The sequence below is a fragment of the Nostoc sp. NOS(2021) genome (assembly GCF_017115025.1).
Lineage (GTDB): Bacteria > Cyanobacteriota > Cyanobacteriia > Cyanobacteriales > Nostocaceae > Nostoc.
The window spans coordinates 8,217-57,578 of the sequence record NZ_JABXKM010000034.1 but is presented as its reverse complement, the minus strand read 5'-3'; the positions used below and the strand labels follow the sequence as shown (position 1 = coordinate 57,578).

The 49,362-nt window shown below is 41.0% G+C and carries 32 protein-coding genes; 16 read left to right on the top strand and 16 right to left on the bottom strand.

All coding sequences use genetic code 11. The annotated features are described in order from the left end of the window. Positions 1–78: 78 nt before the first annotated feature. The 3 genes from HWQ41_RS03830 to HWQ41_RS03820 form a co-directional block, all read right to left on the bottom strand. On the bottom strand, positions 79–714 hold the full coding sequence (locus HWQ41_RS03830; RefSeq protein WP_292760116.1) for a YqiA/YcfP family alpha/beta fold hydrolase: 636 nt from the start codon (positions 712–714) through the stop codon (positions 79–81). Positions 715–787: 73 nt separating this feature from the next. Beyond that, on the bottom strand, positions 788–2,164 hold the full coding sequence (gene gor / locus HWQ41_RS03825) for a glutathione-disulfide reductase (RefSeq protein ID WP_292760114.1): 1,377 nt from the start codon (positions 2,162–2,164) through the stop codon (positions 788–790). Positions 2,165–2,541: 377 nt separating this feature from the next. Then, positions 2,542–3,810 (bottom strand): FecR family protein, encoded by a 1,269-nt coding sequence (locus HWQ41_RS03820; RefSeq protein ID WP_292760112.1) that lies wholly within the window; start codon positions 3,808–3,810, stop codon positions 2,542–2,544. A gap of 563 nt (positions 3,811–4,373) precedes the next feature. On the opposite strand from HWQ41_RS03820, the gene HWQ41_RS03815 reads away from it, so the two are divergent. Continuing rightward, on the top strand, positions 4,374–5,675 hold the full coding sequence (locus HWQ41_RS03815) for a hypothetical protein (RefSeq protein WP_292760110.1): 1,302 nt from the start codon (positions 4,374–4,376) through the stop codon (positions 5,673–5,675). A 225-nt stretch (positions 5,676–5,900) separates the two neighbouring features. Here the strand turns inward: HWQ41_RS03815 and HWQ41_RS03810 are convergent, their stop codons facing one another. Next, positions 5,901–6,722, bottom strand: coding sequence for a sulfurtransferase (locus tag HWQ41_RS03810; RefSeq protein ID WP_292760109.1), 822 nt, complete (start codon positions 6,720–6,722; stop codon positions 5,901–5,903). Between the two features lie 25 nt (positions 6,723–6,747). On the opposite strand from HWQ41_RS03810, the gene HWQ41_RS03805 reads away from it, so the two are divergent. The 4 genes from HWQ41_RS03805 to HWQ41_RS03790 all read left to right on the top strand — a co-directional run bounded on the left by HWQ41_RS03805 (position 6,748) and on the right by HWQ41_RS03790 (position 11,707). Then, a complete protein-coding gene (locus HWQ41_RS03805) occupies positions 6,748–7,671 on the top strand; it encodes an MnmC family methyltransferase (protein WP_292760108.1) in 924 nt (307 codons plus the stop codon). 735 nt (positions 7,672–8,406) lie between these two features. Beyond that, on the top strand, positions 8,407–9,645 hold the full coding sequence (locus tag HWQ41_RS03800) for a two-component system response regulator (RefSeq protein ID WP_292760106.1): 1,239 nt from the start codon (positions 8,407–8,409) through the stop codon (positions 9,643–9,645). Positions 9,646–9,793: 148 nt separating this feature from the next. Next, positions 9,794–11,164 carry a bifunctional UDP-N-acetylglucosamine diphosphorylase/glucosamine-1-phosphate N-acetyltransferase GlmU gene (glmU, locus tag HWQ41_RS03795; RefSeq protein ID WP_292760104.1) on the top strand — a complete coding sequence of 457 codons (1,371 nt, stop codon included), beginning with the start codon at positions 9,794–9,796 and terminating at the stop codon, positions 11,162–11,164. Between the two features lie 120 nt (positions 11,165–11,284). Beyond that, entirely contained in the window at positions 11,285–11,707 is a 423-nt protein-coding gene (locus tag HWQ41_RS03790) for a DUF29 family protein (protein WP_292760102.1), read from the top strand. Between the two features lie 213 nt (positions 11,708–11,920). Here the strand turns inward: HWQ41_RS03790 and HWQ41_RS03785 are convergent, their stop codons facing one another. Further along, positions 11,921–16,123, bottom strand: a complete 4,203-nt coding sequence (locus HWQ41_RS03785) for an NACHT domain-containing protein (protein ID WP_292760100.1) — start codon at positions 16,121–16,123, stop codon at positions 11,921–11,923. A gap of 157 nt (positions 16,124–16,280) precedes the next feature. Between HWQ41_RS03785 and HWQ41_RS03780 the strand changes: the two genes are divergently transcribed. Next, entirely contained in the window at positions 16,281–16,658 is a 378-nt protein-coding gene (locus tag HWQ41_RS03780; RefSeq protein ID WP_292760098.1) for a DUF4258 domain-containing protein, read from the top strand. Positions 16,659–16,768: 110 nt separating this feature from the next. Here HWQ41_RS03780 and HWQ41_RS03775 read toward each other — a convergent pair whose 3' ends face one another. Together HWQ41_RS03775 and HWQ41_RS03770 are read right to left on the bottom strand one after the other, a co-directional pair. After that, positions 16,769–17,722 carry an isoaspartyl peptidase/L-asparaginase gene (locus HWQ41_RS03775; RefSeq protein ID WP_292760096.1) on the bottom strand — a complete coding sequence of 318 codons (954 nt, stop codon included), beginning with the start codon at positions 17,720–17,722 and terminating at the stop codon, positions 16,769–16,771. Then, positions 17,722–17,916: a DUF2256 domain-containing protein gene (locus HWQ41_RS03770; RefSeq protein WP_289799005.1), complete on the bottom strand. Its 195-nt coding sequence runs from the start codon at positions 17,914–17,916 to the stop codon at positions 17,722–17,724. Before HWQ41_RS03770 ends, HWQ41_RS03775 begins: the two co-directional genes overlap by 1 nt. Positions 17,917–18,629: 713 nt before the next feature. Here HWQ41_RS03770 and HWQ41_RS03765 point away from each other — a divergent pair. From HWQ41_RS03765 to HWQ41_RS03755, 3 genes are all read left to right on the top strand, one after another. Then, complete coding sequence (locus tag HWQ41_RS03765; protein ID WP_292760094.1) at positions 18,630–19,907, top strand: DUF4331 domain-containing protein; 1,278 nt, start codon at positions 18,630–18,632, stop codon at positions 19,905–19,907. 5 nt (positions 19,908–19,912) lie between these two features. Beyond that, the gene (locus tag HWQ41_RS03760) at positions 19,913–21,283 is read left to right on the top strand and encodes a tetratricopeptide repeat protein (protein ID WP_292760092.1); all 1,371 of its coding nucleotides are present in this window, start codon (positions 19,913–19,915) and stop codon (positions 21,281–21,283) included. 210 nt (positions 21,284–21,493) lie between these two features. Then, complete coding sequence (locus HWQ41_RS03755) at positions 21,494–22,981, top strand: sulfite exporter TauE/SafE family protein (protein ID WP_292760090.1); 1,488 nt, start codon at positions 21,494–21,496, stop codon at positions 22,979–22,981. Between the two features lie 532 nt (positions 22,982–23,513). Here HWQ41_RS03755 and HWQ41_RS03750 read toward each other — a convergent pair. The 5 genes from HWQ41_RS03750 to HWQ41_RS03730 all read right to left on the bottom strand — a co-directional run bounded on the left by HWQ41_RS03750 (position 23,514) and on the right by HWQ41_RS03730 (position 35,214). Continuing rightward, positions 23,514–26,570, bottom strand: coding sequence for a hypothetical protein (locus tag HWQ41_RS03750; protein ID WP_292760088.1), 3,057 nt, complete (start codon positions 26,568–26,570; stop codon positions 23,514–23,516). Between the two features lie 30 nt (positions 26,571–26,600). Beyond that, positions 26,601–29,348, bottom strand: coding sequence for a tubulin-like doman-containing protein (locus HWQ41_RS03745; RefSeq protein ID WP_292760086.1), 2,748 nt, complete (start codon positions 29,346–29,348; stop codon positions 26,601–26,603). Between the two features lie 20 nt (positions 29,349–29,368). After that, positions 29,369–31,228, bottom strand: coding sequence for a vWA domain-containing protein (locus tag HWQ41_RS03740; protein WP_292760084.1), 1,860 nt, complete (start codon positions 31,226–31,228; stop codon positions 29,369–29,371). Between the two features lie 602 nt (positions 31,229–31,830). Further along, positions 31,831–32,118 carry a hypothetical protein gene (locus tag HWQ41_RS03735; RefSeq protein ID WP_292760082.1) on the bottom strand — a complete coding sequence of 96 codons (288 nt, stop codon included), beginning with the start codon at positions 32,116–32,118 and terminating at the stop codon, positions 31,831–31,833. Positions 32,119–32,289: 171 nt separating this feature from the next. Beyond that, a complete protein-coding gene (locus tag HWQ41_RS03730; RefSeq protein WP_292760081.1) occupies positions 32,290–35,214 on the bottom strand; it encodes a GAF domain-containing protein in 2,925 nt (974 codons plus the stop codon). Between the two features lie 76 nt (positions 35,215–35,290). Between HWQ41_RS03730 and HWQ41_RS03725 the strand changes: the two genes are divergently transcribed. Further along, entirely contained in the window at positions 35,291–35,695 is a 405-nt protein-coding gene (locus HWQ41_RS03725) for a hypothetical protein (RefSeq protein ID WP_292760079.1), read from the top strand. Positions 35,696–35,895: 200 nt separating this feature from the next. Here the strand turns inward: HWQ41_RS03725 and HWQ41_RS03720 are convergent, their stop codons facing one another. Further along, a complete protein-coding gene (locus tag HWQ41_RS03720) occupies positions 35,896–36,321 on the bottom strand; it encodes a GNAT family N-acetyltransferase (RefSeq protein WP_292760077.1) in 426 nt (141 codons plus the stop codon). Between the two features lie 109 nt (positions 36,322–36,430). On the opposite strand from HWQ41_RS03720, the gene HWQ41_RS03715 reads away from it, so the two are divergent. Further along, on the top strand, positions 36,431–37,594 hold the full coding sequence (locus tag HWQ41_RS03715; protein ID WP_292760075.1) for a quinone-dependent dihydroorotate dehydrogenase: 1,164 nt from the start codon (positions 36,431–36,433) through the stop codon (positions 37,592–37,594). A gap of 25 nt (positions 37,595–37,619) precedes the next feature. On the opposite strand, the gene HWQ41_RS03710 is transcribed toward HWQ41_RS03715, so the two are convergent. Next, positions 37,620–38,345 (bottom strand): hypothetical protein, encoded by a 726-nt coding sequence (locus HWQ41_RS03710; RefSeq protein ID WP_292760073.1) that lies wholly within the window; start codon positions 38,343–38,345, stop codon positions 37,620–37,622. A 398-nt stretch (positions 38,346–38,743) separates the two neighbouring features. Between HWQ41_RS03710 and HWQ41_RS03705 the strand changes: the two genes are divergently transcribed. Beyond that, positions 38,744–40,351, top strand: coding sequence for a glycosyltransferase family 39 protein (locus HWQ41_RS03705; protein ID WP_292760071.1), 1,608 nt, complete (start codon positions 38,744–38,746; stop codon positions 40,349–40,351). A 441-nt stretch (positions 40,352–40,792) separates the two neighbouring features. Here HWQ41_RS03705 and HWQ41_RS03700 read toward each other — a convergent pair whose 3' ends face one another. Then, the gene (locus HWQ41_RS03700; RefSeq protein WP_292760069.1) at positions 40,793–43,165 is read right to left on the bottom strand and encodes a CHASE2 domain-containing serine/threonine-protein kinase; all 2,373 of its coding nucleotides are present in this window, start codon (positions 43,163–43,165) and stop codon (positions 40,793–40,795) included. A gap of 741 nt (positions 43,166–43,906) precedes the next feature. Here HWQ41_RS03700 and HWQ41_RS03695 point away from each other — a divergent pair. The 3 genes from HWQ41_RS03695 to HWQ41_RS03685 all read left to right on the top strand — a co-directional run bounded on the left by HWQ41_RS03695 (position 43,907) and on the right by HWQ41_RS03685 (position 46,996). After that, on the top strand, positions 43,907–44,428 hold the full coding sequence (locus HWQ41_RS03695) for an NYN domain-containing protein (RefSeq protein WP_196517317.1): 522 nt from the start codon (positions 43,907–43,909) through the stop codon (positions 44,426–44,428). Positions 44,429–44,523: 95 nt separating this feature from the next. Then, positions 44,524–46,128, top strand: a complete 1,605-nt coding sequence (locus tag HWQ41_RS03690) for a 2-isopropylmalate synthase (RefSeq protein ID WP_292760065.1) — start codon at positions 44,524–44,526, stop codon at positions 46,126–46,128. A gap of 187 nt (positions 46,129–46,315) precedes the next feature. After that, positions 46,316–46,996, top strand: coding sequence for an ester cyclase (locus HWQ41_RS03685; protein ID WP_292760063.1), 681 nt, complete (start codon positions 46,316–46,318; stop codon positions 46,994–46,996). Positions 46,997–47,108: 112 nt separating this feature from the next. Here HWQ41_RS03685 and HWQ41_RS03680 read toward each other — a convergent pair whose 3' ends face one another. After that, positions 47,109–47,546, bottom strand: a complete 438-nt coding sequence (locus HWQ41_RS03680) for a GNAT family N-acetyltransferase (RefSeq protein ID WP_292760061.1) — start codon at positions 47,544–47,546, stop codon at positions 47,109–47,111. Between the two features lie 163 nt (positions 47,547–47,709). Between HWQ41_RS03680 and HWQ41_RS03675 the strand changes: the two genes are divergently transcribed. Further along, positions 47,710–49,152: an ATP-dependent DNA helicase RecQ gene (locus tag HWQ41_RS03675; protein WP_292760060.1), complete on the top strand. Its 1,443-nt coding sequence runs from the start codon at positions 47,710–47,712 to the stop codon at positions 49,150–49,152. Positions 49,153–49,362 lie beyond the last annotated feature (210 nt).

Here is a 49,362-nt window from a genome sequence, read left to right as displayed (position 1 = left end):
AGCGCGGTTTTGGGTAAGTTCTATAGGCGCATCTTCAAAAAGAAATGGTATTAGGTGTGAGTTTAATATTTTACAGCTTCAAGGTAATTGGCAAAAGAGGCGAATTGCCTGCCAAATTTCTTCCATAACATTACCCAAGGCGTGGTCACTGTCAAGTTCGACTAATTCCACCCAAGGACGCGAACGCGCAAAATTACGACTGGCTTCAACGGGGATAACTTCATCCTTTTTTCCATGTAAAATCAGGGTGGGGATAGGACGTTGCAAAAGTTCCTCTTGGTATTGGGCGGCATCTGTAACGAAATCGTAACTTAAAGGAATTGATCGCTGCTCCCCATAGTGGTAGACCATGATATATTTTTCTTGCTGCCAACGCTGTACCTCTTCATGGCCTAGCTTGGGGAACCAATGGGATAAAAACCCAAAAGCTGGGGCTAGCAAAACTAAGCGTTGCACTTGTAAATTTTTCTGTCCCAAGTGGGCAGCAGTCAAACCGCCCAAGCTTGAGCCAATCAGCGTTACTGGTGTAGAATCATTGCTGAATTCTGCGGCAACTTGAGTTAGCTGACGAGTGATTGTCAATTGGGAAAAATCACCAGCATTCAAGTCGGGAATTTTCAGCTTTGTCTGAATTTGGGCAAAGCGATCGCCTATATCCCGCGCTTTGGCAGATTTAGGGCTGGAAGCAAAGCCGTGAAGATATATGTAGTGCAAGGGTGTAGATAGTTAGGAGTTAGGAGTGAGGAGTTAAGAATTTCTTTCTTCAACTCATAACTCCTAACTTTTATTACCGCATTGTGACAAATTCCTCTGCGGCTGAGGGATGGATACCCACAGTGGCGTCAAAGTCTTTTTTGGTTGCGCCCATCTTGACTGCGATCGCTACACCTTGAATGATTTCAGCTGCATTTTCACCTACCATGTGAGCGCCTAGCACTTTATCAGTGTTGCTATCAACCACCAACTTCATCATTGTCTTCTCTTGCTTACCAGTCAAACTATGGTACATGGGGCGAAAGCGAGTGTGAAAAATTTTTACGGCATCACCGAGTTTTTCCCGTGCTTCGGCTTCCGTCCAGCCGACTGTAGCGGCTTCTGGGTTAGAAAATATTGCTGTGGGTACAGTTTGGTGACTGAATTCGCGGCGGTTATTGCCGAATTCGCTATCGGCAAAGGCGCGACCTTCGCCAATGGCCACGGGAGTTAAATTGATTCGGTCAGTCACATCACCAACAGCAAAAATATTCGTTTGACTAGTTTGACTATATTCATTGACTGCGATCGCACTTGTGGTAGGATATCCAGGCCCTTCGATAGAACTAGCGACAACATCAACCCCAGCGTTTTTTAAACCTAGTCCATCTACATTGGGAGTTCGACCGGTCGCTACTAAAAACACGTCGGCAATTACTGGTTCTTGGTCGTCCCCTGATAAAGTTAGTTTTAACCCTTCTGGCACAGTTTCAATTGTTTTTACCACATTATTCTTAATCAGTCGAATTCCGTGGTTTGTCATGCCCTCTTCAATTTCTATGCGGACATCTTCATCAAACCCGTTCAAAATCTTTTCACCTCTGGTAATTTGTGTCACCTCAGAACCCAAACCCCGCATAATACAGGCAAATTCCGTGCCAATATAACCAGCGCCAAGAATGACGATGTGTTTTGGTTGTTCTTTTAGATGAAAGATTTCGTTAGAGGTAATGCCATATTCCATCCCTGGCAAATCTGGCTTGACGGGAAACCCACCAACAGCAATTAAAATTTTGTCTGCTGTAACTTTGCGTCCATCAACTTCTACAGTGTGGGGGTCTACCAGTGTGGCGCGGCTAGGAATTAGTTCCACACCCGCTTTTTCTAAAGAGCTTATGTGTAGTTGCGACAGTCGCCGAACTTCCTTATCTATAGATGTAATGAAATATTCCCAGTCCAACTCCACATTACCCACTTTCCAGCCATAGCCGGAAGCGTCACTGAATAGTCCGGGAAAGTGAGAGCCATAGACCATGAGTTTTTTGGGAACGCAACCGCGAATTACACAAGTGCCACCAACTAAATCATATTCAGCGATCGCCACTTTTGCCCCATAGCTAGCCGCCCGTTTGGAAGCCGCCAAACCTCCAGAACCCGCACCAATTACAAATAGGTCGTAATCAAAAGTCATAAATTTATGTATCTCTTTAGCAACAAGTTAGTTCCTGGGAACTTACACAGAGAATGTGATTGAACTATAAAGCATATCCGGTGAACCCTACATAAATCCTATCCTTGATTTAATCTAGCGTCAGCAGATGTTCTCTGGTAAGAGGAATCTTACTATTTGCTTTGACGGCAATAGAGGCAGAAGTTAACACTCATTATAGTTCTGTCTCTGGCGTGAGTATAAATATATGCACCTGCTCCGTTGGAAAAACTAAGTTTATAAAATATTGCTACAAGTCTCAAAGTTCTAGCAAGGTCAGGTAGTTCCCCCTATTTTGAACCTACGGGTTGCTATTCCCGTTTGAGTAGGCGGTCTGCTACTTCGGTTCTGGGAGAGTTTCAGGTAGTTGGACGAGCGACTGGAGTTATTACTGGAGGAGTGACTGGAGTTATTACTGGAGGAATGACTGGAGTAATTACTGGAGGAGTGACTGGAGTAATTACTGGAGGCTCGACTGGAGTAATTACTGGAGGAGTGACTGGAGTAATTACTGGAGGAGTGACTGGAGTAATTACTGGAAGAGTGACTGGAGTAATTACTGGAAGAGTGACTGGAGTAATTACTGGAAGAGTGACTGGAGTAATTACTGGAGGAGTGACTGGAGTAATTACTGGAAGAGTGACTGGAGTAATTACTGGAAGAGTGACTGGAGTAATTACTGGAGGAGTGACTGGAGTAATTACTGGAGAATTTACCGTCCTAATAGCGTTATTTTTCCCAGGACGCTGCTCAGTATTTGACAGGACTTGTCCTGTGTTCTCAAAGGAATTTAATACGGAATTATCTTCAATAGGAACTACTGGGGAATCGTTTGTAATAATGTTGTTGCTAGACGAATTAGAAGGAGTAGTGGTTAACTGTAAAAAAGATGGGTTTTCAACTACTCCCTCACCTACTATTGGCGACTGTGCCTTCAAAGCCCCAGCAGTTTCAGCTTGAACGCTAGCGATCGCTGGGTCGGACGTAGGCGTAAGATTTTGCTTATTCAAATCAAATCCCCGAACCAGATCGCTCGTTTCATAAAAATTTCTCAGATCAAAATCGTATAAGCCTTGAAATTTGCCTTGAACTATAACCATCATCTGTCCTGCTTGCAGCACCTGAGTTTGAGAAGCTTCCTTATTAGAAACTTCAATGCCGCTATTTGTCAGCGCACCCACAATCGTGGTATCGGTTTGTTGGTTGTAGCGTACAAATAATGCTGAACCACGAATTGCTGCTGCTGCACTTGGCGTTTGTATAAGCGTTTGTCCCCTTCCAGGTGGGATAAGCAGTAATGCGGTTCCGTTTGACAGTCTAAAGCTGCGAGTCTTTGGTAAAAATTCAAATATTGCCTGTTCCCCAACTCGTGCCAAAGAGCCGTCGTTAAAGCGCAAGTCTGCTAGGGAAGCTCGACCAGTTGACAACCCATCCCCAGGAATCATTGCATCTGATTTGCGTGCAGGACGCTTTTTCTGTCTATCTCTAGGTATCAGTTGTACCAAGTTGCGGAGGTTCTGAATCTCTGCTCGCGTCAGAGGAGTTATGGCATTTACCCGATTTGGCAAAGGCAGTACTATAACTCCCCATAAAGCAATCACTAATAGTGGGAACGATTTATGAAACATAGTTTGAGAATTTCTAAACTTCAAATAATACTAAAAAAGTTAAATATTTAAGCTGCTGCTAATTGGTAGAGGAAGTTTTTTTAGATAAAATTGTTTGGATTTTAGTTTACATTTAATCTATAAAATAGATAACAAATAAACTATGTGTTTAGTTTATTTAAGTTTTTATTCTGAAACTGACATTGTATGCAATAAAGTCTGTGGCAGATTTCAAAGTTAGTACTTGATATAAACAATTAAATGAGGAGTACCTTACAGATAATCCTTTCTAATCAGTTCAGCCACAGGGTCATAAGTTATGCAGGACAAGAAGTTGTTAGGGATCTGTTATGAAATGACTCACTTGCTGTATTTCACTAAAGTTCAGCAAAAATCTTCTCGGAGCATCTCAGTTTTGCAAAAAAATCTGGGAAAAAATCCGAAAAGCAGCAATTTGAGTTTGTAGTCTCAGTATATACCTACAAAGCTAAAATAGATGCATTCAATTGTATATTCTGAGTCGGAACTTCCGATACAGTTTGTAGGTCTACATTTGCCAAACGCGATCAACGCGATCTAACCAGATGCGACTCAAGAACTGGAAGAATTTGTTTTTTTGTATTTTGTTAGCGTCCAGTGGTGGAAGTTGGTGTTGCATTAGAGTAGATGCGGCAGAATCTGCAAATACAGATATTTGGCGTCCTCAAAATTTAGCAAGCACACAGGTAAATAATCAGCAGTTATGTCAGAAGTTGGAGTCAGAGGCAATTAACTCTTTGTGCAAGCAGTCCAGTGAGTCGCATCCTTTAGACTCCCAGATGCCGTTAAATCTGGCACAGCAAACACGAGAAACAACTCAAGCCCCAGGCACAACCGAAAAACCTGAAGATACTCAAAAGCAAAATGACCCGCCACAGCTAGAATCGCAGCCAAGTAATTTGCCTACATCTCCTCCAGACTCAAAAGAGCAACTATTAAATGCACCTGAGATAAATTACTCCCAAAGGCTAGAGAGGCTAATACAGCTGCTGCGATCGCCAGAACTACCACCTGAGTCTGATAGCGATCGCGAATTGGGGTTGCGTGTGCGGTTACTACCCTTAGAACAGCAGCCACCCCCACCAACACAACAACCCGTAGTTAAGTTTAAACCCATAGGCTCTCTACAAGCCCGTGTAGGCTACTTCCAGACAAATAACATTTTTTCCTCAAATGATAGTCCCATAGATGATGGTTTCATTATTTCTGGACTGACGTTAGCCTCTGCATATTTCCCTTTGGGATCTAAGACTTATTTAAACGGCTCAATTGATGGCAATCTCATTCGTTATATAAATCAGTCACAATATGATTACAACCAGGTGAGATTAAATCTCAGTATTTACCAGCAGCTATCCCAGCGAATGTACGGAGAAATCAGTTGGAGCAATCAACAGTTATTTTATGCCAACAACAGCGATCGCCTGGATAGCTTCAAAGCAGGCGATCGCTTTTTAAATGAGAATTCCCTCGAACTCTCTTTGGGACGGCGAGATCCCTTAACTTCAAGATTAACGCTAGATAGCTTCTACGAATTGAGTGTAAATTTTGCTGACCCCCTAAGTCGTAATCGGATAATCAATTCCTTTTGGGTTTCTCTAAACTACTACTTGCAAAAGCCTCTCCAGGTTGGTATTGACTACCAGGCGAACTTATCGGACTTTACACAGCGCGATCGAGAAGACCAATTTTATCGGCTATTCGGGCACTTAAATTACCGAATATCCGATACCACTAATATGAATGTGCAGGCTGGAGTGAGTTTAGGTAGTTCAACCGACGAAAACATTGATTTTGATGGCTGGTTCTTCAGTATTAATTGCAATTTACAATTAGGTCAGTTTTGATAAAAGTTAGGAGTTAGGATTTTTCCTTTAGTCTAAGAGGATGTTTGAAAAGTCTAATTTATTACTCACCGGGCGACTGGAAGTCGCGGCTACACAGGCAAAACCCACCTCCGTGGGTTAAAAACACTTGATTTTGTATTAGTCCACGGAGGTGGACTTCTCTGCGAGACGCACTCGCGTTCGTTTGTGTAGCCGCGAATTCTATTCGCCCAATACTTCTAGTCGCTATAAATAAGAAATCCAATCACTCCAGCTACCAGCATAAAGTTTACCCTTGCTAATGCCAGCTAATTCTAAAGAAAGTAAATTCACACAAGCAGTAACGCCAGAACCGCAATATACCAAGATTTCCTCGGCTGTTTCTAGCTTTTCCCAGCGACGGCGTTGTTCATCTTGAGGGAGTAGGTAGCCGGAAGAGTCTGTAACTTCTTGCCAGGGATAGTTGACTGCACCGGGAATATGACCAGCAATTTTATCAATTGGCTCTCGTTCACCTCGGTAGCGATCGCTCTCTCTTGAATCTACCAATACTACCTCGTGGCTCTCTTTCCGGCTTTTCACCTCTGTAATATCTACCACCTTTTCTGTTTGTACTTGAGCTACAAACTTACCCATCCGGGGGTGAGGAATAACATTTGTAACAGAATACCCAGCTTTTTGCCATCCAGCAAAGCCTCCATCCAGTACTGCTACTTGCTCATGTCCTAGATAGCGCAACAGCCACCATAGACGAGCCGCAAAGGCAAAGCGCGAATCATCATAAACTACAACTAAACTTTTTTGGTAATTTACCCCAATCGCCGCCAATTTGTTAGCTATATCATTGGGATTAGGTAAAGGATGTCTCCCGCCATGCTTACCCACTGGACTGGAAAGATCCTGATTCAAATCTAGGTAATATGACCCCTCTATATGACTTGTCTGGTACTGTTGTTGTCCTAGTTGTGGATCGCCTAGAGAAAAACGACAATCTACAATAACGACTTGCGGATCTTCGAGATGTTCAAACAGCCAAGCTGGCGAAACAATAAATTGGGGATTGGGCATTAGTCATTATTTAGTTTTTTGTAAAATGTCAGACTTAGAGAATTTTACACCTAAGTTAACAGCAGATGGTTCTTTCACCTTTGTCTCTCAAGAGTTTGGTGAATCCTTTCACAGCCATTATGGAGCTAAACAGGAGAGTTTTTTCAAGTTTGTGGAACCGACTCAACTGGCTACAGCCGCTCAAAAACCAGTCTTGCGACTATTGGATATTTGTTATGGTCTAGGATATAACACAGCTGCTGCTTTGCAAACAATTTGGGCAGTGAATCCTAGTTGTTGTGTTGAAGTAATCGGTTTAGAACTGAATCCATCTGTGCCACAAGCTGCGATCGCTCATCACTTGTTCAACAATTGGAACTGTAACTATATTGAAATTTTGAAAGAGCTAGCTTTTGAGCATCAAGTGCAAACACCTTGCCTGAAAGCGAAGCTACTAATTGGCGATGCTAGAACTACGATAACGCTAGTACATCAGTCGGGTTTCTGGGCAGATGCAATTTTCCTCGATCCTTTTTCACCACCACAGTGTCCTCAATTATGGGCTGTTGAATTTATTAAACAACTGTCATTGTGTTTACATCAAGATGGTTTATTAGCCACCTATTCTTGTTCTGCGGCTGTACGCACAGCACTTTTGTCTGCTGGCTTGATTATCGGTTCTACCCCACCGGTAGGAAGGCGATCGCCTGGTACTGTGGCAGCCCATTCTGGGAGTGCTGAGTTGAAAAACTACTTAGCACTCACTCCCCTCTCGCAAGCTGAAAAAGAACACTTGCTAACCCGTGCTGCTATTCCTTATCGCGATCCTCAATTGAGCGATTCAACCGAAGTCATAGTGATGCGGCGACAACAAGAGCAACAAACCTCTTGGCTGGAACCTACCTCCCGTTGGCGAAAAAGGTGGTTATTGGGAACACAAGGCAGGGATTTTATGGGAACTAGTTTGTAGTTCGGTTGCGATGTCTACGACGGGCTGGGCATTGGTGATTCTTCTCCATGCCCTATGCCCCATTCCCCATACCCAAAAACTCCACCCACTCTTGGGATGGAGTTTTTCATTGTGTTGGGTGTTATAGCAGTTGCCAGGTAGCGGTTGATATCAGCTAATCAGAAAACACTGACACCAAGAGACTTTCAACCCTGTTAAGAGTTCCCTGCTATAAATATGGCTCAAAAGCCTAAATTTTCATAGTACATATGTATGATACGTAAGTCCTATTACTTTCCAGATACTCAGGCAAGAGTTTTAACAAACCAAATAGTTTAATTATGTGGTAGTATTCAATATTACATGCCCCTTGACAGTAATTAAGTATTGCTATAACTGAGTAAGTAAAAACATGTATACCTAATGATTACCATAAAGGTTTGAAACTCAAAACCCGATATCTCGATATAAAGAAAGTAATTATAACGCTTTCTAGGGCCGCTAGGTTAAAAAATCTCCGTAAAAAACCTGATTTAACATTTGTGAAAATTCATCATACTGGAATTAGAAGCAAAAAATTTGACAACAAGATACACGTTGTTCGTAACATAAAAAATACATGCTGCGAAAAAGTCAGATAGACCGCTTAACATTATGCATAATCCCTATGGAAACTCTGGCTCAGATACAGTCGAATATTAAATTTGTTTTGGACATCTGACCCTATTAACTTGTGCAAAAACTTGGAGTGCCTTTGTGATTCAATGGAAATCCAACCATACAGGCTTTACAGAACAAATTCTTAGTGAGTCAAACCCTATTAGCAGAGTGAAAAGTATCGGTTCAAATCATGCCATAGGATCGCAAAATTCCGAGGGTTATTCTTTAGGCTTATCCCAAGAAGACTTTATGCTTGAAGATAGGCAAGCAGCGTATTCTTGGATAAAAGCTGATGTTAATTGTGGTGATCATTCATTGGTCTCTAGAACACTACAAGCCAAAGGTTATAAAGTGAATGGGTTTGATTTAGATCAGCCGAAGGTTTTAGTTGTTGACGATCATGCCGCCAGTCGCATGACTGCTGTTGCCCTCTTGGGGATGGAAGGATACGAAGTGATTGAGGCGGACAGGGGTTCAATTGTTGTCGGATTGGTAACTCAAAAACAACCAGATTTGATTTTGCTGGATGTGATGATGCCAGGAATGGATGGATTTGAAGTGTGCCAATTGCTCAAGCAGGATGAGCAGACTAGACTAATCCCAGTGATTTTTATTACCGCGTTAAATGACAGGCGATCGCGCATTCGGGGAATTGAAGTTGGGGCTGATGATTTTCTCACCAAACCCTTTGATCGTGTGGAACTGGCGGCACGTGTAAAGTCCTTGGTGCGGCAGAAGCGTCTGAACGAAGATTTAGACCATGCCGAACAAGTACTATTTTCCATTGCCATGTCGATTGAAAGTCGCGATCCCAATACAGGTGACCATTGTGAACGCCTGGTAAAACTGGGACAAGTTTTTGGTGAATACCTCAACCTCTCACGCTACCAAATTCGAGATTTGATGTGGGCTGGTTATCTCCACGATATTGGCAAGGTGGGTATTCCCGATGCAGTGCTGCTGAAAAAAGGCGAACTCACCCCCGAAGATTGGCAGATCATGCAGCAGCACGTTTTGATTGGGGAAAAAATCTGCCAGCCACTACGCAGTATGCGGGGTGTAATTCCCATTATTCGTCATCATCACGAACGCTGGGATGGCTCAGGCTACCTTGATAGACTCAAGGGGGATGATATTCCCTACCTGGCGCAAGTATTTCAGTTAATTGATATTTATGATGCTTTGACCAGCGAACGACCTTACAAAAGAGCTTTTACTTCAGCAGAAGCACTTTCAGTAATGCAACAAGAAGCTGATTCCGGTTGGCGTAATCCCAAACTAATGCAGCAGTTTGCAGAGTTTATTCGCTTCTGTCAGAAAAAAGAGAGGGAGTAGGGAGTAGGGAATAATAATTTGTAGCTGCTGTAATAACGCTAATTGGTATTATATTTCAGTCTTCTATGATTAGCTGGTATGATTTGAGCCTAGATTTTAAAGTACCAACAGCATTAATCACAATTTCACTGATAGCTGATAGCTAATTATGGTAGTTGTAGCAATTCTAGCGGCGGGACGCGGCACACGGATGAAATCACGCTTACCTAAGGTTTTACATTCTTTGGGTGGGCGATCGCTAGTAGAGAGAGTTCTCGAAAGTGTAGAACCACTTTCGCCCTCACGGCGAATCGTGATTGTGGGATATCAGTCCGAGGAAGTGCAAGCCGCTATGCATTCAATTCCCAGTTTGGAGTTTGTCGAACAGACTGTGCAACTGGGGACAGGTCATGCCATCCAGCAATTACTTCCTCACTTGGAAGACTACACTGGGGATTTGCTGATACTTAACGGCGATTTACCGTTGATACGCAGCGAAACCCTCAAGCAGATGTTACAAACTCACGCCCAAAATCAAAACGCCGCCACTATTCTCACCTCGCACCTACCCGACCCCACAGGCTACGGGCGCGTTTTTTGTAACGATGAAAATTTTGTGCAGCAAATGGTCGAACATAAGGATTGTACTGCTGCTCAAAGACAAAATCACCGGATTAACGCTGGAGTTTACTGCTTCCGTTGGCCAGATTTGGCAAAGGTGCTGCCCCATCTACAGGCAAATAATGTCCAAAAAGAATACTATCTTACTGATGCCGTCACTCAGGTGGGACAAGTGATGGCAGTGAATGTGGAAGATTATCAAGAAATTCTCGGTATCAACGATCGCCTGCAACTGGCAACAGCATCTGAAATTTTGCAAAGGCGAGTCAAGGAAAAATGGATGCTGGCGGGTGTCACTCTCATCGATCCCACAAGTATCACCATTGATGAAACAGTGGAATTACAGCCGGATGTAATTATTGAACCCCAAACTCACCTACGGGGAAATACGGTGATTAAAACCGGAAGTCACATTGGGCCGGGGAGTTTAATTGAAAATAGCCAGTTGAGTGAAAATGTCACCGTACAGTATTCAGTAGTAATAAATAGCACAGTGCAAGCTGGCAGCCGAATTGGGCCTTATGCCCATTTGCGCGGTCAGGTACAAGTGGGTGCTGGTTGCCGTGTGGGGAATTTTGTAGAATTGAAAAATACTCAGTTAGGCGATCGCACGAATGCAGCACATTTGTCGTACATAGGTGATAGCGTTGTCGGTAATCAGGTGAATATTGGTGCCGGTACAATTACTGCCAATTATGACGGCGTGAAGAAACATCGTACCAAAATAGGCGATCGGACAAAAACTGGTGCCAATAGCGTTTTAGTGGCTCCAATTACCTTGGGTGATGATGTCTACATCGCAGCTGGTTCGACGATCACAGAAGATGTTCCTAATGATTCTCTAGCGATCGGCCGTAGTCGTCAAGTGGTGAAACCAGCTTGGCGGAGGAAAAGTGTTGAAAATGAAACTAGAGATTAACATAAATAATTCATCGGTGTTAATCACGATTCATCTGTGGTTTTAGACCATAAACCAGGATTTTTGCAAGATATCTAATCTAGTTAGATTAGTAGTGAAGCCAAAATCTCAAAACATAATATGGAAGAACTGCTAGAAATTAGGCAACTTCTAGAACAAGGCAAAATCCATGAGGCGCTGCTGTTGGTGGATGAGTTAGAAGAAATGAGCCTCAGTGACAAAATCAATAAAATTGATAGTTATGGTGTGATTCTTCTCATCCATTTAATTAAACAAAAGGCTGAAAAACGTTCTACTCGCTCTTGGGATGTTTCGATAGAAAATACGGTGCGTGAAATCAACAAAATAAACAAGCGCCGCAAATCCGGTGGTTTTTACTTGAATCAAGCAGAATTAATGGATATTCTGCAACAAGGATATCAAGTGGCACTGAAAAGAGCGGCGCTAGAAACTTTTGAGGGGCGTTATGAAACCGAAGAATTAGCCGCAATGGTTGACGAACAAGAAATCTTAACTCAGGCGCTAAAATTGATTCAAAAATAACCCTGGGCTAGACGATTTTGACAAAAGTGAGATGCTCCCAACCCAACTAAGCGTTCCCATGTTTGTTGTTTGCGCTAACACTGAATATTCAAAAAAAACAATAAGTAGGAAGGCACAATTAAATATAAGATAAAACCTCACCCTCAATCCCTCTCCTTGGTAAGGAGAGGGAAGCCGGAGGCAGAGTGAGGTTTTATATTTAATTTGACCCACTTACTTACGCAAGAACGCTGTCTCATTAATCCAGCTTTGAATAGCATTGAGTAAATTTGGCTGGTTAGGTGGAAAACCTTTCAATGGTGGGTCTAATGGTTGATCAGTGATAAAGGCGATATGTAATACATCTCTTAATTTATCGCAGAAGGTAATAATTATTTGATTTGGTTTGCAGTTATTGATAATTAAAGCTATGTTTTGTGTTTGCAGTTGCTTTTTAATTTGGGGGATAATTCGTTTTAGTTGAGGCGCGTTATTAACTTCGGGAATTTCTGAATTTTCGGTAAAAGCTGTGAGATAAATTTGGTTACAAATTTCTTGGCATATTGCGCTTGTATCGGTTTCATCTTGCAATGATTTTAAGTTGATGACAAGCGGATGAGTTTTATCTGTGGGTTGGAGTTGAGAAAGGATGGAATGAATATCTGTAAATTGGGTTTCTAAGTTTTGAAGTGGGGATGATTCACCATACCAAGCGCGATAAAAATCAGGATAACTCATATTTTCGGCGCAGTGCCAAAGAAGATATGAGTAATCATCATTATCTTCATCTTTGCCGATAAAGTTATCTTTTAATCCTGCTACTGCTACTGCAAATAGCCTACCTTGCATAACTTGTAGTAAACTCTTACGAATCAACCGATAATTATCGCTTTCGTTAGGATTTTTCATCAAATTAATTAAAGTGTTTACAACATCCAAATTTCCAACACCGATTTTGCTCAAACTCTTAATACCTACAATCTTTATCTCATTATCATTAGTATGACTGATGATATTAATTAAGGTATTAATAGCATTTAAATTTTGATTAGCAATTGTTCCTAGTTCTTTAACGGCTAAATAAGCGATACAATCAGATATAGCTTCATAGATAATGCCTTCATTCTTAGTAGTGTTTAATATCTCCTTCAATATTTTAACTATTTCTAATTGATAGTTTTCATTGCTTACTTCTCGTAATAGTCGAATTATAAGTTTACTTGTATTAACATCTTGGCAGTTACGTAATACATTAATAAAATTATTAATGCTTTCTGGGTATTCTCTCAGAAAATCAATGAATGCCTCTTCTGTAAAATATTGCGCTGAATTATCTTGGTTTTTATACCTGCCAAGCAAAAAAATAAGTGCTTCTTGATTATTAGGTTCAAGTTCTAAAATACGCCAAGCTACATTTTCACGTAAAAAAATATATTGACTATTTTGAAAAATATCATCTAAAACAATACGTGCATCATTACATTGATACGCCATTTTAGCCAAGCAGCTTATTACTTTTTCAGGAGTAACTTTAGAAAGAAAGTTGGAAATTGATTCAGCGTCAGAAAGAAAGTTGGAAAGTGATTTAGCGTCTAGGCGAATGTTTTGTTGAGGCTCGTTTATTTTCCTATCGTCAAGTAACCGTACAAGAGTATTTATAATTTCATGATTATCAGTGTTAGTTTCAACTAATGCTGAGGCTATTCGCAAGGTCATTTTATCATCCTTGATCTTTGGTAGCGATTTATTTAAGATATTGATAGCAATATGATTTTCTGGTTCAATTTTTAGCAAATATTCTGCAATACAGCAGTGACGATAATCATCAATAAAATGATTATCAAGCAATTTTTCATTCAGAAAATCGATTAATTCTTGTTTATTAGCTTTAACTTTATCTATACTTGTGACTAATTTCAAACAAAAATCATGATCAAAATTAACATTATCCCATTCTTTTTTGAATATATTGATTAACAAATTGATTATATTCTGATTATTAGGAGCAATTCTTGTCAATGTTTCTGTTAATGTATTAAATAGTTTTGCTATTTTTAGTGTATTTTCATCTAATTGCACTAACTCATTTAACCTGTCTTCTTCTGCATTATATGCATTTAATTTTTCCAGCATGGTATCTACATCATTAGGCATCAAAGAACTATCATACTTTATATGATGATCAGTATTCTGCTGGCTAACTTGATTTTCCTTTATTTGTTTTTTAATTTGTTCTATTCTCCGTTTATCAATAATAGAATTGTAGCTTTTAATAAGCATTTCTGACAATTTATTAATTATATCTGGGTTGCTTGTCATAATTTCATCATAGGGCAATGTTTTAGGATTGTCATAATCATCATTAGACCAATATTCAGCTTCTTTGATCCAGTGTATGATCTGATTAATTACAAAATCATTGTTATGATCAACTTTATTTAAAGTCCAAAAAATGTCAGAAGATAATTCTGAAAATATGTTTTTATCCATATATTCTTTAGCATATAGCAATATTTCTCGTTCATTCAAAAGAGCATAAACTAGATGAGAAGCATTAGTTAGGTTAAGAACTTCTTTTGCACGTTTAACTATAAATAAAGGTGATTTTTCCCATCTTTGATTGTTGGCATCAAAATATCCAAAACTGTATTCAACTATGTTCTTAACTATTTCATGACTGCGACTGAAATTAGGAAACTCAACTATTAGTAAAGCTCCCAAAAAATCAGGTTGTTCATAGTAAAAGTAAGAAAATTCACAATCATTCGATAAATCTATCAATGTGCTGAGAAAAGATTCTTTTTGCTCTTTTTCAACATTTTTACGTCCAATCCACAGTAACATTACTTCCTTCCACTGCGGTTCAAAAATCCGATAAATACCCTCTTCTGGATTATTTGGAACATGATTCAAAAAATAATGCCAATCATCAATTATCAAAGCTGCAAAATATTCCTGAAAGTTAGGATGGAAAAACGCATAAACATCTTCATCATTTACAGCATCTCTGTCTACTTGATTCAACCAACCTAAATCATAGGCTAATTTGAATAACTTCTCACCCATTTCCTCAACCGCTAAACTTCGCTTTAATCTAAATTTTAAATCGCTATTAATTCCAGCTAAAGCTAATTTACCTAAAGCTTGGTGCAATTCCTTCTTTAATTGATATGAATTAATAACATCAGGCACTAATTCTGGTTTCCATTCATAAAAATAACGAGTGAATATTTCATAAAATTCAGCTTTAGTTTCTGGTAATTCTCCCTCTTCATTTTGATAAAAAATTTGACATAATAAAGATAATCTCAAAGGATTGATAACTAATTCAGGAATCCGCTCTTTTCCAGGTTCTATTAATTTTGCTTTTAGTTCTTCACCTTGCTGTATACTCTCAGCGCATTTAAACCATTTATCAATAAATTCATTAACTTGTTCTGGTTGAAATTCCTGGGTTTTATAGGTATCGAAACTAGGCAATATATTATTATTTAGACTGGCATCCCAAACATTTAACCGACAAGTCAAAACTACCCGTGCTTGTCCTAAGCAGTTTGTCAATTCTCTAGAAATTTTATTTAACGCTTCTACAGGTGAAGATTCCCCCATTTCATCTACACCATCTAACAATAACCAAACACCACTTTGATAAAAGCGTGTGATTAACTGATTTTCTATTTCTGAACTAGGAATAAATTGAGGATTAACCAATCTCATTGCATCTGGAAGCCATTTTTTGAGTAAATAATCCTCTAAGGTCATGCCTTGCAAGCTACCGAGAGATATAAAGATGGGTAGGTGTTGCGTATTGTCTTTGATGTGTGAAGCGATCGCACTCAGTAAAGTAGTCTTCCCTGCTCCCGGTTCCCCAACTATAGCAACGTGCTTGTTTTTTCGAGCAGAACGTTGACTTATTACCTCTTCCAGAAAATCATTATGTTCGTAGGTTTTGGTAATGACTTCCTTTTCTAGCTGATAAACCTGTCCTCTCTCAACATTCTCATCCCGCCGTTGTTGCTGTTTGCGTTCCACCAAACCCAGTGGCACATGAACATTTACTTCAAATCCCATTTCTGAGGCTTTGCGTCTGATGCGTTGCTGTTCTTGCTGGTTGTCTAGCATTCTGTGGCAAACTTCCCACCAGTCAATTTCTAAATTGCCAGTATCCTGATTCCATTCTTTCGGTGAAATAACTTCTAATGGGTCTAAATTCAAAGCACCAGTAATCCAAATTACATGAGGTTTACTAATTGATTCTCCTTTCAGGAACCGTTTGACTGTACTGAGACTTGAGCCAGACTTATTTACTAGGTCTTCTTGTGTCCAACCTTTTGTGTATGGATCTCTGTCCTTTTCTAGTTCAGCCATTCTGTTGATGACTTTCTGTAATCCTTCAGGCGTGACTCGAATACTACCGGATGTATGTGCTGTAGTCATGGGTAACAGGTGATATTTAGGACAACTAACAGCATCATAGTCAATTAAAAATAAAATGAACAGTTCAGAATAGTTCACTTCAATCTGAACTGTTCTGCTCTGGATTATTAGTTGCAATCTAGATATTCTCGAATCATCAACCTAAAGACAAAGCATTATGAATACTCACAAAAAACTAAATCAGATATTCCAGAGTGATGAAAATAAAAACAAACTTGGCACACTCAAAGTCAAAACCAATCCTAAAGACCATAACCATACAGAAAGACGTAAACAACAACGAGCAATTAATGAAACGATGATGAACATTGCTCTTTTATATGGTGAGAAAGACTTTCATTGTCGAGATATTAGGTTTACCCTACTCGATAAAAATTTGCGTAATACTGTTTATGCCCCATTTATAGATGAGCTTCGCGGGTTACGAGTTATATGTAAAATAGGACTTCCTACCCCAGAAATTATTACAGTTTACTGGCACAACAAAACAAAACGAAAAGTTCGCAGATCAGCACATCAATTTTTGAATATTTAGGATAATGAATCAACGTCAGGACTTACGCAAAAAGCCAGTGAAAGCCTTGATTTACCGTAGGGGCAATTCATGAATTGCCCCTACATTTCGTACTTGATGCGTAAGTCCTATCAACAATAGCCAATCAATTCACTATCATTCCATTCCAAGGTGTCGCCAATTTTTTCGCCATTGTGGTAGGCGGCGAGTAAGATTTCGCTGGTTTTCCCCCAAGCGATCGCTCCACTGACATCTAAGGCGATCGCTCCCAAATCCCGTTTGTTCTGGTGCGCTTCCCCAAACGATCGCTGCATGGCATCCTTCAGCGACATCCCATCAGTGACACGCACTACAATCCGTGGGGCTAAACACTCATCAATGATATCTTCGCCAATTCCAGTACAGCTCACACCAGCATTACTAGTAGCATAATTACCTGCTGGCATCGCCGAATCACTTACCCGCCCAATCCGCTCAAATCCCTTACCACCAGTAGAAGTGCCAGCAGCTAGCCTACCGTAGGCATCTAAAGCTACTACGCCGATGGTACCGCGTCCCGCATTGCTGCTTTCTATCAGTTCAGGTTCTGCTACCACGCCAGCCATTGTGCTTTTAAAGTTATCCTGGCGCTCTTGTATCCACTCTTGTAACCGCAAATCAGTTAAAGCGTTATAGCTGGGAATTTGCATTTCCCGCGCCAACTCAGCCGATCCTAAATCCGATAGCACTCGGTCTGGTGAGTTTTGTAAAAATTGCGCTAAATCAATCGGATTTTTCACGCGCGAGATATTAATCACACCACTAAATCGCCCTGATGCACCATCCATCAGGGAAGCACTCATGCGGATTTGCCCATCAGATTGCAATACTGAACCAGTACCGGCATTAAAGCGGGGGTTATCTTCGAGCATTTGGCAACCCTGCACCACCGCCTCAGAGGCAGTTGCTCCTGACAATAGCAGAGAATAGATTTCTTCTACTACTATATAGAGCGATCGGCGCACCGCTTCCAATCCTCCTTTACCGTGGAGAGAACTACCAGCCCCGCCATGAATAATTAATTTAGGTTGCACCTGTGACTCCATTAATCCCTTGCGCTATTTGCGTCTGTGTCGCGGTTAGTTTCATTTTGAGCTTCAGAACGGCGACGACGACAACGTTCTGAGCAGTATTTCACATCGTCCCAGCAATCTTGCCACTTTTTACGCCATGTGAAAGGACGTTGACATACCGGACAGATTTTTGTAGGTAGGTCAGATTTAGAACGAACACGTCCCATATAATTACTGTCTATACGATAATTTGATTTCTGAGAGAGATGGAAGACAATTATAATCCAGTTTGCCACGAAGGGAGGATACTTTCAGCGAACAAATATAATGTCAATCTATCTTTAGAGTTATTTTTTAGCTACTTGGCTGGGAATACAAAACTATGGACAGATGGTTCAACTCTTAAGTAAGTTAGGACTTACGCAAAACTAGACGCTGTAGGGGCAATTCATGAATTGCCCCTACCTAAAAATAAGGGTTTCAGCTATTGTTTGCGTAAGTCCTGTAAGTCTGTAAATTTGTAAGTAGGTAGGTACGAATAAACCTAACTATGCAACGAAATGTCAACTTGCTGAAATCATTGCGATCGCAACTCTACCAGATGCTACACGTAGCTTGTTTCTCGGTAGGAGTAAGTTTCACTCGCTTGTAAGTAATAGAAAAGTAGTATGCGGACTACTAAATAGCAATTGGTGGACAACACGGCTGAAATACCCAAATCCTATCTAGTGCTTATGTATTACATAAGTCTTCAAACCTTAAACTATAAAGAAGTGAGCAAGTTTTGCTCTGTTAAGTGAGTAGTAGGAGCCAATAAGCTGTGAGGCACTTCAGTAATAACCGCAATCTTTTTTGAAATCTGAATCAACTTGCTATCAACTTGCTATTTCCACGTACACACATACAATAGTAGAGACAAAACACCTCAAGAAGGGCAACTATGAGAATAAATGCTCGGAGTTTCACCTCTTTTATACCAACTGAAGTCTGGGTACTTATAGATAAACTAGTGCAAAATATGGCGGCATTTTTTCCGCTCAAGCGATCGCTATATTGGACTAGAGCTACTCGTTTTTTTCGTACCCTAGTGGCAATTATTGCTATTTTGCTCGTAGTCCTAATTTATGCAACCCCTAAAGCTTTGGCTTCAGACCACCAGGACACAACTTTTCTTGCGACTAAGCTCACTGCTGCGGATCTCACAGATTTGTATGTGTTTGAGAGTCCGGCAGACCCCAACAATGCTGTCCTGATCATGGATTTCGACCCTCTGATCGTTTCTGGTGAAATCAGACCATTCGATCCAAATGTTATTTATCAGTTCAAGATTGATAACACTGGCGACAGTATTGAAGATGTCGTACTCCAATTCAATATAAATCGCACACGCTTACAACAAACTGTTACAGTCCGCGGCCCAAGTCGTCCAATCATAGCAGGAACAGACTCAGCTTTGCTTCCAGTAAGTTTGACAGGGCAACTTAACCAAACATTCTCCGCATCTAACGGCATAAAGTTCTTTGTTGGCACACGCAAAGACCCGTTCTTTTTCGATCTAGAACAGTTCTTCAAAATCATCCCGGATCGGAACTATAGTCTTCAGCCTAATCCCAGTCCTCCCTTCCAAGTTCTTTCCTTTAGACCACCTGGACAAGCACAAGACACCCTAGCTCCATTCAATGTCCACTCAATTATTGTTGAGCTACCCAGGAAACTGCTTGGTAGTGGCAAGATTGGTGTTTGGATGACAACTAGTGTTAAAAGTCCTAGACTCAGAGATCGGAATTTTGCTCAGATTGAGCGGTTAGCAGTTCCAGCCCTGAATGAACTTTTTATGGACTTTAAAGCTCATAATAATAGTAATCTTCAGACACCAACGCAAGACGCTAGCAATCAATCCCAATTCATTCAAGCCTTTGTCAACGCGATCGGTAGACCTCAAGGGATAGCCAATGCAGTGATCTCAGTGGCGATTCCTGATGTTATCCAAGCTGACCTTTCCAAACCTAGCGGTAGTTATTTTGGTACTCAGTTAGGCAACAACTTTGGTGGTAGAAGACCAAAAGATGACGTAATTGATGTAACAGCATCTGTTGTTTTTGGTAATGCAGTTACAGGGATTACTACAGGGGAAATTCCGGGGCTGACTACGGATAATGTTGGGCCTAATAATGCTAACTTTCTTTCTGACTTCCCTTATTTAGGTAATCCTTTGTAGGGTTTATGCATCTACGAATACTATGGGTGTTAGCGCTGACTAGCCTACTGGTTTTACTAAGACCCTCTGATATAGAAGCGCTAAGTTTAGGCTACACCAATGGTAAGTCAGGTATATATTCCTCTACCGTGCAACTGCTGACTGTTAATTCCAGGCAGATATTACCAGTTCAGCAGTCAGATTTAGTCTTCCCCGATTATTTACAGCGATCGCATATTATCAGCGTCTATGAGGAGAAAGTTGCCCAATCTCCTAATTCCCCAATATTTTTACGTCTGTTGGCCGATCAATATTTGAGGCGCTTTCGAGAAGTGGCAGATGTGGAAGATGTGTTACGAGCAGAACAAGCGGCACGTAGATCCCTGGCACTACAGCCGCGCCATAATGAGGTTTCTTCTATGCTCCTAGCATCAGCTTTACTATCTCAACATCAGTTTCGATCAGCTTTAGATGTGTTAAATAATTCATCTCTTGATAATCCCAATATTGTCTCACTGAAGGCATCGATTCAGATGGAGTTGGGTAACTATGAAGCAACTCATCAACTCTTGCAGAACCTTGCTGAGGAAGAATCGAACTCTGGTCATAACGTAGTTGTCGCCCGTTACTTAGAGTTAACTGGCAATCTCGCCTCGGCACGGCAACTACTTGATGAGGCTATGCAGGAGATGGACTCTTTCTACACGATGAGCGCCGAAACTCGTGCTTGGTTTCATGTGCGGACTGGGGATCTGGCTTTTGCAGTCGGGGATTTTGCCCTGTCTGAGCAGCGATATCGGGAAGCTTTTGACCTCTTCCCACGGCATATAGCTGCGTTTACAGGATTAGCCCGCCTCTATGCGGCACAGCATCGCTGGCAGGATGTTCTAAATATCGCAAACCAGGGTATAGAACTGATGCCACAGGTAGAAACGCTGGGGTATAAGGCTGATGCTCAACTAGCTTTGGGAGACGAAAAAAGTGCAACTGAAACTGAAGATTTGATCGGGGTAGTAGCTTACCTGAGCAAAGTTAAAGGAATCTACGATCGCGCTTTAGCAGTCTACTACACCGAACACGGAATTCATTTAACAGAGGCTCTACAGATTGCCCGTAGTGAAGTAGCAGTGCGAGATGATGTATATGCAGAGGATACTTTAGCTTGGGCAGCTGCGGCTAATGGGCAATGGCAAGAAGCGCAAAGGGCAGCACAACGGGCGACTCGCTTTGGGACAGAGGATGCTTTGCTGCAATTCCATGCTGGCATGATTGCACTTCACTTAGGTAATCGTGAAGAAGCAATAAAGCGACTAACTCAAGCTGTTAGCCTCAACCCTCAATTTCATCACAAGTATGCTGATGAAGCTCGTCAAGCAATTTTGGATTTTGGATTTTAGATTTTAGATTGAAGAAAAGCCGATTTTAGGTCAATACAGTTCAGTTAAGGATTTCTTCCTTCTCTTTCTTCTCTTCCTTTGCGTCCAACTCTTGGAGACGCTACGCGAACGCGGTTCGTTAAAAAAATTGACTTTGACAAAGAGTTAAGCCTTAACCCAAGCGTATTGGATTTTAGGTTTATGCCGGACTAAGGTCTTTTGGAGGTTTAGATGAAAAAGCTGCTACATTGCTTCGCTTGGAGTACTGCAATCATCGCAATATGTTTATTTTGGATGCCGAGGGCAAATGCCCATCCTTTAGGTAATTTCACCATCAATCACTACGCAGGAGTACAGGTAGCAACCGATGGTGTGGGGATTGATTATGTTCTAGACATGGCAGAGATTCCTGCTTTTCAGGAGATTAATCACTTAGATACTAATCGCGATCGCAAAGCTGAACCTATAGAGACGGTTCAATACCCTAACCAAAAATGCCAGGAAGTCAACTCACACCTGGAAGTGTTGATCAATAAACAGCCTTTAGCACTGTCTTTGATCAAATCAACAGTCGAATTTCCTCCAGGTGTAGGAGGATTATCTACACTGCGGCTGAGTTGTAATTTTCAGGGGACAACGGAGTTAGTAGGCGCGAATGAGTTAATATTTGAAGATCAGTTTTATCCCCAGCGTTTAGGCTGGCGTGAAATTACTGTGGCTGCAAATGGCGTTCCTATTCAAGGTGATTTCACCTCTTTGAGTATTAGCAACCGTTTGAGAGATTACCCTACTAAGTTACTTAGCAGTCCTCTCGACCAGCGTCGGATCTCCTTTAAACTCAATCCGTCTCTGATATCAAGTGAACAAGCGCCTTCAGCGTCTGTTAAATCATCCAGCCGCTCAGATAATGCTTTGACAGGAAGAAGTAATGATGTCTTTACTAACCTAATTACCCAGGAAAATCATAATTTCTTGACTATCCTAATAGCTCTAGCGATCGCCTTTTTCTGGGGTGGTTTACACGCTTTGTCCCCTGGTCATGGGAAAACGCTAGTCGGTGCTTATTTGGTGGGTTCCCGTAGTAATGCCCAACAAGCCCTATTTTTGGGGCTGATTATAACGATTACCCATACTGCTGGCATATTTGCTCTAGGGCTGGTTACTCTTGGCACATCCCAATTTATTTTGACAGAGCAATTGTACCCTTGGTTAAGCGTAATCTCTGGGGTACTGGTAACTGTAATTGGTCTGAATTTGTTTATCAGTCGATTGCAGGGGACTCAGGTTTCTCATTCACATGACCATGTACATAGTCATCAACACAGCCATGACTCGCATCATCACCACAACCATCTACACCATGAGCATTCGCATCTACCGCCTGACGGTGATGTAACTTCTATGAAGTGGTCTAGCCTACTAGCGCTGGGAGTATCGGGCGGCTTATTACCTTGTCCTTCAGCCTTAGTAGTGTTGCTGAGTGCGATCGCGCTGGGACGAATTGGCTTTGGATTAGCGTTGGTATCGGCCTTTAGCTTAGGTCTAGCAGCAGTATTAACTGGAATCGGGTTAATGCTAGTCTACGCCAAGGATCGGTTTGAGCATTTACCATTCCAGATACCCAGGATAAAAATGTTACCAGTGGCAAGCGCCTTCTGTATCACCCTAATTGGCTTAGGTATTACTTCCCAGGCTTTGCTAGCTCATCCCTGGAACTAGATGAAAGTGCAATCATACAAAGCACTCAGTTTTGTCAAATAACCCTGAACAACTAGATGTCAGAAAATCTTATTTCGAGGAAAATATGAAACGATTTATCTTCATCTCTTTAATAACTGCTTTGTGCATAATCGGCTACTTTGAAATTAGCTTGTCACAGGCTGAAAAACTTTTTTGGCTCAATTTGAGTCTTTGAAAGCCTGCTCACGAAATCATTTTACACTCCGCACTCAGAATTTTTGCTGATTAGTACATTCGTCGGGGCGTATTGCAATACGCCCCGACGATGGGATATTTTTTTAATTTAAGTTCTGCAAAATGGATGGTTCGCGTTTCTCGCCATACCATAAAGCAATACAGTTCAGTTAAGCATTTCTTCCTTCTCTTCCTTCTCTTCCTTCTCTTCCTTTGCGTTCTTCTCTACGAGACGCTACGCGAATGCGTCCTTTGCGGTTCGTTAAAAAAATTAACTTTGGTAAAGAGTTAAGTCTTAAATGAACCGTATTTTACCATAAATAGGGCGATTTAACGCCTAATTCAGAGGGTTATACTCTGAGAGCAGATGATCTAAAAGCTTACCTTCGTGATGATTTAAATATGAAGCAGATGTTCCTAATTCCTGTAATTTATGGTAAATAAAATCACGTTCAAATGTTTCAATACGTTCATCTAAGTTTCCATAGAGTTCCTGAAAAGTGAACTCAGTTGCTAAAGCTAAGGCAATTTGTTCTCGATCTTTACCAAGTGACCGACCGTTGAATTGATAATCACCTTGAGAATGCTGGGATAGTAGCCCAAGAGCGATCGCTAAAAGCAAAGTTTGATAAGCTAGTTTTAATTCCCGACTAGAGCCAATTTCCTCTGGGATTAAATCGGGAATATTTTCATCTTCGTCGATCTGTTCACTCTGAGTTCGTTCATAGCAGTCTTGATAAAACTCAATTTGACTGAGAAAATAAGCCGGAAAGCCCAATGAACGGGTCAAAACACACAATCTCTGCTCATCTTCAGCTACCAAGGCGGTTAAAGTGCGACTAAAGCGACTGTAAAGCGCAAAAATTTCTTCTTTATCTTTTGCCCCCACCCAGAGGGTAGTTTCCCGTTGAGAAGTTGGGTTTAAATTAGTGTCAATATCCTGAATTCGCAGCAACAAGTTAGCGCTATTATAAAGTTGATTCAAACGCAAATTTGCAGTGTTTGCGGCAATTAAATCTGGTTTTTTTAATACTTCCCCAATAGACAAATTGCTCAATTGTTCAAACTGCTGGTGAACAAAGGGGATAAGTTGCTTCTGAAATTCTTCAGCAGAAATTTTCCACGACTGAGAGCGGCTAATTCGTTCCTGAGTGAATGTCTCAGTTGTTAGTGTGGTCAGGAAACTTTGGTAATAAGCATCAATATCTGCATTGGTGAGAACTGTGAGTCTAACTTCTGAGAAGTTCGTCGTAGCTCGATCGCGTTGAGCAACCAAATCATTGTATATCTCAGACAAGTTGCTAAGAGTTTGGCGTAAAGTCTCAGCCCTTTGTTTAACTGTTTTAATCAGATAATTCAATGCCTCGACGCGAAGATTTTGGGCGTATAAATCATACTCCAACTTTAATTGTTCATTATAGTTGCGACGTAATTCTACAATCGTTGATTTTACAGTGCTTTCTAGTCGTTTAATTTGTTTCTGAACCTTTTGAATTCGACCGCGAATATTAGTGCTGTACTTGAGCCAAAGGATACCCAAGTAAGCCAGAATTGTTACTGCAATCCAAAGCAGGTAACTAACTAAGTTAGCCCAAAACTTTTGCAATAATAGCAATAGTGTTGATTGATTGAAAATTCCGATCAGAACCACCAAGCCGAATAAAGCAGTAGCAACCAAAATAGGATAAATGACGAGATATTGAGATCGAAATTGGTTTTCTTCTGTTAACAGTTCATTTAGTTGATCTGTGGCTGTTTCAAGTTGAGTTTCAATGGCAGTTAGGTGATTTTGAGCTACAACGATCACAGCTGCGGCTTGTTCACGAGCGCCAGCGATCGCTATAAAACGAATTTTTCGAGTTTGTTCAATTTCTGCATTCAACTCTTGGCGATAGTCAGCAATTGCCGTTTCTAGCTGTTTCTGAGTTGTTTGTAGCTCTTGCAGTTGTTCTTCAGAATTTCTTTCAGCTAAAATATCTTGTAATTGTTGCTGCCGCGATTTTAAGGACAGAATTTGGTTGAGCAGCTTTTGGGTAATTTCTTGGTTAATTGTTACCTGCAATCTTGAGTCGAGAAATGCTTCAGCCACACGCAGTTCTGTAACCAGATTCTGCGATTGATCGCCAATGGCATCCGTTTGCAGTTCCAAATACAAAAAGGTCAATATGTTTAATAGCCTAGCTACTTCATGCAAACCTCTAGGTGTAGCATCAGCATAATTATTAATGGTGCGGTCTAAGAAGGCGGTTAATGTTATCTGTAATTGTTTACAACAATTTTCCAGGGTGCGCTTATAGGAAAGTAGCTCTTTATTTTCAAATTGCCGAAAAGCACGCTGCAATTCCATTCCATATTCTTGAGCCTGCCCTGTATGCATCTCAAGGCGCGGATTAAAATCTTGCCAAACTGGTTTGCCATTGTCTCGTTCTAATCCGAGAAAAGCATTGCTGAAATCTTCGCTGAGTACAAATCCTTTGGCATCTAAGAGACATTTGCGAATTGCTTCTGGAGTGAATTCTGGCTTCGGTAAAAACTGCTCCATCAAAATATCGGCAGCTAAGGCGGAACTCAAACGGTTAATTGTTGTTTCCCCTGCAAAAAATAGCTCTCCATAGCCAAATGCACTATAGGCGGGTATTTTCCCCCGGACTTTTTGTGTGCCAATTAATAAGCCGTTGGTTTCCGGTTCCACGGTGAGAAAACCTGCCAAAGCATCAGCATAGCTGGGCAAATTATCCTTCAGTCCCCCAATTTGCTCATCCATCAGCCAGCAGTTATCAAAAGGTGGTGCTTTTTGAGTACCTGTAATCGCAACTCCAGTAGTCATTTTGTAATCTAACTCTTTCAGAAGCGCGTAAGCAGCACCGTAATCAGTAGTTGTGGCTTGGGTAAATAACCCTGGTAGTAACAATAAAGCTTCTAAGCTGTAAGGAATATGTGTGAAATACTTAGTAAATAGCCAACGAATCAAGCGTACTATTTCAAAAACAACTCCCCTAGTAAATTGATTGCTAACTGACAGCATGAGATATATTCGATGGCTGCTGCTGATTTCCATTCCTTGGCGTTTAGCTGCGATCGCTTCTTTTGATTGATCAGCCGTTTTCAATAATTCGATCAGTGCAGTTTGCAGTTCGCCAGTCGCTTCGGTGAACTGAGTCCGAATTTTGGAGACATAAGCTTGTTTACTATGAGTTTGAGCGAGATCAAAACTTGTGTCAGCAAACTGATCTAACTCACCACTAAAGCCAAAAGTTTGACCATCCCAAGTTAAAGTATAAGTTTGAATTAAACACCTTTGCTCGGCTGGAAATTCTTGCAGTTGCCGTTTAATGGCTGCACAAAAAGCGGCACTGTGAGGATCGAGTGCAAGTAAAATAGTTGGTTTTGGCATGAGGACACTCTTAGAGCGCAAAATACAGGGCTAATTAATCACATCTAAATCTTTCAGGTAAGCTTCAATTTCTTGGATTTCCATTTCTACTTGTTCTTGAATCAGGGCATTAATGTTGCCATCTTTTAAAAGCTGATTCAGGTGCTTAATGTAACTCTTCAGGGTAGATTTGGCCTTTTCTTTGTCTTCGTAAGTAATACGCTCAACTTTGTTAGCAATTTCTTGAACTAGAGGCAAATTACGTTTGAAAGATTGAAATGCTGACTTGCGAGTATCTCCCAAAAGCAAAACTCCGTCATCTGATCTTTTCGCTTGTTCTGTAGAAACAAAATATTTCTTGCTCTGATTTACAATTAATTTATATGGATCGGGTGCCAACGCTAAGGCAAACCAACGCAATGCCCCACCATCATCTTCCTGTGGAATTAAATTGGGTAAGTTTGTCCAATTGCGATGTAAGTGCTTAAAGACTTTATTCGGATCTAGATAAGCTGACTCTAGATCCTTCATTCCGTTGAAGGCAAATAAGGGGACACCGACTTCCACTCGAAACAGCATTACCTTATGGGGTTCGCCCGTCGGTACGAAAGAAGGATTATTATTTCCTCTCGGCAAGCGACTAGAAAGAGGCGGATTGCTAAAAATTGTATTGTTACTCTCTACTCCGTAGTAATAAAATTCTGTGATTAAATGCTGCTGTTGAATGGGAATTTCCGATAGTTCATATTGCCAAAGAGGAACTGCAAGTTTACCAAGTTGTTGCAAATCTTGTCCGGCATCTTCTGGATTACTATCTGCTAAAACTTGCTCAACAGTCATACTGGTAAGAGGATAGTAAGCTTCATCGACAAATTTTAGAATTTCGTTCTTGACATCTTCAGCTTTTTTCTCAGACCAATTTGTTAAACTTTCAGACTGTTCTCGATGCCAACGGATAAAATCTTCGCCAGCAACTTTGGGACGTTTCGATTGCAGATTGATCCGCTGAATGGTGTGAATAAAAGGATTATCGTTACTTCCTTGACGATTGACCTCGTGATAACTCTGTTCTAAATCTCGATAAACTTTATCTAAGTTGCTGTGTAGACGTTGGCATTTTTCCTGGATTTCTTCTACCTTAGCCCGCAACACACCATACAGTTCAGCCGCTTTATCACACCGCTTCCAATGTAAATAAGTTTTCCACTTTTGGTCAGCCCGTTCTTTGTACCTCTGGCAAGCTGCTTGAATAGTATTTTTATTTTTAAAAAAAGTTTCTGAAGCTTCTTTAAGCTTTTGCTCATGGGTTTCTAATTTCAAAGCATTGAAGTTTGATTTCGCTTCTTGGGATTTGCCCTGTACACTCTGCTGCAATTCATCCAATTTTTGAGAAAGTCTGGTTAAAAATTGCAAGACATAAGCTAGTCCATTGGGACGGTTAAGACTCCGCTCCCAGAAAGTTGCGATCGCAGCAGTTGTAGTCTGCTGTAAGCGATAAAAACTCAATCCCAATTCTTGAGCCGTTCGTTGTTCAAATTGATCTAACTGCCGTTTGTAAAGTTCTTTGATCGTCGGCAAAGCTGTGTGATCGTAACGCATTTCGCCAATTCGGAATTCGGGTTTGATTTGTCCGCCGCGATCGCTTTCAGTTAACGCATTCAGGACAGTAGTCACTTCTGCTAAGTTGCAATCTTCTAAAAATCGGGTGATTTCATTTTCTAAATCGATTATTGGGGTAGATGCCATTAACTCATTCTTTAACAAGTTTTGAGCGTCTTCTAATTTCATCCGCTCATATTGTTGTACTGGCAGAGTCAGGGTAGCAAAGCCAAAACTACAGTAATTTATATTGCGTCCGCGAATTTTTTCACCAGTTGCCAGATAAGCCCGAATGTTATCAGCAACGTTAGCAGCGTCTAGACCGATTTGAGAACCAATCTGAATGTACAAACCATCTGCAACTAAATTTTGCAAATCATCTGGACGACCGACTACAGTTCCATTTTTGTTAACGCCGTCAATTAAAAATACCGCATCAAATGGAGGGCGATCGGCTTTGACTTTTCTGATCCCATAATCAATCTCAATGCTATTAGACGGTGACAATCCCCAAAAGTGTTCGATTTCCTTGAGAGCGCCATAAGCATTAGATTTCACCAAATGAGTTTGGGGAATATTGGCAAACACTCTCGGTAAAACAAATACCCCCGTAATATTAGAAAAATTATTAAGACGTTCTCGTGTTAAAAATGCCACATCTAAGAATGTACCACTGCCCGTCCCACCAGCCAAACTGCCAACAATAAAAACTTCAACACCATCGCGGCTGGAAACTTGAAAGTTATCTGAAAATGCTTGTTTGTTAGTGCGAATTTCGCGGACAGCATTGATTGCTTGAGCAATTAAAGCGTCAATATCGGCTACTTTAGCAAATAAAGCCAGCCGTCCCCGTGCGCGAATCTGTCCGGCACCACTGATCAGGCTGGCTGCTGAAATGTCCCTAGGCCACCATTCAGCGATGTGGTCATTACGTGTTAGCGGTAGGGGATTTGCTACAGAGATGGCATAAAGTTCATTAGGTTCTAAGATCACCTTGGTGCCATCGGGTGATTTTTCTCGTTCTTGGATGTTTTCCGTAGTATCAATCGAAATAAAACGAATAACTTCTGGTACTGAACCGTAAACATCTATAAATCGCTTTTTGAGTTTGAGTACAACTTCATAACCCGTTCCTCCTAACCCGATAACAACGGTAGGACGAAAAACAACCGTGGGACGCACAACCGTGGGACTTAACATTCATTTTCCTGTGATATTATTCAAGAGTTTGTCTGCCCACTGCTTAACTCAGAGGGTCTTTGGTGTTCAATCCAGTTAAATTGCAGCCTAACGTTGCCAATCTCGATAATGTCCTCGTCGTAGAGTTCATCAGTATTTATATTTTTAGTGTTCACAAAAATTACACCTTTCAAACAATGTAAATCTATATTCTTTTTGCCTGCCCGCCAAACTGTGACTAACTCGGCATCAGAATTGGTCGCAGCTATTACTGGTATTAATTCACTTAAGCACACTTTGTTTTTGTGCTGGTGAGTGAGACTAATCTCTTGGTCTTCCGATGATTGTGGCAGTGGTTCCAGCACTACCAGCGCCCCTTCTAAATACTTACGGTTACGGAAATGTTCGACTAATTCCAAGGGGGTTTTACGTTGAATCAGACAAACTACTATCAGGGCAATTAACAACACCAACAGCCCTAAGAGCGACCAAATGATTATTTTTCGTCCCAGTGGCATCAAAATATACAGATGAACTCCCGCACTGATAGGACTAACAATCGGATTATCTGGGGTTAGGACTAAGGTAAAAGTGCGATCGCCTGCAAAATTGCTATCAGTAACCTGCAACTGCACAGGGATTTTAGTTTCTCCTGGTTCTAAGGATATAGCTGCTGAAGGTTCTGCTATCGAAACGTCTTTGGAATTGCCTTGCAGTTGTAAGCTAGCTGTTCCAGATATATTGGTGTTAACTAGCAAACTTTGGGTTTCAGTGGTTTTACCTGCTTCTATTGAGCCAAAATCTATCTTTGTCGGTTGTATTTGTAGTTTTGACTTAATGGTTATAGGTAGGTCAATTGTAATCGGTGCGTTGACGCCTTGCGGCTTGTCGCCAGACATCGCTTGGTCTGCGATCGTCAACACCAAGCGCAAGCGACTAGCGCCCCCCTTTGCCTCTGCTGGTATCTGCAAACGCACGGGAATGACTGTTGCTTGATTAGCAACTAACTCGATGGTGCGATCGGGTGGAATTAAGCGAATACCACTTTGCTGAGGATCTTCCAGTTGCAAACTTACCTTACCATTGACATTACTAATACCATTAATATTGAGCGGTTCAGTAGTTGTTCCAGGTAATACTGGTTGCAAATTCGCCGTGGGTAAATTCACATCAAGCTTAGGTTGAATTATTGCTGGTCGGATATTTTCAGCCAGCTTGTTAAGTTGAACTCCTCCAGGATCTCGCAATACTTGCCCCTTGCCGCAAAGCGCTGGATTACTAGCAAAGTCATTCAGCTGCTTTTCGTGTTCTTTTAATCCTAAAGACACAAAAAATATATAGGGCTTGCATTGTTGATCAGGTAAAAGTTGGGTATTGCTAGGAATAGAAATAGGATTAGGAATACCACGCACATCTTCTAATCCATCTGTCAAAAAAACTATGCTGACAGTACGACCAAGAGCATCAGCACGTTTGTTTAAAAAGGCAGAATGTTGCAAAGCCTTTTGCACAGCCTTACCTGTATAAGTACGCATACCCTGAGCTTGAAGTGAGCTAATTATTTGCTTGAGTTTTCCTCTATCTGCATTACTATTAATACTGACATCATTGGCATTTAAGGTGACATCTTGATCGAAACTATAAATAGTAACGGTATCGCCTAATCTGGCCGTGTTCACAAATTCAGTAATAGAATTCTTTACTGGTTCAAAAATATTTTTCGTTCCACCGACACCACGCATGGAAGCAGAAGTATCTACTACTAAAATCCAGTCAATTCCACCTTTAGGAGTAGTCTGGGCAGATGCACCACACAAGTTAGGAATTGATATGAGAGCCAAAACAATAATGCTTTGGATTGAACTAAATCTCAACAAATGCTTGAAGTATCTAAAGCTCATTAATAGATTCCTCCAGGCAGATAAATTTTATATTGATCTTCGTAAAGGCGATGGCTTAAGAGTTTTGATTTCATCTTATTACCTAATAAATGCAGATTTAATCCGCTATTCTTATACCAAAATAGATATAAACATTTAATTAACTATCTAAATCTGTAAATACGATAATGCAATTTATAAAAATCAATTTTTGTTTTATTATTCATGCTAAGTCATAAATATCTTGGTGATATTTAGCTAATATATTTTAATATTCAAAAACGAATGATGTTGATCAGTGTTTTATCAAGTTACATATTAACTACTATTTTAAAAAATGTCACGTTTTCTTGTAGATATTCAAGTCAAGATAATTTTATACTTCCGTTTAATTAGCGTTGACAGTCACAAGGATAAATTGTTAACGCTTGTAGTTAATATGATGTGAGTTCGATGACTTAAAAAATGGCAGGAGTTAGAGCAGGCAAGTCTTTTGGATAAATATCAAGTGATGGTTTTTGTAGCAAACGCGTAGGCGTAGCCACAATACGGTTCGGTTAGTGATATTTTGCCCAGGAAGATCCCCCCAACCCCCCTTTTTAAGGCTTGCTCATAACCCTCTTTTACCCACTTTTTAAGGGGGTCGCCGCAGGCGGGGGGATCTTAAGCGAACCGTATTGGGCGTAGCCAGCCGTAAGCATCGCAGAAATAGCAAATGCGATCGCAGAAATAGCAAATGCGATCGCCGATATAGCAAACGCGATCGCCGATATAGCAAACGCGATCGCCAATGTAACAAAGGCGATCGCCAATGTAACAAAGGCGATCGCCAATGTAGCAAAGGCGATCGCCAATGTAGCAAAGGCGATCGCCAATGTAGCAAACGCGTTGGCGAAGCCCGCCGTAGGCATCGCCAATATAACAAACGCGAGTAGTGCGTTTCAACGTACTTTAGCTATTAGCCCGCAATTTATTGCAGGGCGGGAAAGCAACGCTCTCAGCGAGGTTTTAGGGCTGGGTTTAACCCCTCACTTATTCGCCAACAGTCTCATAGAATTCGCCCAATACTTTTCAAACATCCTCTAAGAATCATGACCAACTAACGGCAACAACAAGCGGCTAACTACCCGATTATCTGGTAATTGATAGAAATTCAACTCTCCTCCCAACTCCTGCATAAGATTTTGGCAGATTACCAGATGTAAACCTGGTGGTTGGTCAAGGTTGGAGGGAGCAAGCACATCCTTGGGTGTATTATCATGTAGCTCTGTAAGTAACTGTGGTTCGATCGCACCGTTGTATGTAATCGACAATTCTAGCGATGTCTGATGTTCAGCCCCTACACTTGCAGAAGAATGCTTTGCATCTACGGTTTTAGATGCATCTAAACGGCGACACCAAATATCAATTCTGCCGCCGGTTTGAGAACGGTTACAGGCAGTAACCAATAATTCATGGATAACTAATTCAATTTTGACAATATCACCAGCGATCGCCATTGAAGATTGAGCGTTTGAGGTAGGAACGCCTCTAGCTAATGAAGAATTCTTTGGCGACTCTTGATCCTCAATCGGTTGTCCCAAACCATGTACACCAATCCACAGCTTTTGTTGTTTGACTAAATTTTCGATGCGTTCGAGCGATCGCTTCAGTAAACTGGCTATGGGCATAGTTTCCCAACTGATATGTAGCTGCCAGTGTTCAAGTTTTAGCATTCCACTCATGGAGGTGGCTGTATGATCTAACTGCCGCAGCAATAGCTGGTAGCGCATCTGAGTCAGTTCATTAGCAGGAATGCCCAAATCATGTATTTGTTTCAGGGACAGCGCCGTTATTCTTTGAATTTCCTCTAGGCGACGATGTTTGTACCAGTTGAGTTGTTGTAATTCCTTTGTTGTGGATTCTAGAAGTCGGGTAATTTGCTTTTCACGACGCCACCAGGCTAATAGAGAAATCAGAGTCGCGATCGCACTGAGGCTTTGTTCTGACCAGCGACGCTCTTGATAGTCTACCAACAACACTACACCTGTGGTTTCATAGTCAGTATTGGTACGTAATGCCATCACCAAAATTTGACCTTTATCTGGAGTATTCAACCATTTCCGGGTTTCCGGGGGTAAATTATCCACCCTCAAAGTCAGGTAACTCTCCGTAGCAAGTGCCCATTGAATTAAGGCTTCAGCCTGGATCGGAATAGATGCATCGGAAAAAACTCCAAATTGACTATTGTCAATCACTCCAGGGATAATTTCTGCCCAGCTTTCACCAGGCGACCAGGATAGCAGTACCGCTAGTGGACAGCCCAAAATTGATGCTATTTGTTCGAGTGCTGTACGTTCTAAATGCTTTTTTTCGACCTCGATTTTGCTGTTCTGTGATTGTGTCAGGATGCGTAGGCATTGCTCAAATGCTTGGGAAACTTTTTGCTGCTGGGTGGTGCGCTTATGTAATTGCCACTGACGAACAATGACACCAATCTGTTGACTAACTGCCCACAGCAATTCCTTTTCCAGAGTTGTCCAAGAACGATGGGTTTCGTGAGTGATAACTAAAAGTGGTGCTGGTATATGACCGTGAGTGCATTTACAAATAAGTAGCGATCGCACACCATTTTCTAACAACGAAGGACGCCAGTTAAAAAAGCGTAAATCTTCATCTAAGTTCTCAATTTCCACCGCTTGAGTTGAACGTTGCAAAAGCTGCCCATCTAATTCTTTGAGATTAGGAAGGGTAAATGTCAACGATCGGCGATTATGGGGCTGATTTTGGTAAATAAATTGATAATTATTCTGCTCAGGGTCATACTGCAACAACAAAAATCGCGTCGCACCTAGTCGAGCTAAAACTCTTTTAGCACAGCTGTGTAAAGTTTCCTGAAGGTCATGTTCGCTATAAATACCTTGGGCAACTTGTCCAGTCAGTTGGGCATCGTCTTGAATCTGTTTGATGGTGCTTTCCATGCTTTCGGTAGCTGCAACCAGGGAGATTAAGCCAGCAACACCTTGGACGAAATTTTTATCTGTCTCCGTCCATATCCGAGGTTCATTGCTTTCTACCGCCAGAAAACCTACTAAGTTCTTTTGCCAGATGATTGGAGCTGCCAAGAGCGATCGCACCTTCAGCCGTTGCAGCAATTTTGCCGTAAAATGGCTCTTTAAAGAACTACGTGCATCACCAATCGAGACAATTTGGTTAACTGCCAAAGCATAATAAAAGTCGCTCAAGTCCTGCACCGTCATTCCTGCTGCTTGCTGAGTGCTGGAATTGCGATCGATTTTGACAAGCTGATTGCTCATCCGACACCAAAAGTAGCGCCCTTCCCGCTCAAACCAGTAAACATTTGTCCGGGTGGGGGAGATAAATTTATGAGTTGCTTGCACTGCTGCTTCAAGTCTTTGATTAAGGTTAGTCAGGGTGCGTAAATTTTCTAACAATTCTAATAATGGCTCGTCGGTTCTCTTGGTTTGCTTGTGCTGCAAATCCATCTCTTTTTGATAAAGCACTGCCCCCAGTTCGCCTAAAACCATCATCAAACGTGCTTTTGCTTCCCCTGTGAGTAGGTAGCCCCAGCGTTCTGAACCCAGTAACAACAAACCCAAGCAACGATCTTTATAGCGAATTGGTAAAATAATCGTTCCCTGGATGTGGAATTTTTCGGCAATTTTTCGCCATTCGGCGGCGCGGATTTCGGTTTGCAAATCAGCTACGCCCAAAGGATGCTGTTCAATCACCACTTGCTCTAATAAATCCCCAGGACTGAGAACAACCCTTTGCCGTAAAAAGCTGGTGTCATGATCAGGTGTGATGCCTCCTTTACCGAACAATATGTGATTCAGGCGATCGTAAAGAGCAATCCAAATCAGTTTGTAGTCAAACTGTTCTTTGAGATAAGAAATAGTAATTTCAATCAGAACGTCAACATTATCTTCTTCTCTGAGGCTCTCAAGGACACGTCCCAAGGAGAGGATCTGCTGTTCGGCGGCTATAGGTTTTTGCGGCTGCCCCATCTGATTTATTGGTTAACATAGCTTGTAATATATAAGATGCCCAGAAAAGCATCCTGAGTAATATTGTCAGGGGTGTTTGCTGAAAGTTCTAGGTAACGGATTCGTTGAAGTTAGATTATGGAGTGCTAGGGAAATGGGCGAAACTTCGTCTGATGCTCTAGAGGAGCAGAGACAAGTCTCAGAGGAAAAGCGAGAGTCTGCTGAAGATACCAGGCTTTTAGAAGAGAAGGATCGAGAGTCTGCTGAAGATTTCAGGCTCTCACAAGAGGAGCAGCGACAGCTTGCTGAAGAAATGAGAAGTTCTGCCGAAGAAACCCGGCAGCTGGCTGAAGAAATGAGAACTTCTGCCGAAGAAATGCGGCAGATTGCTGAAGAAGTGCGGCTAACTAAAGAAGAACTCCGACAAGCTAAAGAGGAAGCACGGCAAGCTAAAGAGGAACTCCGACAAGCTAAACAGGAACTCCGACAAGCTAAAGAGTAAGCGCGGCAGTCTACCGAATTCGCATAGTGTTAAGGGGGGTTATGTAAGTAGATGGTTCTAAATAAATATAAGATAGTTTGTCATTGCGAACACTCCACTGCGTTCCGCTTGGAATGACATTTTATATTTAATTTCGCCCAGCTACTTAGCCAGAAGTACCTAACACTAATAAACAGAGCGTTCAATCACATACCAATTGTTTAACTCAGATTAAATAGCTTTTGCATGAAGTATCTTTTATGCCCAAGTGGATAATTTTCTTGAAAAGCAAATACAGTGTAACCTTGAGATTCATAAAATTCCTTAGCTTGAAATTCTAATGTCTCAAGATGAACCCCTACACAGTTTTGCCTTTGACCTTCTTTTTCAGCAGTTTTAAGGATGTTGCTTCCAATCCCTTTGCCGCGTAAGTCTTTTTGAACAACTAAAACTCTGATATAAAGCCAATCGCAACCGATTTCACCCAGAACTCCACCAACAATCAAGCCTGATTCATCTCGTGCAAAAACTGCTATAGATTGCCACTCCGACAACGGAAAAAAATGTTGATTGAACTGGCGAATCATTTGGATCACGGTCATCCGATCCTGCTGAGTTACTTCCTGTTCTACCTGAACTGTAATCATCCTGATTTTGTTTCTGGGCAAGGTTTTGACCAATACTCATTACCCACTCGTACAGAATTCTGGTGTGAATTATGACTGCTGACTTCTGAGTTATTCTTTATAAAAGCTAATGGATATTTATAAATTTGCCATTCGTCCGCTTTTGTTCAATGTGGTAAAAACCGATTCAGAGTGGTTACACCAGCAGACGATTCGCAGTTTTAGTTGGCTATCGCAAACAAGCGATGTCTACGACGGGCTACGCCTACGCCTCCCTGCTAGTTGGGTAAACCAACGCCTAAAGCAGTCCTTATGTCTGTATGATTCACGCCTAGAACAAAATTTGTTTGGGCTAAATTTCCCAAATCCCGTAGGGTTAGCAGCTGGCTTCGATAAGGATGGAGTAGCTGCTGGCATTTGGTCTAACCTGGGTTTTGGCTTTGCAGAATTGGGAACTGTAACTTTTCACGCACAGCCAGGAAATCCGCGTCCCCGTTTGTTTCGCTTGCCGTTGGATAAAGCTGCTCTCAATCGGATGGGCTTTAATAATAGTGGTGCAGCAGCAATGGCGACACGATTAGCACCAGAAAAGCAGGAGTTAACCCAGTCAATACCTATAGGGATAAATTTGGGTAAATCTAAGGTAACTCCCCTAGAAGCCGCCGCACAGGATTATCTCGATAGTTTTCGCTTACTCAAGGATTTGGGAGACTATTTTGTTGTTAATGTCTCTTCCCCCAATACGCCGGGGTTGCGATCGCTCCAAGATGCTTCTATGCTCAGTGCCATCTTAGAATTATTGCAACAAGAAAATACTACACAAAAGCCGATTTTTGTCAAGATAGCGCCAGATTTGTCATGGGAAGCGATCGCTGACATTATAACTCTTGCTAAAACCTACCAACTGGCGGGAATTATCGCCACTAATACCACTATCCGCCGTGATGGACTGAAAACCCAGGTAATTGACCAAACGGGCAAATCACCCCAGGATGAAGCTGGCGGAATTAGTGGTGAACCATTGCGCGATCGCTCCACTGAGGTAATTCGTTTTATTTGGCAGCAAACCCAAGGACAAATCCCGATTATTGGCGTTGGTGGCATCTTTTCTCCTGAAGATGCTTGGGAGAAAATTACTGCTGGTGCTAGCTTGATCCAGGTTTATACAGGCTGGATTTACGAAGGCCCACTGATGGTACGCCAGATTCTAGCAGGTTTGCTTGTCCTACTAGAACAAAGCGGATTAAATTCCATCAACGAAGCTGTGGGTTTAGAATTCAAAAATCAAAAGTAATTAATATTTTTGAATTTTGAATTGTTTAACCTTCTTCTTCCAGTGGGAAAAACTCCTTAGTTTTTTCCAAGTATGACCAGGCAATACCATCAGGATCTTTGCTGCGACTCCACTCAGGAAACTCTGGATCATTTCGCCGTTTATAAACCGTGCTGGAATAGACATTTAGCCGTTTAGCAAGTTCAGATTGGATCAGAGAGCCAAAAACTAACTGTTTTTCCAGCGATCGTTTAGCTTGCTCATGGGTTGGCTGTGGCAGTGATTCGGTTTCTGGTTCTTCCTCCTCTGGGGTTGGTGGTGGTGCTAGGAGCGATCGGGCAGTTTTAGTAACTGGTTGAGCCGGAAGTTCTTTAACAGGCTCACTACTGTCAAGGATATTGCCGAGAATGCTGGCAGTTATAAAGTAATAAGACTGCCCTGCATCTTCAGAATTCAGTACACTAGCACCAAATTCCGAGGCTTTACCATCCAAGTAGCGTTTTGCCGTTGTTCCAGGAAAATTGCCCCTGATTGCCAAGTCCATTGGCGTAAGTCTGCCCTGATTTTCCCGAACCAACTGATGAAAAATTGGGTTAACTCGAACAGTCCATTGTTGCCATTGATATTCCTGCCAAACCTTAAAGCCAATTACCAGCAAAATTACCGCCAGTAAAATTCTCCAAGTAGTAACCAGGAAAATAATCAAAAACGAGATGGGCAAAAGTAGAACGAGAAAAGCCTTACCGTTACCTTCTATCGGTTTTGCACTCATACCGATTTTTGCCAAGTGAATTTTAGGAAATAATATTTTATTATATTGGCAAAAATTTGGGTACTTTTTTGTATCTTTTGACAAAGTTGCGGCAAATTTCCCGGCAAAACCTTTACTCGGTAGGTGTTATACCCTTATCACCCTTTTACTTATCTAACATTGGTGTGCGATGCCTACGGCGGTAAACTACGGGCTAAAGTTTTTTACCAGAGAAAATAAAAGGGTTTTGACGAGAGCGATCGCGTTGGTGTCCCCAACGAAGGTACAATACTTTCGGTCATCAATTACACGTTATGCACATAACGTACTATAGGCTATCTTAAATGGACTTCGGTGTTTGAGACTAATTCAATTTTATTTCAGAAATCAGAGCAGATCGCTATATGAGGATTTTGAATATGAATTGGGAGAAGGCTAGCGATTTTTTCATTTCTAGAGCATATGGAAACAGAAGTTACAATTTTGTAGTTGCACTAGTATTCATAGCCATTTTAATTGCTCACCTCTATCAGTTAGATGCAATACCAACTGGTTTCTTTCTTGATGAATCTGCTATCGGTTACAACGCTGCTCTAATTGCTCAAACCGGAATGGATGAACACGGCATCTACTTACCCACATACTTTAGAAGCTTTAATGATTACAAGGCTCCTGTTTATATATATACTGCTACTTTGATATTTAAGTTGTTTGGAATCTCAGAATTCAACCTCAGATTCACTAGCTTTACTTTTTACATTCTGTCTTTATTTTTTACGCTTATTCTAATTTATAAGATATTTCAAAGGAGCAAAATAGTTTGGCTCTATGCTCTTCTATCCTTTGGATTTCTACCACACTTCTTTACAGTATCTAGGATTGCTTTTGAAGTAATTTCTCAATTAACTGCTACTTCTGCAACTGCACTTCTCGTGTGGATGATATTTCATGAAGACAAAGAAGGGAAGTTAAATTATTTTAAGGTGTTGCTTTGCGGGTTAGCTTTGGGTACTTCTGTATATACATATCCTACTGCTCGTATCTTGTCATTCTTGATGTTGATTTCATTATGGATCATCTACTATGAGCGAAATAACATCAAGAAGCTAATAGGTATCACATCAACATTCCTTTTTTGTTTGATTCCATATATCCTATTTTCAGTTAACAACCCAGATGGCTTAACAGTGAGATTTCGTAAGATATCTTACATTTTTGAATCTATACCCATATTTAAAAAAGTACTCATATTTATTCACAATTATATTATTTATTGGTCGCCAGACTTCTTGATACGAAGCGGAGATACAAATTTACGACATGCAACTGGCTATGGAGGGGTTGTTTTTAGCATAACTTGGTTTCTATTCCTGCTAGGTGTAATAAATATTTTGATTAACAAAAAGCTAATTCTCAATAAATTTAATATCTTCCTTTTAGTTAACTTATTTTTATCACCTGTGGGTGCTGCATTAACTTCGGGAGTTTCTCCTCATGCGTTGAGAAGTTTGTTGATAAGTTATTACATCTTATTGATCTCTTGCTATGGTTTCAAATTTATCCTATCAATTAAAAATTATTATCGAAAGCAAGGTCTAATTACCTGCATACTAATCTTTTTTCTATTTGAAATAATTGGCTATCAGTTCAATTACTTCATATTCTACCCACCTCAAAGTGCCAAAGCTATGGACAGCTTTAACTTTAAAGAGTCTCTCCAAGCTGCTGTAGATCAAAACCCCAAAGAAGTTATCTTCATGAATCAACCTTCGTCGCTAAACTACATACATCTGAAGTTTTATTCATACCTGATTGAGAACCCCAAGCAAATCCCAATTAAACAGGTTGAACACCCTGTCCCTAGCTTAGGTAGTTGTCTACTATATCATCGGGGACATGAGGCAGAAATAGCTCATTTTACAGATCACTTTACTGAACATGAAATCGGTAAGGCTCTAAACCCGATTCAAAGCCTTCTGAAAGCAGAAAAGTACCCAGCAATAATGAAAGTAAGGTGTTATAATTAGCCGCTATAATAAGATCCTGCAAGGCTAATTCATGTCTGGCATAAATGGCATACTTACCACTTTCAATCTTAGTTTGGATGAATTGCTCTATCTCTGGATTTAAGAACACATTCATAGATTTATTTACAAGGGTGTTTTTCCATAACTATTTTAGTCTTAGGTGAGATTGTAACTTAAGATTAGGCTGTTATAGCAGTGGACAGACAGCTTAGGACATTCGCAAATCCTAAGAGAGTGGCTGTCACAGCTATCCATAGCAGACTTGTTCTAACCATTATGGCAGCCGCTATATTTATATGCTTTGGATCAAAAGTGCGATCGCATACCCGCCCACCATAGGCATCGCAAACATCTACCTCTTATAAAATAGACAAGATGCTTTTTTCCCACAAAGTGTAATATAACTTAGCAATAATCGAGCGATCGCTATTCCTTTTATATCTAATAAGGAGTTTCTGAGGACGGTTCTGAGCAAGATTTTGTGGCATTGCCTAAATCGTCTAAAGTATTCATTAATGAGTCATCTTGTGATATGGGATGTCTACTTTCATGATTTACCGAATTGTCCAGAACTTCAAGAGCTTCAATAGCCTCAAGAGCCTCTGATGCAGACTGATATCGCTGTTTGAAGTCATCCAGCACCATTTTACTGAGAATCTTCGCTAGGGCATGGCTCACTTGCGTGCGTAGTTTACCGCCGTAGGCATCGCACCATTTGATCTCCCCATCAGCATCTCTATCTAGCTCACGGGGTGCTATACCAGTCAAGGCTTTAATCCCAACCATGCCGACTGCATAGATATCACTACTGTAGTGTGGACGCCCAAAACATTGCTCACTTGGTGCGTAACCCTGAGTACCAATGCCAATGGTGAAGGGGATTTGCTCTTGACGATCAAGCTGTTTTGTGCTGACTTCTTTGACAGCTCCAAAGTCAATCAGTACCAGTTTACCGTCTGAGTGTCGCCGGATAATATTGCTGGGCTTAATATCCCGATGAATCACGTTGTTTTGATGGACAAATGTTAATGTTTGCAATAAGTCCCTGACAATTTTGATCACTGCAATTTCATCAATTGCTCTACCTGCTGGGAGTTCCTGATTTAAAGGATGACCAATTATCTGTTCTTGCACTAAATAAAATTCTTCATCTTCTTCAAAATACGCCAAAAGTTGAGGGATTTGAGCGTGTATTCCCAATTTTTCTAGTGTTTGCGCTTCTGAGTTAAAAAAACGTCTAGCAATTTGCAATCCTTCTGGTTTGGTGTTGGCTGGTTTTAGTTGCTTGACAACACATCGCGGATTACTAGGACGTTGGGTATCTTCGGCAATGTAGGTTTCGCTGAATCCACCGGAACCGAGAACTTTGACAATTTTGTAGCGTCGAGCCAGGACTTTCCCTGATAAGGCTAAATCTCGTTGCTGGATTAGTCCTTGGAAGTCATCTTGTTGGCTGATAATCTCTTGGACAACGGCGGAAGTTTTATACTTCTGAAAAATGTCTACTAATTGGCGTTTTCTGATGCTTTCTCTCACTAATGAGGTTCCCAGGTAGCAAACTCCGATCATCGCGATCGCGATCGCTGGTACTGTAGTCGGAAAAATTAACTGACCATAGACAAATAACCCATAGCTAATTCCTACCCAAGTACCAGACAGAGCGAGGCTATATAGAAATCTATTGATACTACGCTTGCGTCTGCTAATGATCAAGGCTGTACTGCAAACTAGAATTAGCACAAACAAACCCCGCAATGGTAGGCTGCTAATTCCTGGGGCGATCGCTTTACCTGACATCAAAGTGGCGATCGCATTGGCGTGAATTTCCACGCCCGACATCGGTTTATTGCTCTTGCTAGCAGCAACTGGATAATAATCATTGTTTAACTTATCTGTTGCACCAATCAGCACGATCTTGTTTTTGAACACCTTTCCCTGCTGCAAATAGGTGTTCCAGTTTTCCGGGTCGAGTACATGCCAAAAGGGTATTTGCTCAAATGTACCCGCAGATCCCCAAAAATAAATGCGATCGCCCTTTGGTCGGAGATAATTTACTTGTGCTGCTCTGAGCGCTGCTTCATCAAAAGAGGGTAGCTTCTCGATCAAATTATCTTCAGGTAACAACTGAGAAAACTCACTCGCCAATCGATGAACTTTACCATCCACCTCCACGGGGAAATTAACTGAGCCAATGGACACTAAGCCGGTACGAAACATCTGTTGTGGGTCTATCAGTTGCATGAAAGACCCTTGGTGCGTCTGGGAATTTTCGTAGACGGCTGCTAAAGTAACTTTGCTGCCATATTTTTGCAATACTGCCTGGAGTTGGCGATCGTCAGTAGCTCCATAACTACTTTGCGTGTCAAAAACGACATCTACCGCTACAGAGCGGACACCTGCTTTGATTAACTTTGTGATTACCTGGGCATATGCAGCACGTTGATAAGGATAAGATTTCAGTGTTTCTAGGTAGGCATACTGTTTCGGATCTGTTTTATAGTACTGTTCGGGAACTGATATTGACTGATCGTCTATTGCTAAAATTACGATGTCTTCTGGAGGTACAATCGGCCCACGCAGTTGAAAAAAGTCAGAAAGCGCCTGATTTTCGCTCAATTGAACCAATTCCCCACCAGAAGCACTCAGCAGTGCTGCCCCGATTACCCAAGCACCAGCGAGGAGATGACCTAAGCGAACCATCCACTTGGACTGACGAGCCGATGCTGTCGAAGTTACTTTTGTCGGTTTACTTGACAGTCTATTGGCAGCAGAGACATAGTTTTTAGTTAAGGTAGATGTAGGTTCTTCTGCCATATCGTGTTACTGATTGATTTAAGTCCAACACTTTTATTTATTCAGACCACGTTTTAGTACAAGCACATTCAAATAAGACTTAAATGACAATCTTATACATTTGTAAAGCATCTTCTATTCATCAACAAACTTTTATTGGCAGAGCTAGCCCCCAAGAGATTCCTACTCAAGCACTACCTAACTTATTCTTTTTATGTTGAGTGAGTTACAAAAGAGTGATTGTCCCACAGATCAGAGCCGGATATACTCTGCCTGTGCATTTGGTTGCAGCGAGATTTTACCCTAACCTAACCAACAGGTACGCTCCTAACTGGGTGCTATACCAGAAGCTGTCCCAAGTCCGTCTTCTGTCTCTGGCGCAATATTGGTACTCCCCACAAAGCGTCTCGTGATACTGAAAGCTTTACCTATAGATAGGCATTAACTTATATCCTACCCTAAGCCTATGCTATACCTCTTTAGGAGTAAAATTTAGGGTTATACAGTGATGAATGCTGTTACTCAGTCAATTTTATTGGTAGATTTTGATCACAGGGTAGCTCTTGCAGTGCCGGAGGTGAATAAGGTTTAGCATCCAGTATCTCAACTCCAATGTTGCAGCCGTTTTTATGCCTTGAAAGAGGTAGGATAAAAGCTATAGATGAAGAGCTACTTTATAGATATTAGCAAACTTGTCATTTAATAATTGCTATAATCTATTGTTCCATCTAAATTCATTTATATTATTAGGTGTAAATTTGTATGGGTTCTCCAATGAATCGTCTGTCTATTTTTGTAGACGGAAACAATATGTTCTATGCTCAACAAAAAAATGGCTGGTTTTTTGACCCTCGGCGAGTCTTAGAATACTTCAAACACGAGCAATCAGAAACAACATTAATTAATGCATTCTGGTACACTGGCTTAAAAGACCCACAAGATCAGCGAGGTTTTAGAGATGCTCTAATTAGTCTGGGATATACAGTCAGAACTAAAATTCTTAAAGAATATTATGATGATACGTCTGGTCGTTACTCGCAAAAAGCGAATTTAGATATTGAAATTGTTGTAGATATGTTTAATACCGTAGACCAGTATGACCGAGTAGTATTATTCAGTGGCGATGGAGATTTTGAAAGAGCAATCGAACTATTACGCTCAAAAAATACACATATTACGGTAGTATCAACAGAAGGAATGATCGCTAGAGAGCTACGGAATGCTACTGATAGATATATAGATTTAAATGATATCAGAGAACAAATAGAAAAAACCGAAGGTTAGTAGTCTTAGCAATTATTTACAAAGGTAAGAGTAAAAGAAAAACTAAGGTTGAAGATATATTGAGCCACAAGTAGAAACTAAACAACAAACCGCAAATGACAAACAAAACAGATCGAATCATCATTTTTGATACGACATTGCGAGATGGAGAGCAGTGTCCAGGAGCAACTCTGAATATAGACGAAAAGCTAGTTATTGCCAAGCAACTGGCGCGTCTGGGCGTGGATATAATTGAGGCAGGCTTTGCCTATGCCAGTCCCGGAGATTTTGAAGCAGTCAGCAAGATTGCCAAAATTGTCGGGACAGAAAATGGCCCGGTAATTTGCAGTTTAGCAAGAGCGATTAAAGCAGATATTGAAGCGGCCGCCGAAGCCTTAAAACCAGCAGTTAACGCCAGAATTCACACATTTATTTCCACTTCTGATATTCATTTAGAGTATCAGTTGCGAAAGTCACGGGCAGAAGTGCTAGCGATCGCCCAAGAAATGGTAGCTTATGCCAAGTCCTTCATGACAGATGTAGAATTTTCGCCAATGGATGCGGCCCGTACCGATCCAGAATTTCTTTATCAAGTTTTAGAGGGAGCGATCGCAGCTGGTGCAACAACAGTTAACATTCCCGATACTGTGGGTTACACCACCCCTAGCGAATTTGGAGCCATCATTAAGGGAATTATCGAAAATGTCCCCAATATTGACCAAGCGATTATTTCCGTTCATGGTCATAATGATTTAGGCTTGGCAGTTGCTAACTTTTTAGAAGCCGTCAAAAATGGCGCACGGCAACTAGAATGTACAATCAATGGGATTGGCGAACGTGCCGGAAATGCATCACTAGAAGAATTGGTGATGGCGTTGCATGTCCGACGGCAATATTTTAACCCCTACTTGGGAAGACCAGTAGATTCTCAAGAATCCCTAACAAATATCGACACCCGCCAAATTTACAAAACTTCACGCTTAGTTTCTAATTTGACGGGAATGTTAGTACAAGCAAATAAAGCGATCGTTGGGGCGAATGCTTTTGCCCATGAGTCTGGGATTCACCAAGATGGTGTGTTAAAAAACAGGCTCACCTACGAAATTATGGATGCCAAATTGATTGGCTTGACAGACAATCAAATAGTTTTGGGTAAACATTCCGGGAGAAATGCTTTTCGCACTCGGTTAAAAGAATTGGGCTTTGAACTGTCGGATACTGAATTAAATAAAGCATTCGTCAGATTCAAAGACGTAGCAGATAAAAAGAAAGAAATTTCTGATTGGGATTTGGAAGCGATCGTTAACGATGAAATCCAACAAGCACCCGATTTGTTCCGGGTAGAGTTAGTGCAAGTTTCATGTGGTAGCAACGCCCGTCCCACCGCTACAGTTACCCTGCGTACCCCAAATGGTGAAGAATTAACCGATGCTGCGATCGGTACTGGGCCAGTGGATGCAGTTTACAAAGCCATCAATCGTGTGGTGAATGTGCCCAACGAGTTAATTGAGTTTTCTGTGCAGTCAGTAACAGGTGGTATTGATGCCCTTGGAGAAGTGACGATTCGTTTACGTTATGAATCTAGGGTATTTTCTGGTCATGCGGCGAACACAGATATCATTGTGGCATCCGCGCAAGCTTATGTAAATGCGCTGAATCGGTTGTATTCTGCATTGCAAAGTCAAGAAAAGCAAGAGGAAGTATCTGCACAGAAAGTGTAAAAACAATCGAACCACAGATAAACATTGATGTTTATCTGTGGTTCTTTTTGCTGATATTTTAATTTTGGCAAAAAGTCAAGTCTATTGAGTTCATTATGAATATTGTTTACTTTTTTAGATTTTTAGATTTACCTCATATCCATAAAATTTTATTCTAAGAAATGATCTTTATAGTCAGTTAGCTTGCATGAGTAGCGAAAAAACTCCAGAATTACCGCTCTGGGTACAAGATAGAGATATAGTCATTGCTGATGATGAACAAGTACAGTGGCGAGAAGGAAAACGCCCGGATTATTCTTACACCAATGAATTTCTTCATCAAGAAAGCAAATTTCAGCATCTAGAAGGTTCTTTAGAAGCGATCGCCCAAAACTTAGTCCGAACTTTTGAGATGGAAGCTTCTCATAAATCTAATCCTCAACAGTGGCTTTCGATTGTTACTGATAAGTTTAAAATGAGTAGCAATGGGGGGCAACAATACACTGCTCAGGATGTCGCCCAGCAAGGTACTTATAACCTCTTTCTCGGTGAAAGTGAGCAGTATAGCTCTGAAACAGAAACCTTTGAAACTTCATTTGAACTTTTTCATACAGCCTTTCCTAATGGCTTCCTTTGGGAATTGACAGAAATCCTTTCGGGCCCGCCTAATGTTACCTTTAAGTGGCGACATTGGGGAACATTTAATGGTTCCTATAAAGACTATGCACCTACAGGGGAAACAATAGAAATGGTAGGAGTTAGTATTGCTCGCGTGACTGATGATTTGAAGATTGAGTCTTTAGAGCATTACTTTGATAATAATGCCTTTCTTCAGAAATTAACGGCAGGTGGTTGTCCCTTTCATTCCCAAAATCAGAAGAGTCACTAATTTTTATTTTGCCGTAGTCAAATAGTTTGCTTGATCAGCGCTTTTAGTAAATAACCGGGAGCGCTTATCGAGTGAAACTGGTTTACATAGGCTTTGCCAATTTAGAAATTGCTTATGCTTGATTAGTATTAGAATTTAAACGCATCATGATTTTTTCTGGCTCTGTCAAATTTTTAAAACCATAACGCCGATAAAGTCCATGAGCATCTTTTGTGCCTAACATCCACCTTTGAACTTCTTGCAGTTCTGGATATTCTAAAATATATTCTACAAACCATTTTCCTAAACCCTGTCCTCGATAAGGCTCCAGAATAAAAACATCTTTTAACAACGCAGAAGTTGCATAATCAGTGATGACTCTCGCAAAGCCAACTTGTTGATTACCTTCATAAAGTCCAAAACATAAAGAATTTTTTATTGACTTTTCCACAAGGACTAATGGGATGTTTTCAGCCCAATAGGAAGTTTGTAAAAAATCATGAATCATTTGAATATCTAATTTAGATCTATCGGTGTTGATGTAAAATCTATGTTTTAATTCTTCGTTCATCTGGCTGAATATTCTATTTAATACGTTGGTGCGTAATAATTAATTCTAATTGATTCTTGCAGTCAGTGCGTTGCAACCTAAGATGATGAAATTACTGAACCATTAGCTGGATAAGAGAGGCTATATTCAGTGTTCAAGGATATTGGTACATCTACCATTGATTATGAATCAGCCTACAACAAAATCTTGGCAAGAAGTCCGCGCAGCTTTTCAAAAAATTTGGGGTTATGAAGATTTCCGTCCGCCACAAGGAGAAATTGTCAGCAGTTTATTGGCACAAAAAGATGCACTGATTATTATGCCCACAGGTGGAGGAAAATCGATTTGTTTTCAACTTCCTGCACTCCTACAAACAGGATTAACTTTGGTAGTTTCGCCCTTGGTGGCGTTGATGGAAAATCAAGTACAGGAACTACAACAAAGCCATCAGAAAGCAGCACTTTTACATAGTGAATTGTCTTCATCTCAACGCCGTGCAACTCTGCAAGCTTTAGAACGTCAACAGCTAAGATTACTTTATTTATCGCCAGAAACTTTGCTAAGTGCGCCAGTCTGGGAAAGATTATGTCAGCCGCAATTGCAAATTAATGCCTTAATTTTAGATGAAGCCCATTGTTTAGTGCAGTGGGGTGATAGTTTTCGCCCAGCTTATCGCAGATTAGGGGCGGTGCGTCCTGCATTGCTAAAATCAAAACCACCAGGAACAAAAATCAGCATTGCCGCTTTTACCGCTACTGCTGACCCCTTAGCCCAAAAAATTATTCAAACAGTTTTACAATTACAGCAACCAGAGATTTTCCGTTTGAATCCTTACCGTCCTAACTTGCATCTCAGCATTCGCATCGCTTGGACACCACGAGGGAGGAAACAACAATTATTAAAGTTTATTCAAAATAGACCGCAACAATCGGGATTAATTTATGTTCGCACTAGGCGAGATAGTGAAGATTTAGCTGAATGGTTAGCAGACATGGGTTATGCCACAGCTAGTTATCATGCGGGATTGGGTGCAGCAGAACGCCGTGAAGTAGAAGCAAGTTGGTTAAGTGGTAAAATACCATTTGTGGTTTGTACCTGCGCCTTTGGTATGGGGATAAATAAAAGCAATGTCAGGTGGGTTATTCATTTTCACGCGCCACATTTGTTATCTGAATATGTGCAAGAAATTGGCCGGGCTGGAAGAGATGGGAAACCGGCAGATGCGTTAACCTTAGTGAGTGAACCTACGGGATGGTTAGATCCAGAGGATAAGCAAAGACAGGAGTTTTTTCACGACCAAATGCGATCGCAACAACAAATAGCGCAGCAACTTGTGAAAAAATTACCGAAACAGGGAGAAGTAAATGCAGTAACGCGACAATTTCCTGATGGTGCGATCGCTTTAGCTTTACTCCACAGCAATGGTCAGTTAAACTGGCTTGATCCTTTTCATTACACTATTGGGCAAAAAGCGGCAAATCAGCCACCGACCCAATTACACGCTGCCAAACAAATGCATCAATATCTAACTACAAAGCAGTGTCGTTGGCAGTTTTTGTTAAATGCCTTTGGTTTTGACAAAGAAGCAGCTAACTGGCGTTGCGGACATTGCGACAATTGCCACTAAACTGCTGTCACCCAATATGCTTGGGTTAAGGATTGTTGGTGGAAATTTGATGTGTGTACAGACGTTGTAATGCAACGTCTGTACTTTGCCATAATTGCGTATTCACGAGTATAAAAGACTCATTAATGGAGTTCAAAGACTCATTAATGGAGCTAAAAGACTCATTAATGGAGTTCAAAGACTCATTAATGGAGCTAAAAGACTCATTAA

Coding starts and splice junctions, on each gene's coding strand:
- gor (WP_292760114.1), bottom strand. CDS start 2,164: ATGACTTTTGATTACGACCTATTTGTAATTGGTGCGGGTTCTGGAGGT.
- HWQ41_RS03820 (WP_292760112.1), bottom strand. CDS start 3,810: ATGTTTCATAAATCGTTCCCACTATTAGTGATTGCTTTATGGGGAGTT.
- HWQ41_RS03815 (WP_292760110.1), top strand. CDS start 4,374: ATGCGACTCAAGAACTGGAAGAATTTGTTTTTTTGTATTTTGTTAGCG.
- HWQ41_RS03810 (WP_292760109.1), bottom strand. CDS start 6,722: ATGCCCAATCCCCAATTTATTGTTTCGCCAGCTTGGCTGTTTGAACAT.
- HWQ41_RS03805 (WP_292760108.1), top strand. CDS start 6,748: ATGTCAGACTTAGAGAATTTTACACCTAAGTTAACAGCAGATGGTTCT.
- glmU (WP_292760104.1), top strand. CDS start 9,794: ATGGTAGTTGTAGCAATTCTAGCGGCGGGACGCGGCACACGGATGAAA.
- HWQ41_RS03790 (WP_292760102.1), top strand. CDS start 11,285: ATGGAAGAACTGCTAGAAATTAGGCAACTTCTAGAACAAGGCAAAATC.
- HWQ41_RS03785 (WP_292760100.1), bottom strand. CDS start 16,123: ATGACTACAGCACATACATCCGGTAGTATTCGAGTCACGCCTGAAGGA.
- HWQ41_RS03780 (WP_292760098.1), top strand. CDS start 16,281: ATGAATACTCACAAAAAACTAAATCAGATATTCCAGAGTGATGAAAAT.
- HWQ41_RS03775 (WP_292760096.1), bottom strand. CDS start 17,722: ATGGAGTCACAGGTGCAACCTAAATTAATTATTCATGGCGGGGCTGGT.
- HWQ41_RS03770 (WP_289799005.1), bottom strand. CDS start 17,916: ATGGGACGTGTTCGTTCTAAATCTGACCTACCTACAAAAATCTGTCCG.
- HWQ41_RS03765 (WP_292760094.1), top strand. CDS start 18,630: ATGAGAATAAATGCTCGGAGTTTCACCTCTTTTATACCAACTGAAGTC.
- HWQ41_RS03760 (WP_292760092.1), top strand. CDS start 19,913: ATGCATCTACGAATACTATGGGTGTTAGCGCTGACTAGCCTACTGGTT.
- HWQ41_RS03755 (WP_292760090.1), top strand. CDS start 21,494: ATGAAAAAGCTGCTACATTGCTTCGCTTGGAGTACTGCAATCATCGCA.
- HWQ41_RS03750 (WP_292760088.1), bottom strand. CDS start 26,570: ATGCCAAAACCAACTATTTTACTTGCACTCGATCCTCACAGTGCCGCT.
- HWQ41_RS03745 (WP_292760086.1), bottom strand. CDS start 29,348: ATGTTAAGTCCCACGGTTGTGCGTCCCACGGTTGTTTTTCGTCCTACC.
- HWQ41_RS03740 (WP_292760084.1), bottom strand. CDS start 31,228: ATGAGCTTTAGATACTTCAAGCATTTGTTGAGATTTAGTTCAATCCAA.
- HWQ41_RS03735 (WP_292760082.1), bottom strand. CDS start 32,118: ATGCCTACGGCGGGCTTCGCCAACGCGTTTGCTACATTGGCGATCGCC.
- HWQ41_RS03730 (WP_292760081.1), bottom strand. CDS start 35,214: ATGGGGCAGCCGCAAAAACCTATAGCCGCCGAACAGCAGATCCTCTCC.
- HWQ41_RS03720 (WP_292760077.1), bottom strand. CDS start 36,321: ATGATTACAGTTCAGGTAGAACAGGAAGTAACTCAGCAGGATCGGATG.
- HWQ41_RS03715 (WP_292760075.1), top strand. CDS start 36,431: ATGGATATTTATAAATTTGCCATTCGTCCGCTTTTGTTCAATGTGGTA.
- HWQ41_RS03710 (WP_292760073.1), bottom strand. CDS start 38,345: ATGAGTGCAAAACCGATAGAAGGTAACGGTAAGGCTTTTCTCGTTCTA.
- HWQ41_RS03705 (WP_292760071.1), top strand. CDS start 38,744: ATGAATTGGGAGAAGGCTAGCGATTTTTTCATTTCTAGAGCATATGGA.
- HWQ41_RS03700 (WP_292760069.1), bottom strand. CDS start 43,165: ATGGCAGAAGAACCTACATCTACCTTAACTAAAAACTATGTCTCTGCT.
- HWQ41_RS03695 (WP_196517317.1), top strand. CDS start 43,907: ATGGGTTCTCCAATGAATCGTCTGTCTATTTTTGTAGACGGAAACAAT.
- HWQ41_RS03690 (WP_292760065.1), top strand. CDS start 44,524: ATGACAAACAAAACAGATCGAATCATCATTTTTGATACGACATTGCGA.
- HWQ41_RS03685 (WP_292760063.1), top strand. CDS start 46,316: ATGAGTAGCGAAAAAACTCCAGAATTACCGCTCTGGGTACAAGATAGA.
- HWQ41_RS03680 (WP_292760061.1), bottom strand. CDS start 47,546: ATGAACGAAGAATTAAAACATAGATTTTACATCAACACCGATAGATCT.
- HWQ41_RS03675 (WP_292760060.1), top strand. CDS start 47,710: ATGAATCAGCCTACAACAAAATCTTGGCAAGAAGTCCGCGCAGCTTTT.